This is a genomic window from Mesorhizobium sp. M0011, from assembly GCF_040324155.1.
GTDB lineage: Bacteria > Pseudomonadota > Alphaproteobacteria > Rhizobiales > Rhizobiaceae > Mesorhizobium.
In genome coordinates this window covers 1-56,391 of the sequence record NZ_JAMYVQ010000015.1, presented here as the reverse complement: position 1 = coordinate 56,391, position 56,391 = coordinate 1, and the positions used below count along the sequence as shown (strand labels likewise).

The window sequence follows — 56,391 nt, the reverse complement described above, 5'->3', positions numbered from 1 at the left end:
GCTGTCGATCGGCCGTGTCGGCAAGGTCACGCTCGACGACACCAACTCGGCTGCGATGGCTCCGCCCTTCCAGTTCGACAAGTCGAACATCGAGAAGTTCTCCAAGATCTATTGATCTGGAGCGCTTGCACCCTCCCCCCTGTGGGGAGGGTCGGCGAGGCGGTCTTGCGAAGCAAAACCGGCGAGACGGGGTGGGGTGGCGACATCTCCACGCACCAGGACCTTGATATGCTAGACAACCCCCACCCCGCTCCAGTCGTTCGCGACCCTCCCCAGAAGGGGGAGGCGGCTCCACGCCTGACGCTGTCCGGCATCTCCAAGAGCTTTCCCGGCGTGCGCGCGCTGCACAATGTCAGCCTGTCTCTCTACCCCGGGCAGGTGACGGCGCTGATCGGCGAAAACGGCGCCGGCAAGTCGACGCTGGTCAAGATCATGACCGGCATCTACCAGCCCGACACGGGCACAATCAGCATCGACGGCCAGGCCGTCACCCTGCCCAGCGCGCACGCCGCCTTCGGCCACGGCGTCACCGCCATCCACCAGGAAACCGTGCTGTTCGACGACCTGAGCGTGGCCGAAAACATCTTTCTCGGCCACGCGCCACGCACGCGCTTCGGCACCATCGACTGGCGTACGATGCGCAAAAATGCGCGCGAAGTACTCGACACCATGCATGCCGGCCATATCGACGCCGACGCCCGGCTGAAGGATCTCGGCATCGCCAACAAGCATCTGGTCGCGGTTGCGCGTGCCATGTCGATCGACGCGCAGATCGTCATCATGGACGAGCCGACCGCCGCCCTTTCGATGAAGGAGATCGAGGAGCTCTTTTTGCTGATCGAGTTTCTCAAGAGCGACGGCAAGGCGATCCTGTTCATCAGCCACAAGTTCGACGAGATCTACCGCATCGCCGACCGCTACACGGTGTTCCGCGATGGCGAGATGGTCGGCGAAGGCCTGATCAAGGATGCCGGCCAGAGCCAGATCGTGCGCCTGATGGTTGGCCGCGCGGTCGATCACATCTTCCCGCAGCGCAAGGCCGAGATCGGCGCGCCGGTGCTCTCCGTTTCCGGCCTGTCGCATCCGACCGAATTCAACGATATCGGCTTCGAATTGCACAAGGGCGAGATCCTCGGCTTCTACGGCCTGGTCGGCGCCGGCCGCAGCGAGGTGATGCAGGCGATATCTGGCATCACCCGCACATCAGCCGGCACGATCACGCTGGAAGGCAAGACGCTCGCGCCGAAATCGGCTGCGGATTCGATCGATGCCGGCATCGTCTACGTGCCGGAGGAACGCGGCAAGCAAGGCGTGGTGATCGGCCTGCCGATCTTCCAGAACGTCTCGCTGCCTTCGCTCAAGCGCACATCCAAGTCAGGCCTGCTGCGGCTGTCGGAAGAGTTCGATCTGGCCCGCTCCTACACCGAGCGGCTCGACCTCAGGGCTTCCTCGCTCAGCCAGGACGTCGGCACGCTGTCGGGCGGCAACCAGCAGAAGATCGTCATCGCCAAATGGCTGGCGACGTCGCCCAAGGTGATCATCCTCGACGAGCCGACCAAGGGCATCGACATCGGCTCGAAGGCCGCCGTGCACGGCTTCATGGCCGAGTTGGTGGCGCAAGGCCTGTCGGTGATCATGGTGTCGTCGGAACTGCCGGAGATTCTTGGCATGTCCGACCGCGTCGTGGTCATGCGCGAGGGTCTCGTTGTCGCGGTCTACGACAATAAGGGGCTGGACGCCGAAACGCTGGTTCGGACGGCAGCGGGGATCGCGGCATGAAGGCTTTCCTCAAATATCGCGAAATCTGGCTGTTCGCGGCCATCGTCGTGCTGATCGGCCTGATCTCGACGCGCTTTCCGGCCTTTGCCGACCCCGGCAATCTGGGTCAGGTGTTCAACGACACCTCGATCCTGATGATCCTGGCGCTTGGCCAAATGGTGGTCATCCTGACCCGGTCGATCGATCTGTCGATGGCGTCCAATCTCTGCTTCACCGGCATGGTGGTGGCGATGCTGAACGCCGCGCATCCGGCAATCCCGATCCCGTTGCTGATCGTCATTGCGCTGGCCGTCGGCCTGGTGCTCGGCGCCATCAATGGCCTTTTGGTCTGGCGGCTGAACATCCCCTCGATCGTGGTGACTTTGGGCACGCTGACCATCTATCGCGGCGCCACCTTCGTGCTGTCCGGCGGCGCCTGGGTCAATGCCGACAAGATGAGCCCGGACTTCATCGGCTTCCAGCGCGCCGCCTTCCTCAACATTCCCGTGCTGTCGTGGATCGCCATTCTGGTCATTGCGCTGTTCTTCATCCTGATGACGCGCACCGCACTCGGCCGCTCGATCTATGCCATCGGCGTCAACCCGACGGCTTCCGTCTATGCCGGCATCGATGTCGGCCGAACGAAATTCATCGTCTTCTGCATCTCCGGCATGATCGGCGGCCTGTCAGGCTATCTCTGGATCTCGCGCTATGTGATCGCGTCGGTCGAGGTCGCCAACGGCTATGAGCTCAACATCATCGCCGCCTGCGTCATCGGCGGCATCTCAATCGCCGGCGGCATCGGCTCGGTCGGCGGCGCGGTGCTCGGCGCACTGTTCCTCGGCATCATCTCCAACGCGCTGCCGGTCATCAACATCTCGCCCTTCTGGCAGATGGCGATTTCGGGCAGCGCCATCATTCTGGCCGTCGTGCTCAATGCGCGCGGCGAACGCCAGCAAGGCCGCATCATCCTCAGGAAGGTGGAGGCGGGGACATGACCGACATCCCTGCCCCGCGCTACATTCCCGACCGGCTCGACAAGCCGCTGCATTCGGCGATCTTTTCCTGGGAAGCGCTGCTGGTCGTGGTGGCCGTCGCCATCTTCGCCATCAACAGCTTTGCCTCGCCCTATTTTCTCGATCCCTACTCGCTGTCCGATCTCACCTTCAATTTCACCGAGAAGGGCCTGATCGCCTTCGCCATGGCGCTGCTGATCATCTCAGGCGAGATCGATCTGTCGGTAGCCGCCATCATCGCGCTGGCGTCGACGATGATGGGCATGGCGGTGCAGGCCGGCGCCGGCACGCCGGTGCTGGTGGCGATCGGCATCGTCGTCGGGCTCGGCTGCGGCGCCTTCAACGGTCTGCTGGTGGCAAGAATCGGCCTGCCGTCGATCGTCGTCACCATCGGCACGATGAGCCTGTTTCGCGGCATCGCCTTCATCATCCTCGGCGATCAGGCCTACAAGGGTTATCCCGCAAGCTTCGCCTTCTTCGGCCAGGGCTATGTCTGGTGGGTGGTGTCGTTCGAGCTGGTGCTCTTCCTGATCGCGGCCGTCGTCTACTGGTTCCTTCTGCACCGTACGAGTTTCGGCCGACGCGTCTTCGCCATCGGCAACAATCCGATAGCTGCGCAGTTTTCCGGCGTGCGCGTCGGCCGCACCAAGTTCATCCTGTTTTGCCTGACCGGGCTGATGTCGGGCATCGCCTCGGTGCTGATCACCTCGCGGCTCGGCTCGACGCGGCCATCGATCGCGCAGGGCTACGAGCTGGAAGTCATCACCATGGTGGTGCTCGGCGGCGTCAGCATCCTCGGCGGCGCCGGCAGTATTGTTGGCGTCGTGCTCGCAGCCTTCATCATGGGGCTGGTGACCTTCGGGTTCGGCCTGCTCAATGTGCCCGGCATCGTCATGTCGATCTTCATCGGCCTGCTGCTGATCATCGTCATCGCCTTGCCGATCGTTTGGCGGCGATTGCGCGGAGGGCGCTGATGCCGCAGAAATACGCGTTCAAAATGAAGCTCAAGCCGGGCATGAAGGCCGAGTACAAGAAGCGCCATGACGAGATCTGGCCGTCACTGGTCGCGCTGCTGAAGCAGGCCGGCGTCTCCGATTATTCCATCCATCTCGACGAGGAGACCAATATCCTGTTCGGTGTTCTGTGGCGGCGAGACGACCACGGCATGGATGAATTGCCAGGGCATTCGGTGATGCAGCGCTGGTGGGCTGAAATGGCCGACATCATGGAAACCAGACCGGACAACGAGCCGGTGGCCGTGAAGCTGGAAACAATGTTCCACATGACATGAGTGCGATGCGCCACATCGCCGTCATAGACATCGGCAAGACCAACGCCAAGGTGGCGCTGGTCGACCTCGCTACGTTGGCCGAGGTGGCGCTGCGCCGCATGTCCAATGCGCCGGTGCGACATGCGCCCTACCCGCACCACGATGTCGAGGCCTTGTGGGCATTCATCCTCGAAAGCCTTGCCGGTCTCAACCGCGAACAGCGCATCGACGCCATTTCGATCACCACCCATGGCGCGACGGGCGTGCTGGTCGACGCTGCGGGCGAACTGGTGCTGCCGGTGCTCGACTATGAGTTCGACGGCCCCGACAGGCTGGCAGCGGATTATGAAGCGATCCGCCCGCCTTTCGCCGAGACCGGCACGCCGCGCCTGCCGCTCGGCCTCAATCTCGGTGCTCAATTCTTCTGGCAGCAGAAAAGCTTCCCGGCCGAATTCGCCAGGGCCGCCGCGATGCTGATGTACCCGCAATACTGGGCGTTGCGCCTGACCGGCATCGCCGCCAACGAAGTTACCTCGCTCGGCTGCCACACCGACCTGTGGAACCCGTGGACAGCGGATTTTTCATCGTTGGTCGACAGGCTGGAGTGGCGGAGCCTGATGGCGCCGGTGCGGCCGGCCAGGGATCGTCTCGGCCCGATCCTGCCCACTGTTGCGGCGCGAACCGGACTCGATCCGCAAACGCCGGTGTTCTGCGGCCTGCATGATTCCAACGCCTCGCTGCTGCCGCATCTTCTCTCCGACAAACCGCCTTTCTCCGTGGTCTCGACCGGCACCTGGGTGGTGTCGATGGCGGTCGGCGGCAAACAGATTGCGCTGGATGCCGCGCGCGACACGCTGGTCAATGTCAACGCACTCGGCAATCCCGTTCCCTCTGCGCGCTTCATGGGCGGCCGCGAGTTTTCCGTGCTGACCAAGGACCAGCCGGAGCAGTGGACTGAAGATGATGTCGGCGCCGTGTTGGGGCGAAAGATGCTGCTGCTGCCGTCGACCCAGCAAGGCTCGGGCCCATTCCCGCACCATGTCGCAATATGGCTTGATGCCGAGGGCCTGAACAGCGGCCAGCGCTTTGCCGCCATCTCGTTCTATCTGGCGTTGATGACGGCGACCTGCCTCGACTTGATCGGCGCGGACGGTCCGACCACGGTCGAAGGCCCCTTTGCCCGTAACCGGCTCTTTGTCGGCATGCTGGCGGCAGCCACGGCGCGCGCCGTGGTTGCGTCCGAGGCCGCCACCGGCACCAGCATCGGCGCGGCGCTGCTGGCATCCGATCAGCCGGCGACGCACGGCAAGGGCGAAAGAATAGAACCGCCTGTAGACCCGGCCTGGGTCGATTATGCCAGCGCATGGCGCGCGGCAGTGGACGTGCAGGGCTGATCAAAGAATCCGCTTGCCGAAGGCCGACATGACGAAGTTGACCGCGTCGGTGCCGATCCGCGGCTCCAGATCCGCCGTCAGGCCCGACACATCCATCGACAGCAGCCCGCCGGAGAGTGCGATCGCCTCCATCGCCTGATGCGTCTCGCGCACGGTCAGCCCGCCGGAGCCCGCAGCCCAGCCGGCGAATTCGGTCGCGGTCGGCGAATAGCTGACGTGAAAGCCTTGCGTACCAGAGGTGGCGATGCGTATCGCCTCATGCATCAGGTCGCGCATGCCCATGGCGTCGATATCGGTCATGGTGAAGGCCGACACGCGCGAATCCTTCAGCACCCGCGCTTCAGCCGGATCGGCATGGCGCAGGCCGACGATGACGACATTCTCCGGCGACAGCTGCGGCTGCAACGCGCCCGCCTTGTGGTCGAGACCGAGTGTCCGCGCCAGGACCGAGCCCTCCGGCAGGTCGATGCCGTCCTCGTCCTCGGGCATTAGGGCGGCGATGGAATCGATCCAGATCAGGCCGAAGGAATGGGTCGCGCGCGCCGTTGCGGTCAGCGCCTTGTGAGCGATGCGACGGTCGGCGCCGGCCGTCAGCCGGATCAGCCCCGATGGCGGCCGCTCGATATCGGCGAGTTCCACGACGTCGAAATTCATCGCCTCCAGCCGGGCGCCGGTGCCTTCCCGAGCCAGGATGCGGGCAGCCCCTTGCCCGGCCGTGATCTGCACCATCTTGCGACCGGAAAAGTCCGCGACGTCATGCATCGGAGCCTTCTCGACATATTCCGAGGTCATCGCCAGCAGCATGGCGCCATAGCTCATGCGGAAGGCGACGCGGTCGCCGACGGAGGGCCTCGGATCGGCATCGGCAACATCCAGCAACAGATGGTCGCTGGAGGCGCCGAGCACCCGTATCCCCTTGGCAATCGGCGTCAGCCCCTCGACCAGCACGTCCTCGCGGCCGATATTGGCGATGGCGCGCAGCCTGTCGCCCTCGTCGGGGAAGACCGGCTGGTTGCCGAAGGCGTCATAGCCGGATTGGCCGATCGGCCGTGACGGCTTGAGCTTGACCTCGATGATGTCGCTGGTCAGCCGGCAGGCATCGGGTTCGAGCTCCGCCCACGGCGTGTCGCGGAAGGTCTCGACGCCGCCCTGCAGGATCGCCTCGCCGACCCGCAGATTGTTGATGCCGGCCGGCAGTCTGCCTTCGAGCAGCAGCGGCAGCGACGACGAGGCACCGCCGGAGATCACGTCGAGGCTTCTGCCGGACAGGCGCTCGGTCTTGTAGGCATGGGCGACGAGCTGGCCGAGATTTTCCGGCGTCGGCATGATGGCGCCGAAACAGCCGAGATTGGTGCCGATGCCGGCAATGCGAACGCCCTTGAACTGCAGTATCTGCTCGACCGTCTGGATCAGGTCGTTCGGCCAGATGCCCTCTCGCAGATCTCCGAGATCGATCATCAGCATGATGTCGTGGACGCGGCCCATGCGTTCGGCGATGCGCGAAATTTCGCGGATGGTTGCGAGTTCCGACTGCAGGCTGATGTCGACGGCGCGCACCACCTCCTCGACCCGCGCCATCGGCGGGCTGCGCAACAGCATGATCGGCGCGTTGATGCCGCTGTCGCGCAGCCGGCGGATGTTCTCGAAGCGCGATTCGGCGATGCCGGCGACACCGCCGCGCAGCATGGCGCGCGCCACTTGCGGCATGCCGCACGTGCCCTTGGTGACGCCGAACACCTTGATGCCCGAGAGCGCGCAGCGCTCGACGATGGTGCGCGCGTTGCGCTCGATGCGGCCAAGATCGATAGCGACTTGCGGTCCCGACATCACTAGCCCCCGTAGACCAGTCCCTGCGGGTCGATCTCCGGCTTGCGGCCGGAAACGAGGTCGGCAAGGAATTTGCCGGAGCCGCAGGCCATGGTCCAGCCGACGTGGCCGTGGCCGGTGTCGAGATAGAGGTTCTTGTAGCGCGCCTGGCCGATGACCGGCACCGAGTTGGGCATCATCGGCCGCAGGCCCGCCCAGAACACAGCCTTCTTCTCGTCGAAGGCACCCGGGAAAAGATCCTTGCCGGTGCTGATGATCGTCTTGAAATCGGCGGGCTTGAAAGTTCGGTCGAAGCCGGTGAATTCAGCCGTCGAGGACATCCGCAAGCGGTTGCCCAGCCTGGAATAGCCGATCAGCCGGTCCTCGTCGGCTCCGCCCATGGTCGGTCCCTTGCTTTCGTCCTCCAAGGGAATCGTCGCGGTATAGCCTTTTACCGGATAGACAGGCAGGTCGATGCCATAGCGGCGCCCGAGCAGGCCGCTCTCCGGTCCCATCGAGATGACCACGGCATCGCCGGCGACCGGGCCGGCCGACGTCAACACCGCGCGCACATGATCGCCCTCGATGTCGAGGCCTTCGACTGTCGTGCCGAACAGGAATTTGACGCCGAGTTTCTCGGCAGCATAGGCGGCCAGCCTGTCGACAAACTGCTTGGAATCTCCGGTCTGGTCGGTTGGCGAATAGACGCCACCGGCAATCTTGTCCTTGACGCCGGCAAGGCCTGGTTCCAGCTCGACCAGCCGGTCGCGGCCGACGATTTCGATCGGCAGACCGTGCTTGGCAAGATAACGGTAATTGTCGGTACCGGTGTCGAGGCTCTTTTGCGAGCGGAAGAAATAGAGAATGCCCTTCTTGCGCTCGTCGTAGTGGATGCCGGTGGCTTCCGAAAGCGCATTGATGCAGTCGCGCGAATAGAGCGCGAGCCTGAGCTTGATGTCGGTGTTGGCGCGCAGGCGCGCCACCGTGCACTGGCGCAGGAAACGCAGGCTCCAGGCGAGGAAATAGGGATCGAGGCGCAGCCTGACCTTGATGCCGAGATCATGGTTGTAGAGCCCGCGCAGGAAGGTCTTCAAAGCCGCCGGCGAGGCCCAGGCGGTGGCGTCACCCGGTGACACCAGGCCGGCATTGGACTGGCTGGTGCCTTGTGCCGCCGCCGGATGGCGCTCGATCACTGTCACCTCATGGCCGTCGCTGGCCAGATAATAGGCGGCCGCCGTACCGACGACACCGGCCCCGAGCACCGTTATTTTCATGCCATCCCCCAAGAGCTCCTCGCGGCGCGGCGCCTCCGCGCCTTGCCGCGAACGCCTTCAATAGCGCTTCGCTGCCCGCTTTGCGAGCCCTTGGGAGAACCCGGTTCAGCCGCGCGCGGAGTTCTTGCCGGTCAGGATGCGCTCCCAGGCGAGCGCGTCGGCGACGATCTGGTCGAGATCGTCGCGTTGCGGGGTCCAGCCGAGCTCGGCGCGGGCGAGATCCGAATTGGCGACCACCGCCGCGGCATCGCCGGGACGGCGATCGCCCATCTTCACCTCGAAATCACGGCCAAAGGCGCGGCGCACGCTGTCGATGACCTCGAGCACCGAATAGCCATGGCTGTAGCCGCAATTGGCGACGAGACTGGTGCCCCCGGCGCGCAGCCGTTGCAGGGCCAGGCGATGCGCCGCCGCCAGGTCGCTGACATGGATGTAGTCGCGCATGCAGGTGCCGTCCGGCGTCGGATAATCGGTGCCGAACACCTGCATGAACGGCCGCTTGCCAAGTGCCGTCTCGCAGGCAACCTTGATCAGATGAGTGGCGCCCGGCGTCGACTGGCCGGTGCGGCCCTTCGGGTCGGCGCCGGCGACGTTGAAGTAGCGCAGCGCGGTATAGCGCAGGCCATGCGCGATCGACGCGTCGCGCAGCATCCACTCACTCATCAGCTTGGACAGGCCATAGGGCGATTCCGGCGCCAGGCGGGCGTCCTCGCGCACCGGCTCCAGGCCGGCTCCGCCATAGACGGCGGCGGTCGAGGAAAAGATGAAATTGGGCACGCCTTCGCGCACCGCGGTTTCGATCAGCGTGCGCGTCTTCGAGGTGTTGTTCTCATAGTAGCTGAGCGGGTCGGCGACCGATTCCGGAACCACGATCGAGCCGGCGAAATGAATGATCGCGTCGACCTTGTTCTCCCTGATGACCCCGCCGACCAATTCCCTGTCGGCAACATCGCCGACAACCAGCCTTGCCTCGGGCGCCACCGCCCATTCGAAACCGGTGGAAAGACGGTCGAGAACGACCACGCTTTCGCCGGCATCCAGCAGCTCCCAGACCATATGGCTGCCGATGTAACCGGCGCCGCCTGTAACCAAAACCGTCATCCGCGTCCTCGCTTATCCAAGATTTGTCGGAAACTGTCTCAACCCCCGCTCTACTGGAAAGCCCGCCGCATGACCATTGGAACCCGTGGTAACCGGCCTCGCCGGCCAGTGGCATTGTCCTGAAACAAAGTTGATCCACATCAAGGGAATAGGCCACGATCCGTGGTCGTTAGGAACAGGTCCGGGGCGTGGCATTTTGACCAAAAAGGCCAGGTGGACGACCAACAGGCCAATGATTATGATCCCGCGCAAAAATTGGGAAGTCGACATGAACTATCAGCGGTTCTTCGAGGAAGCGATCGACCAGCTCCATGCCGAGCGTCGCTACCGCGTTTTCGCCGACCTGGAGCGGATCGCGGGCAAGTTCCCGCGCGCCATCTGGCGTTCCAATGGCCGCGCCGAGGAAATCACCGTCTGGTGCTCCAACGACTATCTCGGCATGGGCCAGCATCCCGACGTCATCGCCGCTTTCCAGAACACGGCAGGCAAGATGGGTTCGGGCGCCGGCGGCACCCGGAACATTTCCGGCACCTCGAACCCGCTGGTCGAGCTCGAGGTGGAGCTTGCCGACCTGCACGACAAGGAAGCGGCACTGGTCTTCACCTCCGGTTTCGTCTCCAACGAAGCCTCGATCTCGACCATCGCGAAGCTTTTGCCCAACTGCCTGATCATCTCGGACGAATTGAACCACGCCTCGATGATCGAAGGCGTGCGGCGTTCCGGCGCCGAGAAGAAGATCTTCCGCCACAACGACGTGGCGCATCTGGAAAGCCTTTTGCAGGCGGCGGGGCGCGAACGCGCCAAGCTGATCGTCTTCGAAAGCGTCTATTCGATGGATGGCGACATCGCGCCGATCAGAGAGATCGTCGAACTCGCCGAGCGCTACAACGCCATGACCTATATCGACGAGGTCCATGCCGTCGGCATGTACGGGCCGCGCGGCGGCGGCATCACCGAGCGCGAAGGCCTGGCCGACCGCATCGACATCATCGAAGGCACGCTGGCCAAGGCATTCGGCACGCTGGGCGGCTACATCACCGGCACCAGCGCCGTGATCGACGCTGTGCGTTCCTATGCGCCAGGCTTCATCTTCACCACGGCACTGCCGCCGGCGATCGCGGCTGCCGCGACCGCGTCGATCCGCCATCTCAAGCGCTCGCAGGCCGAGCGCGACGCCCAGCAGCAGCAGGCGAGCCGAACCAAGCAGATCCTGTCGGCCGCCGGCCTGCCGGTGATGGACTCGCCGACCCACATCGTGCCGCTGCTGGTCGGCGATCCCGAGGCCTGCAAGATGGCCAGCGACCGCCTGCTCGGCGTGCACGGCATCTACATCCAGCCGATCAACTACCCGACCGTGCCGCGCGGCACCGAGCGGCTGCGCATCACGCCGACGCCGTTCCATTCCGATGCGCTGATCGCCGAATTGCAGGATGCGCTGGTCGAGACCTGGGATGCGCTCGGCATCCCCTATGGTTCAGCCGGGCGGCCTTCGGTGGCCAAGAGCGACCGCATCATTCCCCTGCTGGTGCCCAAGTCGGGCGGCTGAAGCCGTTTGAAACTCTGCTCCGGCGGCTATCTGGCTCGCCGGAGCGATTTTCAATCCGCGCTTCGTCGGCGGCTCAAATAGCCTTCATCCAATTTGCCAGCCGGTGCGCCGCTTCCTCGATCTGGTCGAGGCGGCGGTGGAAACACAACCGCAAAAACGCCTCGCCGCCGGGGCCGAAAGCGGTGCCTGGCGCCAGGCCGACATTGGCCTTGTCGACAATGTCGAAGGCAGCGGTGCGTGAATCGGTGATGCCGTCGACAGTGAAAAACAGATAGAACGCGCCCTGCGGCACGGTGAACCGAGCACGATCCGTGGCACCGAGGATGCCGCAGACAAGGTCACGCGCCTTGCGCGCCCGCTCCACCTGTTCGGCAACGAAGGCATCGCCCCCGTCAAGGGCGGCGGCCGCGCCGCGCTGCATGAACTGAGCGACGCCGGAGTTCGAATACTGGATCAGGTTCTCGAACACCTGCTGCAAGCTCGGATGCGTCTTGATCCAGCCGACGCGCCAGCCGGTCATCGCCCAGTTCTTGGAGAAGGAATTGACGTACAGGATGCGGTCTTCCGCCGACGCGATGTCGAGGAAGGACGGCGCGCGGCCGTGGCCATAGTGGAAAAGCGAATAGATCTCGTCGGCGATGATCCAGAGGTTTTTCGCGCGCGCTAGATCGAGGATGGCCTGCAAGGTCTCATGATCGGCGGTCCAGCCGGTCGGATTCGACGGCGTGTTGATGAACAGCGCCTTTGTGCGTGGCGTGATCGAAGCCGCGATCTTCTCGACGTCGCAGGACCAGCCATTGCCGGAATGATCGAGCGTGACCGCGACTGGAACGGCTCCCGCTATCGCTGCTGCGGCATCGAAATTCGGCCAGGCCGGCGACAGATAAACCACCTCGTCGCCGGCGCCGGCGAGCGCGTCGAGCGCCAGCTGGATGGCATGCATGCCGGAGCCGGTGACGATGAATTCTTCCTCCGGGAAGGTCTTGCCGAAATGCCTGGCATAGTAGCGGGAGAGCGCCTGCCTGAGATCGGGGATGCCCCTTTGCCAAGTGTAGAATGTCTCGCCGCCGGCCAACGCCTTCGACGCGGCATCGGTGATGAAGGCTGGCGTCGGCAGGTCGCCCTCGCCGGCCCAGAGCGGAATCATGCCTTCGCGCAGGCGGCCGTAATTGACGACGGCGACAATGCCGCTTTCGGGTGCCGCACGGGCCTCGGTGCGCAAGCTGTCGATCAGGGTCATTGGCGGGTCCGTTTTGGTCAGCGGTTTTCGTCAGCGGTCCATACCAGATGCGAAAACAGAAAACCCCGGCCGCGAACGACCGGGGTTTTGGTCCAGCAAATGCTGCCCGTGGTCAGCGCCTGGCGAGCAGATCGCGAATTTCAGTGAGCAGCGCGACGTCGGCTGGCGGCGGAGCGGCCGGAGCAGCGGGCTTCTCGCGCTCAAGCCGCCTGCGCATGTTGTTCACCGCCTTGACCATCAGGAAGATGATGAACGCGAGAATGAGGAAGTTCAGCGCCACGGTGATGAAGCTGCCATAGGCAAAGACCGCGCCCTGCTTCTTGGCATCGGCCAGCGAGGTCGCGTTGACGGCTGAGGACAATCCGAAGAAATAGTTGTTGAAGTCCAATCCGCCGAAAATCGCACCGACGATCGGCATGATGATGTCGTTGACAAGGGAATCGACGATCTTGCCGAAGGCCGCGCCGATGATGACGCCGACCGCAAGGTCCATCACATTGCCCTTGGAAATGAATTCCTGGAATTCTTTCAGCATTCGACCCTCCTTGTCGTGACTGGCCAAGCTGCCGTTTCCGTCCTTGCGGCATCGACCTGAGGCAACATAACAAAAACCTCCGGTTGCAACATCGATAAAAGGGAGAAAACAACCGCTTTCTTCTTACCTGACGGCACCTTGCTTGTACTGTCTGAATATCGCGGTCGCGATCATGCTTCCAAAGCCGCAATGGACTCGGACGCCAAGCTGTGGTTGCGTCCGGGCAAGCCGGATAAAACGCGGCAGAGGAGGAAAGTCCAGGCGTGCAGGGCTTGTTCATCGTCATCATCGCGGTCGCCTATGTGACGCTGCTGTTTGCCATCGCCAGCCTCGGCGACCGCCGCTCGGCCATTTCAGGGCCGAGCCGGGGGCGGCCTTTCATCTACGCACTTAGCCTCGCGATCTACTGCACATCCTGGACTTTCTTCGGCTCGGTCGGCCTCTCTTCCGAACGCGGCCTCGAATTCCTCGGCATCTATACGGGCCCGGTGCTCGTCTTCGTGTTCGGCTTCCCGCTGCTCAACCGCATCGTGCGGCTGGCCAAGACCGAGAAGATCACCTCGATCGCGGATTTCCTCGGCGCACGCTACGGCAAGAGTTTCACCGTCGCGGCGATCGCCACGCTGATCGCCACCATCGGCGCGGTGCCCTATATCGCACTGCAGTTGAAGGCGATCTCCGGTTCGGTCAGCCTGATGGTCGAGCACTATACGGGATCGCCGCCTTCGTTCGATCCCTTCGTCAGCGACATCTCTCTGGTCGTCGCCATGCTCCTGGCGCTGTTCGCGGTGCTGTTTGGAACCCGTCACGCCGACGCCACCGAACACCAGGACGGGCTGGTGCTGGCGGTGGCGGTCGAAACCGTCGTCAAGCTCGCCGCCTTCCTGGCGATCGGCCTGATGGTCACCTTCCTGATCTTCGGCGGCCCGGGCGACATGTTCGACAAGCTCGCCGAGAACGCGCAGGTCCGACATGCGATGAGCTACAACACCTCGCTCGCCACCTGGCTGGTGCTGACGTGCCTCAGCGGTTTTGCCATCATCATGCTGCCGCGGCAGTTCTACGTCACCATCGTCGAGAACCGCGGCGAGGCCGAACTGCGCACCGCGACATGGGTGTTTCCGCTCTACCTCGTGGCGATCAACCTGTTCGTACTGCCGATCGCCTTCGCCGGCCTTTCGCTGGTCGGCACCGGAACCAGCAGCGATCTCTACGTGCTGTCGCTGCCCCTGTTCAGCGGCCATGATTTGCTGGCGATGGCGGCTTTCATCGGCGGCCTGTCGGCGGCGACGGCGATGGTGATCGTCGAAAGCGTGGCGCTGTCGATCATGATCTCCAACGACCTCGTCATTCCGCTGTTCGTGCGCCGCCTGCTCAAGACCTCGACCTCCGAGACGGAGGACTGGTCGACGCTGATCCTCAATGTGCGGCGCGGGGCGATCTTCATCCTCTTGTTCATCGCCTTCCTCTATTATCGCGAGAGCACCGACAGCGCGCGGCTGTCGTCGATCGGCCTGATGTCGTTCGCGGCCATCGCGCAGTTCGCGCCCGCCCTGATCGGCGGGCTGATCTGGCGCGGCGCCAATGGCCGGGGTGCGGCACTTGGCATGGTCGCCGGCATCCTCGTCTGGGGCTACACGCTGCTGTTTCCATCGCTTGCCGCCCCTGATACCGGCATCATCGTGCACGGGCTGTTCGGCTTCGAGGCGCTGCGGCCGCAGGCATTGTTCGGCACCGTCGCCGAACCGCTGAACCACGGCGTGCTGTGGAGCCTGTCGCTCAACGCGGTGTTCTTCGTGCTCGGCTCGCTGTCGCGCGCATCGGTGCCGCTGGAACGCATCCAGGCGTCGATCTTCGTGCCGCGCGATGCCGGCCCGATGCCAAGCCTGCGCCGCTTCCGCACCGCCATCACCGTCAACGACCTGAAGGACACGATCGGGCGCTATCTCGGCGTCGAGCGCACCGAGCGCTCTTTCCAGTCGTTCGAAAAGACCAACGGAGCCTCGCTGCACGGCAACGAGCAGGCGAGCATGGACGTCATCCGCTTCTCCGAGCAATTGCTGGCCAGCGCCGTCGGTTCCTCCTCGGCGCGGCTGATCCTGTCGCTGCTGTTTCGGCGCCACGACCGCGAATCCAGGGATGCCTTCCGCTTGCTCGACGACGCCACCGAGGCGCTGCAGCACAACCGCGACCTGTTGCAGATCGCGCTCGACCAAATGGAACAGGGCATCACCGTCTTCGATCGCGATTTCCGCCTGATCTGCTGGAACCGCCAGTACCGGGCGCTGTTCGACCTGCCCGACGAGATGGGCCAGGTCGGCGTCTCGCTCGACCGCATCCTGCGCCATCTCGCCGAACGCGGCGACATCCCTGCCGATCAGCGCGTGGCCATGCTCAACCGGCTGACCAGTTTCGTCAGCCCGTGGCAGATGGAGCTGAAAACCTCGGGCCGCATCCTGGAACTCCGCTCCAACCCGATGCCGGACGGCGGCATTGTCGCCACCTATGCCGACATTTCCGGGCGCGTGGAACAGGATCTGGCCCTGAAGCGTGCCAATGAATCGCTGGAGCAGCGCGTCAAGACCCGCACCATCGAACTGACCCGGGTCAACGAGGAGCTGGCGCAGGCGCAGATGCTGGCCGAGGAGGCCAATCTCGGCAAGACGCGCTTCCTCGCCGCCGCCGGCCACGACATCCTGCAGCCGCTGAACGCCGCCCGGCTCTATTGCTCCTCGCTGATCGAGAAGGCCGGCAAGGGGCCTGCCGGCAAGGCGGCCGTCAACATCGAATCCTCGCTGGAATCGGTCGAGACGATTCTCGGCGCCGTGCTCGACATCTCCCGCCTCGATGCCGGCGCAATGAAGCCGGACGATACCGCCTTCAACCTCGACGGATTGCTGCGCCAGATCGGCAACGACTTCCGGCCGCTCGCCGCCGAAAAGAAGCTCGCGCTGACCATCATGCCGTCATCGCTGACAGTGACGACCGACCGCAATCTGCTGCGCCGCCTGATCCAGAACCTCGTTTCCAACGCCATCAAATACACGCGCCACGGCCGCGTGCTGGTTGGCGTCAGGCGGCGCGGCGAACTGGCCGAGATCCAAGTGATCGACACCGGCATCGGCATCGCCGGCGACAAGCTGAACACCGTCTTTCGCGAATTCACCCGGCTCGACGAGGGCGCGCGCGAGGCCGAAGGCCTCGGTCTCGGCCTCTCCATCGTCGACCGCATCGCCCGGGTGCTGCGCCTGGAGATCCGGATCTTTTCCACCCCTGGCAAGGGCACGCGCTTCTCCGTCATCCTGCCCGTGGCGGCCGTGCAGGAGCCGCGGCGCGAGATCGAAACCAGGGCTCCTGCCCGCGCGACGGCTTCGCTGGCCGGGCTGCACGTGCTGTGCATCGACAACGACGCCCGCATCCTCGAAGGCATGCGGCTCCTGCTCGAAGGCTGGGGTTGCAACGTCGACACCGTGGCCGGTTCAAAGGATCTGGAGACCGCGAAGATACACCGCCCGGACATCGTTCTTGCCGACTACCATCTCGACGGCGAAACCGGTCTCGAACTCGTCGTCAGGCTGCGCGCGATCCATGGCGACAACCTGCCGGCCGTGCTGGTCACAGCCGACCGCTCCAACGAGGTGCGCACGGCCGCCGGCGGGCTCGAGATTGCGGTGATCAACAAACCGCTCAAACCAGCGGTACTGCGCTCGATGATGGCCAGGGTCAGGCCGCTGGCACCGGCGGCCGAATAGCATCAAAGGCGCCCGGTCTCAGCCCTGGTGTCCGAGGGTGGCGTCCTAGAGCATTTCACCGTTTCACGGAAACGGCGTTCTGCTCTAACTCTTTGTTTTAACGCAATTCTAGACGGAAAACCGCTTCACACTTTTCCTAGAATTGCTCTAGGCCAGGCCGTCGACCATCTGGGAACTGCGGAACCGGGGCCGTCCGGCATTGCCCGCCACAGGCGGACGATGCTCGCGAAAGGCCATTGCAAGCGTCCTCAGCGCCTCGCGGGACTTGGCGTCCGTCAGCGTCGAAAGCAGCACGATCTCGGAAGGCGGCAGCGCCGGAAGCCCGAATTTCCGGCTGACCTCGATGGTGCCGGATGGGGCAAGCCGGCAGGAAAATACCGAGGCTGCGAGGCCGGCCGAGACGGCCTCCGCGACGGCGAAGGAGCCGCAGCCGAGGAACACCTCCGTCCACGGTATTCCGACAGCGTCGAGCGCGCGGGTCGTGATGTTGCGGATACCGCAGGATGGCGAGGATGCCGCCAGGCGCAGCGGCTCGTCGGCCCGGTGGATGAAGTCGGGCGCGGCGTACCAGCCGAAATGTTCGGGCGCCAGCACTTCACCATCGCGCCGGTCGTCCTCCCGGCGGATGATCGCCGCGTCGATCTCACCGCGATCGAAAGCGTCCAGCAGGTCGTGTGAATCATCGAGCCGCACTTCGATGGTGAGCGCCGGGTCATGCGCGTTGAGCCGCGCCAGCAATGTCGGGACTTCCGCGCCTCCGACATGGGTGGCGATGCCCAGTGTGAAGCGGCGGCGCACCGAAGACAGGCTGGCAATGGCGCGATCGTGTGCCGCGAGGAAGTCGCGTGCGGGCTGGAGAAACACCGCGCCCTGCGCCGACAAGCGCACCAGCCGAGGCGTGCGCTCGATCAATTTCTGGCCGACGCGCTCTTCCAGCCGCTTCAGCTTCACGCTGATCGCCCCTTGCGTGCTGCCAAGAGCCTCGGCCGCCCGCGTAAAGCTCTGAAGATCGGCGATGGCGACGAATGTTTTCACAGCGTCTACGTCCAGCGTCATGTCAGCTATCCGCACTTGTTGTCTCTGAAATAGCCAACCATGCAATTCTAAAATGATCAAGCCTCGCCTACCCTGGGCCATACGCGCGCCGGGCGAGCTGCAATGGATTCGCCGATTGCCGACAAATACGTTCGAAAGGTTGAACCATGCCCACTGCCCTGACCCGCCGCGGCATCATCGTTCTGTTTGCCGCCTGCCTGGCGTGCCTGATGTTCGGTCTGGAGATTTCAAGCGTTCCCACGATCCTGCCGACACTGGAGCAGGTGCTGCATGCCGACTTCAAGCAACTGCAATGGGTGATGAACGCCTATACGATCGCGGTCACGACGGTGCTGATGGCGGTCGGCACGATCGCCGATCGTTACGGGCGCAAGCGTGTCTTTCTGGTCGCCATCGCCGCCTTCGGCCTGACATCACTGATTTGCGGCGTCGCCGAAAGCGTCTCCACGCTCATCGTCGCCCGGTTTCTGCAGGGCCTGAGCGGCGGTGCGATGCTGATCTGCCAGCTTGCCGTGCTGTCTCATGAATTCCGGGAAGGGCGCGAACGCGCCGTCGCATGGGGCTGGTGGGGCGTCATCTTCGGCATCGGCCTCGGCTTCGGCCCCATCATCGGCGGCGGCATCGTCGCGGTCTCGAGCTGGCAATGGGTATTTCTTGTCCACGTGCCGGTTGCTGCGCTGGCATTCGCCCTCGCTCTGATGGGCGTCCACGAATCGAAGGACCCGCAGGCGGGCAAGCTCGACATAGCGGGCATCCTGACGCTGTCACCGTCGGTCTTCTGTCTCGTCTTCTACATCATCCAGGGGCCGGATCTGGGTTTCTCCAGCCCAACCGCGCTGGCGATCCTCGGCATCTCGATAGTGAGCTTCATCGCCTTCCTCATTGCCGAGAAGGTCAGCCAGCGGCCGATGTTCGACTTCTCGGTCTTCCGGATCCGACCCTTTTCCGGCGCCATCGTCGGCTCGGCGGCGATGAACCTCAGCTATTGGCCTTTCATGATCTACCTGCCGATCTGGTTCCACGCCGGGCTCGGCTATGACACCGTCTCCACCGGCCTTGCCCTGCTTGCCTACACGCTGCCGACGCTTGTGCTGCCGCCCTTGGCAGAGCGCTTTTCGCTGCGTTATCGGCCCGGCATCATCATTCCGGCGGGCCTCGTCATCATCGGCGTCGGGTTCATCCTGATGAAGTTCGGCAGCGCCGCCGCGCAGCCGGATTGGCTGACGATGCTGCCCGGCTGCCTGATCGCGGGGATGGGTCTGGGAATAACCAACACACCTGTCACCAACACGACGACGGGTTCCGTTTCGAGCGACCGCGCCGGCATGGCCTCCGGCATCGACATGAGCGCCCGCATGGTTTCGCTGGCGGTAAACATCGCGGTGATGGGCTTCATCCTGGCCAGCGGTGTGCTGGCGCATCTGAGGCATGCGCTGCCCGACCTCGACGCTGCCCAATTGCGTCTTCTCGCCGAAGCTATCGCTGCTGGAAATCCCATCTCCGGGCTCGCCGGGACCGTCGCCCCGGATGCGCTGCGCAACGGCTTTGGCTGGGTCATGCTCTATGGCGGGATCGGCGTCTGGATCATGGCCGCCATCAGTTTCGCAAGCTTCAACGCGCGGCCGATGCGGCGGACGGAGGTTCAGTGCTCTGATTGAACAATGTTCTGATTGAACAGGCGCCCTGGCGATCAACCCGCCGGCTGCAGCGGGTCGCTGCCGATCTTGGACAGAAGGATCACCGCCTGCGTGCGGCTGTCGACGCCGAGCTTCTGCAGGATGGCGGAGACATGCGCCTTGATAGTGGCCTCCGATACGCCGAGTTCATAGGCGATCTGCTTGTTGAGCAGGCCCTCGGCCAGCATGCCCAGCACCCGTGTCTGCTGCGGCGTCAAAGCCTGCAGCCGCTTGATAAGGTCCGATATTTCGGGATCGCGCTCGATGCCGAGATCGACGCCGGCTGGTGCTGCGATGTCGCCGGCAAGCACCGATTGCACGGCGCTGCGGATCTCTTCCATGCTGGCCGATTTGGAGATAAAGCCGGAAGCGCCGAGGTCGAGCGCCCGCCTGATGGTCGCCGGATCGTCGTGGGCCGACACCACGACCAGCGGCACCGCCGGATGGATGCCGCGCAGCGAGACCAGGCCGGAGAGCCCGCTGGCGCCCGGCATCGACAGGTCGAGCAGCACCAGATCGACGTCCTCGTTGGCCACGACCAGCGCCTTGGCGCTCTCGAAATCGCCGGCTTCGTGGATGGCGGCGACGTTGCCGATGCCGGCGAGCGCTTCGCGCAGCGCACCGCGAAACAGCGGGTGATCGTCGGCGATGACGAAAGAATAGCCTGCCGGCAAATGTCCCTCCCCGAATCCCCTATGGGTTTAGCTTTTTCGGGATCAGTGGGCGATTATGCGGGGCGGCGCGCTGTTTTCAAGCGGCAAAGCCAGCGCCCCGCGTTTTCCCTTGGTTGAAGCGCTCAGGTCTTCTGCGAATTGGGCTGGGCGCCGTTGTCCTTGTCCATATCCCTGACGATGCCCATGAAGCCGCGAAGGAAGCGCTCCATGTAGCCCATCGTCTTGTTGAAATCCTCCTCGCTCGGCAGTTTCGATTCGAGGCGGGCGGAGAGCGAATTCTCGAGCTTGGTGACGCGCTCGTCCATCGCCTTCATCGAGGTTTGCAGGCGGTCGACCTCGTCCTGGAAAGCAGCGCGTTCGTCGGCCGCCATCTTGCAGACGAGCTGGCCCGAACGCTCCTCGCAAATCGACATGGCGCCGGTCTGCGTATCGATACGGACAAAGCCGTTATCGGACTTTTCCAGCCGGTAGCGGTCGGTTTCTTCCGAGTAAGCTGAAGCCGCGATCAGCGAAACGAGCGCGGCGGGGATCAAGATGTGCTGCAGACGCATGTTGTCCTCCATGGCCAAGGCCTCAGATATCGCATGTTTGCGCCGGAAATGGGGAAGACCCTTGGCATGGCCTTTCCCGAATGGCTGGTTCGGAATCTTCTTGACGCAATTCCCAAGGGAAAGCGCTATGCGCTTTTCCCGGGAAAACCGTTTCACACTTTTCCTGGAACTGCTCTATAGCGCAACCATGTCTCAGATTATCTACAAGATAACCCCGCAAGCGCCATGGCGCGAGGCCGAAACGCATGGCCGCTTCACCGGCGCGCCGATCGATGTCGCCGACGGCTTCATCCACTTCTCCACGGCAGCACAGGTCAGGGAAACGGCGGCAAAGCACTTTGCCGGCCAGACAGACCTTTTGTTGGTCGCCGTCGACGGCGCCGGCCTGGGCGCCGCGCTGAGATACGAGGTCTCGCGCGGCGGCGAACTGTTTCCGCATCTCTACGACGTTCTGGACCTGAAAGCAGTGCTGTCGGTCCGACCACTGCCGCTTGGCGCCGATGGTGTGCACCAGTTCCCGGCACTGGAGGGGCAATGAGCGTGCTCGACCGGCTCGGCCAGAAGCTGCTGTTCGCCTTCGATCCGGAAACGGCGCATGGCCTGTCAATCGCCGCCTTGCGATGCGGCGTTCCGGTTGGTGCGCCGGCGGTCCGCGACGACAGGCTGAAGGTCAGCGTCTGCGGCCTCGATTTCCCCAATCCGCTCGGCATGGCGGCCGGCTATGACAAGAACGCCGAGGTGCCCGACGCGCTGCTTGGGCTGGGTTTCGGCTTCGCCGAGGTCGGCACGATCACGCCGCTGCCGCAAACCGGCAATCCGAAGCCGCGTATTTTCCGGCTGACTGCCGACGATGCGGTGATCAACCGGCTGGGCTTCAACAATGAAGGCCATGCAGCGGCCGAAAAGCGCCTTGCCGCACGTAAGGGCCGCTCCGGCATCGTCGGCGTCAACATCGGCGCCAACAAGGACAGCAGCGACCGAATCGGCGACTATGAGCGCGGTGTCGCCCGGTTTGCGCAATACGCCAGCTATCTCACCGTCAACATCTCCTCGCCCAACACGCCGGGCCTGCGCAACATGCAGGCGCGCGAGCAGCTCGGCGAACTCTTGTCGCGGGTCATGGCCGCGCGCGCCACGGGAACGGCGCAGCCGCCGGTGTTCCTGAAGATCGCGCCGGATCTGGTCGAGGCCGAGCTGGAGGACATCGCCGCCGAGGTCACCGAGAAGCGGATCGACGGCGTCATCGTCTCCAACACCACCATCTCCCGGCCGCCGCTGCGCCGCGGCGACACCGCGCGCGAGACCGGGGGACTCTCCGGCAAGCCGCTGTTCGAGCGTTCGACCATCGTGCTGGCGAAGATGCGCAAACTGCTCGGACCGGACCGCGCCATCATCGGCGTCGGCGGCGTCGATTCCGCCGATACGGCGCTGGACAAGATCCGTGCGGGTGCTGATCTGGTCCAGCTCTACACCGGCATGATCTATGCCGGGCCTTCACTGCCAGGCCGTATTCTTTCCGGAATGGTCCGTTTCGTCGAAAAAGAACGGCTGAAGTCGATTTGCGAGTTGCGCGACAGCCGCCTCGACTTGTGGGGGTCCAGGCAACTCTGAACTGCTCTCAGGAGCGTAGATTGCGACTGACGGCCCGCTCGCAAATGGCGCCGCCGATGGCAGGCAACACCCCGAAGAGAAGCAATTGCGCGGTGCCGCCGATGCCAGAAACCGCGGAGAGAATGAACGCAGCGAGCAATCCCAGCGCCGCGCCCAAGACATATGGCAGGTAGCTTCGCATAAGCTCGCCCTGGAACAATTGGTGCATCAAGTCTGTTGGAAATCGACTGGAAGTGCAAGTGCATCCGACCGCACAGCATTGGCAACGAACCCGGGTTAACGGGTTCCTTCGGAGTCTCGCCGGGGCGTTGGCTGACGAAGCATCAAACGAAAAACCCGCCTGTGCGGCGGGTCACTGGCGCAAATCAGCACCATAAACAAATATGTACCATAGCTGAGGTCACCGAGTCAAGAAAAAATTCCTATCGCGAACAGGTGTCGTTCGGTGCCTGGACGGCGCAGGGCCTTCCGGGGGACATCGTCTAAAACGCCGTCCGTACCCTGAGCCGCAGGATCGTCAGCAGGCTGAAGCCTCGCACCAGCAGGAAGACGTGCAGCGCCGCCCACAGTCCATTGTTGCCGAAGGCGGGCGCAAGGGTCAGCAGCGCGGCCGCGAAAACCAGGAACGACAGAAGCATCATGTTGCGCATGTCGCGGGACCAGGTCGCGCCGATGAAGACGCCATCCATCTGGAACGCCAGCACACCGCTCAGCGCCGTGAATGCCGCCCACGGCAGGTAGATGTCGGCCACCGAACGGACTTCCTCCGATGTCGTCACGAGTGCGACCAGATTGGCGCCCCCAGACAGCATTACCAGCGTCGCGGCTCCCGCCAGTCCGAAACCCCAAAACAGCGTCAGCCGGACGGCCTGGCGGAACGGTGCGGCGGCGCGCGCGCCGACGGCACGGCCAGCCAGCTGTTCGGCGGCGGTGGCAAAGCCGTCGAGGAAATAGCCGGCGACGAGGAAGAAGTTCATCAGCACGGCGTTGGCGGCCAGCGTCACCGTGCCGAACTGCGCGCCCTGGCGGGTGAACAATGCGAAGGCGGCGAGCAGCGAGAACGAGCGGATCATGATGTCGCGGTTGAGCGACATCATGCGCAGGAAGGCGGCCATGTCGAGCAGGCGGTGGCGCGGCAAGGATGGGGCAGCCCGGAACCGGCGGATCACGATCGCCAGGCCGAGCAGCATGGCCAGGAACTCACCGGTGACGGTCGCCCAGGCAACGCCGGCGACACCCCAGCCAAGTTTCAGCCCAAGCAGGAAGCAGAGCGCGATGTTGATGCCGTTCAGCACCAATTGCAGCACCAGCCCAAGCCCGCCCTCGCCACGCCCCAGCACGTAGCCAAGGATGGCGTAGTTGATCAGCGAAAAGGGAGCCGCGAGCAGCCTGATCCTGATGTAGACGCCCATTGCCTCGCTGACGCGCGGTTCGGCGCCCATGAACTTTTGCCCGGCGATGGCGACCAGCGGCGCAAGGGCAGCGAGCACGATGCCGGCGATAACCGCGATTAGCACGGCGCGCCAGAACACCGCCTGCTCCTCCAGGGCATCGCCGCGTCCGAAAGCCTGGGCGACGAGCCCGGTGGTGCCCGAGCGCAGGAAATTGAAAGAGGTGAAGACGACGTCGAAGATCAGTGCGCCGGCCGCAAGGCCGCCGAGCAGGGCGGCATCGCCGAACTGGCCGATGACAGCCGTGTCGACCAGGCCGAGCATCGGCGTCGTCAGATAGGCAAGCGTCATCGGCACGGCGATGGCGAGCACGGAGCGGTTGGTGACGACAAATGATCCGGGGTGGATCGGGGATCCCGCGTGGATAGGGGATCCGGCGTCGGCTGGTGTTGCACCTTTGTCCAAGGATTGCTGCCTTGCTGATTGCGGCTTGATAGAACCGTCGATGTGCCCCATTTTCCGGCCACCGCGCAATCACCTATCCCTTGACGGCCAACCGAAATCCCGGTCTGGCGTGAGCCAGCCGGATACGATTTCATGCCTCTGCAGATCGTCCATCATCCCGACTACGACGCCGGCTTCGCCGTCAACCATCGCTTTCCGATGAGCAAATATCCGTTGCTGATGGAGGCGCTGCGTACGCGCGGCCTCGCCGGCCCCGACGCGCTCAGCACCGCCGAACCGGCACCAGCGTCATGGCTGGAGCTTGCCCATGCGGCGGACTATGTCGACCAGGTCGTCAACTGCCGCGTGCCCGAGAAGATCGAGCGCGAGATCGGTTTTCCGATCGGACCCCGCGTCTCGCTGCGCGCGCAGCTTGCCACCGGCGGCACCGTGCTAGCGGCGCGGCTCGCCTTGCGCCACGGTATCGCCTGCAACACCGCCGGCGGCAGCCACCATGCACGGCGCGCGCAAGGCGCGGGCTTCTGCACCTTCAACGATGTCGCCGTCGCCGCGCTGGTCCTGCTCGCCGAAGGCGCGGCACGCAACATCCTGGTCGTCGATCTCGACGTGCACCAGGGCGACGGCACGGCGGATATTCTCACCGATGATCCACGCGTGTTCACCTTTTCCATGCATGGCGACCGCAACTATCCCGTGCGCAAGATCGCCTCCGACCTTGATGTCGCGCTGCCCGACGGCACGGGTGACGCCGCCTATCTCGAGAGGCTCGCCGACATCCTGCCGGAACTGTCCGCCCAGGCCCATTGGGACATCGTGTTCTACAATGCCGGCGTCGACGTCCATGCCGCGGACCGGCTTGGCAGGCTGTCGCTATCGGATGACGGCCTGCGCGCCCGCGACGACATGGTCATCAGCCATTTTCGCGCGCAGGGCGTTCCGGTGTGCGGCGTCATCGGAGGTGGCTATTCAACGGATGTGCCCGCACTCGCGGCGCGCCACGCCATCCTGTTCGAGGTCGCCGCGGGCTACGCCTGATAGTCCTTTTTCAAGCACGGTCTTGTCGGAAAACCGGTTCCCACTTTTCGGGATCATGCTCTACTTCCGGTAGTTGGCGATCCTCAACAGGATGAAGGCCGGCACGACGATAGCCGCGCCCAGCAGGATATACCCGAGAAAGCGGTCGATGGCGTGGAAGCCGAGATTTCACAGGTCCATGAAGAACTTCCGGATGCCGTAGAGCACATCCATCGGCGACCAGCCGAAGGCATTCATGACAAGGCCGACGAGGAAAGACACCACCAGCAGTTTCAGGATCACCTTGAGCGGCGAGTCGCCAAGAAAGCGCGTCAATGCGGCGCGCCACGCCATCCTGTTCGAGGTCGCCGCGGGCTACGCCTGATAGTCCTTTTCAAGCACGGTCTTGTCGGAAAACCGGTTCCCACTTTTCGGGATCATGCTCTACTTCCGGTAGTTGGCGATCCTCAACAAGATGAACGCCGGCACGACGATAGCCGCGCCCAGCAAGATATAGCCGAGGAAGCGGTCGATGGCGTGGAAGCCGAGATTCCACAGGTCCATGAAGAACTTCCGGATGCCGTAGAGCACATCCATCGGCGACCAGCCGAAGGCATTCATGACCAGGCCGACGAGGAAAGACACCACCAGCAGTTTCAGGATCACCTTGAGCGGCGAGTCGCCAAGGAAGCGCGTCAATGCGGACAAGGCCCGTCTCCAGATTGAGGTACCCAGACTCGAGGGCTTCGGCCCAGACATACGCACTTGGCTTGCCCGCTTCAAGCCGGCAGTTTTGCGGGATGCCAAAGGCCTCCACCGAGCGATTGCATGGCAAGATTGTGCTGCTGAACTGGCCAAACCCGCGCCAGACTGTTAAATTTGCGTAAACAGAACCGCTTTAATATCTTGAAAATAAAGCGAAAAATCTTCATTTTTCGACTTCCCGCAATGTGCGTGCAATTTTCGCCTGCGAGACGGTCGGCGTCTTTCAGGTGATTGGCCGCGCGGGCGCTCTGACCCCCCTACCACAGCTGGCGAAAGCCAGTCCCAGGACCGCGCAACCATCCCTGAAAGACGCTAAATCGGAGCCCGACCGCCCCAACGGTCGAGTTCTTCGGGAATTAACCTGCGCATCGATTGCCGGATGCGCGCGTGTGTGGAGTAATGCAGTGTTCTCTCAAGCAAAGATCATCCTGACGGCAAGTGCCCTTGCCGTATGCCTCCTAGGGCCGGCGATGGCCGCCGACCTTTCGCCCACCTACAATGATCCCCCCGCGTTCCAGTGGAGCGGCGCCTATGTCGGCGTGCATGGCGGCACGGCGTTCACCGGGATGCCGAACCCGTTTGCCGGCAGGAATGGTCTCAGCGGCGGCGTTCAGGCCGGCTACAACCAGCAGATGGGTCCAGCGGTTCTCGGTGCCGAGATCGAGGGCTCCTATCTTGGTGGCGCCGAGCACGACGTCCGGGGCGGCAAGATCAAGGAAAAGTGGCGCGGAGCCGCCAAGGCCAAGGCCGGCTTGAGCTTCGACCAGACGCTGCTGTTTGGAACCGGCGGCGTCGCCATGACCAAATTCGACAAGGGCGACAAGGTAAGCAGCACCGACGGATGGAAACTCGGCTATCTGGTCGGCGGCGGCATCGAGCAGGGTTTTGCCGGCGGCCTCTCGGCCAAGGTCGAGTATGACTATGTGCGCACCCCAGGCGTCGAAACGACGTCCGCCCTGGGCAAATCCAAGGCGACGATCGGCAGCCATGAACTGAAGGCCGGCATCAACTACCGGTTCTAGGGCAGGCCATGGGTTCCGTTGAACCCGTCTGTATTTTGCTCGAACGACCTTGCGCGGCGCCCGGATGCAACGGGGCCGCGCAATTGCTTTGCGTCCATCCGCACCGGCGTCGACGCGTGTCGGCAGACCGCATTTGTGTGCCAGGTCCTGCGTAATGTCGATGCAATCTTCACACCCTAAAGCGCGTCGCATCGAAGCGGATCATGCGGCCCGCTTCAGGTTTTTGTTTTTGTGCATGTCGTTGTCCCCAAAACCGGGGCCACTTTTGGGCGACATGCATTCGGTGCCGCGGATAACCTTGATGACGGGAATCGGATATGTCCAAACGCAGCGCAAACCATCTGGTGTGGATCTCCAAGGCGTTCTTCGTCGCAATCGTGCTGGTGCTGACGGGATGCGCCTCCGACATTATGAAGAACTACATCGGGCAACCGGTCGAATCGGTCATTCTGGACTACGGGCCGCCGACCGCCGTCGTTGATCTCGGTCGGGGCGAGCGGGCCTATCAGTGGCGGACAATATCCACCAACGCGGTTTCCGGGACCTCCAGCGGCGAGGTTCGCCACACAAAACACGGAACCGTCTACGAAGAAACCGAAACGCCTGGCTATATCGAGCGCCAGGAATGCTTCTATACGTTCTATGCCCGCGCCTCGGGCGGCCGATGGTTCATCACCAATTTTCGTCAACAGAAGCTGGAATGCGAATGAATTGCCACAGCGTGCCGGCTGCCTGTGACGGAGAGTGCGCATGCGCATCCTGCTGATCGAGGACGAGCCGGAAATGGCCTCGGTGCTGAAGACCGCGCTCGAGCGCCAGGACATCATCGTCGACCATGCCGCGACACTGGCGGATGCCGAAGCCGTGGCGCGGCTCGGCCACCATGACGCGGTGGTGCTGGACCGCCGGCTGCCGGACGGCGATGGCCTCAGCCTGATCCCGCGCCTGCGGGCCTTGCATCTGGACGTGCCGGTGATCGCGTTGACGGCGCTCAGCGGGCTCGACGATCGCGTGGCGGGGCTCGATGCCGGCGCCGACGACTACATGGTCAAGCCGTTCGCCACGGTGGAACTGGTTGCCAGGCTCAATGCCTTGCACCGGCGTTCGTTCACCACGCGCGCCCACCAGACGGTGGTCGGCCGCCTCACCTATGATTTTCGCCATCGCGAGGCGCTTGTCGAGGACCAGACGCTGGAGCTGCCGCGGCGCGAACGGCTGGTGCTCGAAACGCTCATCCGCAGGCCGGGCCGGACGATTATGCGCGGGACGCTGGAAGAAGCCGTCTATGCTCTCGACGACGAGATCGGCTCTAATGCATTGGATGCGCACATTTCGCGGCTGCGTCGCAAGCTTGACGACGTCGCTGCCGGTATCGAGATCAGGGCGATCCGCAACCTCGGTTATCTCTTGCGGGCCGCCTCGTGAAGAAGCCGCGCACGCGATCGCTGCAATGGGTGCTGGTGCGGCGGATGATCCTGCTGCAGGCGGCGACACTCCTTGTCTTCATCGTGCTGTGCGCGGCCGCGCTATGGATCGCCAATCCGCGGCTTCTTGTCGACAACGAAGCTGCCGTCGCCGCCCTCAAGGATGCCGTCGATCGTGACGGCAACGGCATATTGATCGTCCATGAGACCGACGGGCTGCGTTCGTTTCGTGAGGGTTTCCCCAATGTCTGGTACATCATTCGCGACAACAGCGGCCAGAGCATCCGCTTCGGCAGCATACCCGACGTCTACACCAGGAATTTTGGCGATCTGCTGGGCCAGGCCGATCACGCCACCATCGGATTTTCCGAAGATGATTTGAGGCCGGAGGCCTATCTCGAAAGGGTTTCGACCAAGGCCGGCACGGTTCAGATCATCGCCGCGACAAGGTCATCGCGGGAAGAGACCGAGGGCCTCGAGGTCACCATTTCGGCCAGCATCGACGTCGCCAAGAACCCGGATGGCAGCAGGAACTGGGAGAAGGCGCTTCCCGCTCTCGTGGCCATCATCGTCATCCTGCTGTTGCCGATTGTCCTCGTCATGGGAGCCACGACCCTGGTGACGACGCCAGCCGTCGTGCGCCGGTCGTTTGCCGGACTTGTCGACACCGTCCAGCAGGCCGCGCGCATCGACATCGGCACCCGTGCGATGCAACTGCCGGTCAAGAATGTGCCGCAGGAGATCGCGCCGCTCGTGCATGCTTTCAACCAGACGCTGGCGCGCCTCGCCCAGGGCCATGACCGGCACAATCGCTTCCTCACCGACGCCGCGCACGAACTGCGCACGCCGATCGCCATCCTGCGCACGCGCGCCGAATTGCTGAAGCAGGAACCGCAAAGCGCGCGCCTGCTGCATGACATCGAGCGCCTGTCGCATCTTGCGCAACAGCTGCTCGACCACCAGTTGCTCGACCGCCCGGCGGACCAGCGCCAAATCATCGACCTCTGCGATCTTGTCAGCCGGGTCGCGGCCGACTTTGCCCCACTCGCCATCGAAGCAGGCTACGATCTTGCCTTCGAGCCGACAGCCAACAAGGTCCATGTCGAGATCAACGTGCCGCAGATCGAGCGGGCGCTGGCAAATCTCGTGCGCAATGCCATCGATCATGGCGGCGGTTCCGGCACGATCACCATAGCGATCTATGAAACCGGCGGCGTCGAAATCCGCGACGAAGGCCCAGGCATTCCGGCCGATGAGCACGAGAATGTTTTCGAGCCCTTCTACCGCCTGCAGCCGCAATCGCGCGGCGCCGGTCTGGGATTGAACCTTGCCCGGCAGATCGCACTGCTGCACGACGGCTCCATCCGGATATTGGCGGGCTCCTGGCAAGGCGCCCGCATTCGCATGGAGTTGCCGGTTCGGTCGGTGGCCGCGTGCGGCAGAAATGATGGCCGGCCGACGGTTGCGGCCGATCCCATTGGCTTATCTGTTTTCTAACCAATTGCCGCTATTCCCAATCGAATAGCGGGAGCAAGGCTTTGGTGGAGACGGAGAGAAACACCGCGCGACGCGGCGTCATGCTGTCGGTGGTCATACCATGCTACAACGAGCTGGATGGCGTGGCCGAACTGCACCGGCGGGTAACGGCCGCATGCCTTGAACAAGGCCCTTCCTACGAGATCGTCCTTGTCATCGATGGCGCGACCGACGGTACGCGCGAGGCCATTCTCCAACTGGCCGAAAAGGACGACCATGTCGTCGCCATCGACCTCGCCCGCAACTACGGCCACCAGATCGCGTTGAGCGCCGGGCTCGAATTCTGTCGCGGCCAGCGCATTCTCATTCTCGATGCCGACTTGCAGGATCCGCCTGAACTGCTCGGCGCGATGATGACGAAGATGAACGAAGGCTTCGATGTGGTCTACGGCCAGAGGCTGACGCGCGATGGCGAAAGCTGGTTCAAGCTCGCCTCCGCGTCCATGTTCTATCGCTTGCTGCGCCGGATGGTCGACGTCGACATAGCCCCGAATACCGGTGATTTCCGGCTGATGAACCGTCGCGCGCTCGACCATCTGAACGCGATGCCAGAACGTTACAGGTTCATTCGCGGCATGGTGAGCTGGATCGGGCTGAGACAGGTGGCTTTTCCCTATGAGCGGCACCGCCGCTTTGCCGGCACCACCCACTATCCGCTGAAGAAAATGCTTCTTCTGGCGGTCGACGCGATGACCAGCTTCTCCATCGTACCCTTGCGGTTCGCCTCGCTGCTCGGAATGATGTTCGGGCTTCTGGGGCTGGTCGTGCTCGGCTACACCCTGTTCGAATGGTCAGTCGGAAACGTCTTGCCCGGCTGGACCAGCCTTGCCGCGATCATGCTGATCCTGGGCAGCGTCCAGCTCATGGTGCTTGGCATCTTCGGCGAGTATCTCGGGCGCATGTACATGGAGACGAAGCGGCGGCCGCTTTATTTCGTCAACGAGATCGTTTCGCGCAGCCAGGCAGCCGAGGACAAGGAGCTGCCCGTCCATCGCCTGCAAGAGATGGCAAAGAAGGCCGCACGTGCTTGAGACGGCGTTCTACCGATAGGCGCTGGCACACCAGGAACAGCATGCTGTCAAGTCTGCCATCCGATTTATTGAGAATGTTGCGGTTTGGCGCCGTGGGGGTGCTCAATACCGCGCTAGGATATGCAACAATACTGGCTGGGCTTGCGCTGGGCCTTGGTGACATCGCTTCCAATGCAACAGGCTATGCTGCCGGCCTCATCCTTGGTTTCTTCCTCAATCGGCAATGGACCTTCAACAGAGAGGGGGGCTTTCGGCCCGGCACCGCCCAACGATATGTGATAATTTTTGTTGTCGCCTATGGCGCCAACCTGGCCATCGTGGTTGCCGCCGTTTCGGCAGGCATCCTCGAAAACCCATTCGTCCACTTGGCCGGAAACTGCCTTTACTCGATCATTTTCTACTTTGGTTCGGCCCGCTTTGTGTTCGTGGGAAATACGGATGGTAGCGCAGCGGCCATTCGGGCGACGTCAATGGACCACATTCCTTGATTGAGGTGCAATGCAATGGCTTTGGGGCATGATGTGAGCGAGATTCAATCGACTGTGCACGCCTTGCCGTCATTCGAGGATTCGCAGCGCATCCGGCTGATCTTCTGCCTGCTTGCGGCCTTGGCGATGGCGGGAGCACTGGCTGCCCAGGCCGGTTCCACCCTGCAGGATCCCGACAGTTGGTGGCAAGTCAAGGTCGGGCTGGATTTCCTGGCAAACCGGACATTTCCGGCAGTCGACCCTTATTCCTACACTTTTGCCGGCCAGCCGTGGATTGCCAAGGAATGGCTGGGGCAGGTCCTGCTGGCTCTTGGCTACCAGGCAGGAGGCTGGAACGGGGTGGTCACGCTGATCATCGCCTCGATCTCCCTGACGGTGCTCCTGATGGGGTGGTTTCTCAGCACATGGCTGAAGCCGATGCTGGCGATTACGCTGGCCTTCGCCGCAGTGTTCCTGATCAATCCGATTTTCACCTCGCGTCCGCATGTCTTCACGTTCCCGATCATCGTCATCTGGACGGAGATGCTCTTTCGTGCGGCACGGGAAGAACGGGCGCCGCCATGGTGGCTGCTTGTGCTGGTTGTGTTGTGGGCGAACCTGCACGCCACCTTCACCTTGAGCTTCGTCATCGCGGCTTTCGCCGGTCTCGATCTGCTTGAGCGCACAGGCCTGTCGAAACCTGCCCTCGTGGCGAAATGGATCGCATTCGGGCTGCTTTGCCCACTGGTCAGCCTGATCCACCCCTATGGCGTCCAGGCCATACTGGCGACCCTGACCGTGGCCTATGGCAATGAGGCCGTGCCGCTGATCATGGAATGGAAACCGTTCAGTCAGCCGGATGGCCCCGTCCAGGAAGCTGCGATTCTGCTGGCGCTTTTCGGGCTTCTGGTGTCACGGCTGCGAATTGGCTGGGCCAAGGCGTTGTTCGTCGTCTTCACCTTGCATGTCTATCTCGCCCATGTGCGTTTCATGTATCTGTTCTTCCTGCTGGTTCCCCTGATGATCGCGGTCGAGGTCGCACAGCAATATCCCTCGCTTTCGGCCACCACATGGCTGGCGGAAAAGCGCGACGGACTGGAAAATTTCCTCGCCAGGCGGTTCTATGCGATCTGCGGCGCGGCAGCCGTCTTGCTGATCGGCGCGGTCGCCGTGCTCGGCAGTGCCTATCAGGTCGCGCCAAGCCCGAAGACGTCGGCCAGCGGGGCGCTGGCATTCGCCGAAAGCCATCATCTATCCGGCAACGTGCTGAATTCCTACAATTTCGGCGGCACGCTGATTTTCCACGGGTTCAAGACCTATATCGACGGACGGACGGACCAACTGTTCCTGGGCGGTTTTACAAAGAACGACAACGAGACAGGACAAAGCGGCGGCAGGCCGCTCCTCGAAGCCCGCCTGAAGAAATACGCAATAGGCTGGGCGCTGCTGTCGGCCGACGACAGCCGCATTCCCTTCTTCGACCAGTTGGGCTGGAAACGGGCCTACTCGGACGACTACGCGGTAATCTATCTGCCCGGCGTCTGATCCTGGTGCGTTCCTGGCGGATTTCGCGACAGCCAATATATGCCTTGACACCCATGTTGCAGCGCAGCAAAATTGCTGCCTGAGGGTAAGCCTGTGAGATCGACGAGCCGGGATTTTCAGCACGACCGAAGGCATCGCCGCATGAGCGTGTCGGGTGCGGCCGCACGGATCCTGGTGGTCGCGCGCGAGCCGGCCGGATGAACTACCGGCGCGACATCGACGGCCTGCGGGCCGTTGCGGTGCTGCCCGTCGTGCTCTTCCATTTCGGCGTGTCCGCCATTCCTGGCGGCTTCACCGGTGTCGACATCTTCTTCGTCATATCGGGCTATCTGATCAGCGGCAGCCTGCTCGATGATCTTGAGCGGGGCCAATTCTCGATCGGCCGCTTCTACTGGCGCCGCGCACGGCGCATCCTGCCGGCGCTGACCTTCGTCATCCTGCTCGCGAGCATTGCCGCCTGGTTCATCCTTCTGCCTTCGGATCTCCACGAATTCAGCCTTAGCGTGATCGCCGCCTCGACCTTCTGGTCGAACGTCTATTTCTGGAAAACGACGAACTATTTCTCCATCGACGCCGAACTGCGGCCGCTCCTGCACACATGGTCACTTTCGGTGGAAGAGCAGTATTATATCTTCGCGCCGATCCTCCTTTATCTGATCTACCGATACGTCTCGAAGCGCTGGCTGACGGTACTTCTGCCGATGGCCATCGGCAGCTTTGCCCTGGCAGTCATAGCAACCTCGCTGGCACCGACGGCAGGGTTCTATCTCTTGCCGACGCGCATATGGGAGCTGGCGCTGGGCGCCATGCTGATGTTGCGGAAGCCTCCGGTCCTAGCCAGTCGGCTGGCGGCGGACCTGATCGGCCTCGCCGGCTTTGCCCTGATTGCATTTGGCTTTGTGATGATTTCGGACAGCGATCCGTTCCCCGGCTACAACGCCCTATTCCCGTGCATCGGAACAGCTTTGCTGATCTATGCTGGCCAGGATAGCGCCGACAGGCCGGCATCTGTCGCCACTCGCGTGCTTCGGTTGGCGCCGCTGGTCTGGGTCGGCCTCATTTCCTATTCGCTTTACCTCGTCCACTGGCCGATCAACTCGTTCGTCCATTATCTCTCCCTGAAGACTGTCGGTGTGCCAACGATTATCGCGATGACGGTGGCCAGTTTCGCCTTGGCGGCATTCTCCTGGAAATATGTCGAGCAACCCTTCCGCCACAAACGTGCCTATACCGCCCCGCTGCCTATCTTCGCCTTTTCGGCGACGGCAATCGTGCTGCTGTGCGCCGGTGGTTTGGCCGGTGCACTGGGCAACGGTTTCCCGCAACGGTTTCCGGATTTCTCGACCGAACGTATCCGGGTCGGCGACTGGCGCAACGGCATCTGTTTCAACGAAAACGGGACCCGCATCGAAGACTGGAACCTCGCCGACTGCACCCGTACAACGGGCTTTGCCACCAATGTGCTGCTGTGGGGCGATTCTTTCGCTGCCCATTATGTTCCGGGACTTGAGCCCAACGCCCAGAAAATCCAGGCCAATGTCATCCAATACACCTATGCCGGCTGTCCGCCCGACCTGACCTATTTTTCCTATGCTCGGCCCGCCTGCACCCGCTTCAACGAACGGGCCATGTCGATCATCCGCGACGCCAACATCCAGGCGGTGATCTTGAGCGGCCGATGGACCGACTACCAGGCCAGGGGCTTCGACGGCCTGCAGAAGACGATCGATCGGCTTCGCGAGATGGGGGTCAAGGTCTATACCGTCGGCCAGTCTCCGGAATTCATTGCCGACGTCCAGAAGATCGCTTTCTTGGTGAAACGGGAGCATGCCGGAACCACATCCTGGCCGATGGCTATGGATCCGGACATCAACGCACGGGTTTTGCCGTTCACCAAAGGGGCCGATTTCATAGATCCGCTGACATATCTGTGCGACTCGGCAGGTTGTTCATACGCCGATGCCACGACCAATGAATTTCTCTACTTCGACTATGGCCACTTCTCTTCCGCCGGCGCGACGCTGGCCATCTCGAAATACTGGCCAAGCTTCGCCACCAGCAACAAGGTCGCGGAGGCAAAACGGCAATTCACGGCGGCGGGCGCGCCGTGATCCGCAGCACGACCGTCGTGAGAACAGACCGCTTTGCGATTGCCCGAAGGCTAACCCTCATGGTAACGAGGGCACACGCGGGTATGATGTAATGGTAGCTTGTCAGCTTCCCAAGCTGAACGCGAGGGTTCGATTCCCTCTACCCGCTCCAGTCTAAGGCGTCAGAACCATTTCAGCGCCTGCCTGTTCGTCGAACACAACCGAGCAGCCTCGCGCAAGCGCCACCGTTGCGAGGGCGTTTGCTGCCACGTCATCCGATGAAACGAAATCGCCGGTCAACACCCGCAATTCTTCCACGCCTTCAGCCATGGAAACGAAATTCCCGACCGATCGATCGTGCTTGCAGGCCTCGATCACGCAAAGCAGATCAATGATTTCGAAGCTGCGCATGTTCAGCCTCCAGAGAAATCGTCCCTTGCAAGATCATGAACGCATCGGCGGGAAACAATGTTCCCAGTTCGCTTTTCGCTAGAGCAATTCCAGGAAAAGTGTGAAACGGTTTTCCGTCCGGAATGCGTCAAAACAAGGAGTCAGAGCGGGTCGCCGTTTCCGTGAAACGGTGAACTGCTCTAGCCTCGGCCTGGCGGTGCTTTCGCGGACAACCTTACCCGAGCGAGCCATCATCCCACTTCTCTCAGAATGAAGTCGTGCAGCATCTTGGCGGCCGGCGACAGCGCGCGATTCTTCACCGTGATCAGGCTGTAGGGCCTGACCTCGATGTCGAATTCGGTCTGGACGACGTCGATGGCGCCGGCCAGCCCGTCAGGGTTCTGGATGAATTTCGCCACCTGGACAGAGACCGGTGCGATGGCATCGGATTGCGCGACCATGACCAGGGTCAGGAGCAGCGAACTGGTGTTCAGGATACGGTCCGGCAAAGCGATGTTGCGGTTGAGGAAGTTGCTCTCCATGGCCTGGCGCAAGGGCGAGCCGCCAGACTGGAAGACCCAGTCATAGGCGGCGGTCTCTTCCAGCCGCACCGCCTCGCCCTTGGTGAGCGGATGGCCCCGGCGCACGATCAGGCAGGCCTTCTCGACGCCGATGACGCGCGACTCGAACAGCCGCGGATTGAGATCGTCCGGTATGCGCGCGATGATGAAATCATGACGCGTGGCGATCAGCTCGCGTGCCAGCACATTGGAGGTCTCGACCTGCATGGTGATCTCGATGCGCGGATAGATGCGGCGGATCTCACGAATTGCCGGCACCGCCAGCTCGATTGCGGGCGCGGTCACGGCACCCAGGAAGACCGAACCACCCTTGCCCGCCTTGAGCTCGGAAATCTCGCGGTCCACCTCGCGCATCTCCAGCAGGATCGAGCGCGCCCGCCTCGCCAAAGCCTTGCCGTATGGCGTCAAGGTGATACCGCGCGGCAGCCTCTCGCACAGCTTGACCTCCAGCACCGCCTCCATCTCTGCGATCATGCGCGAGGCCGCCGGCTGCGAAATGTTCAGAACCTGGGCTGCCGCGCTGACTCGGCTGTGGTCGTCGAGCGCGACGATCATGCGCATGTGACGCAGACTGAGACCGCTGCGCAGCAGGGTTTCGCCATCGCCCGGTGCTTCTCTGTAACCATTTGAAGCTGTTGTCAGATTCCCGGGCCGCGCCATCGCTTTTCCCTGCCTTCTGCTCGTGTAAGGCCGACCTTGGAGTCAGCCCGTCACGTCCCAATACATATACCAACCATGATATAGCAACCATCAAAGATCGCATTTGACAGTTATGGCAAAGACCCACACCCTCCGCGCGTTCCAAGACGTGACGGTCGCTGACGAGAAAAATCGTATCGATTGAACCAGCGTCTCGGGGCCATGGGAGGATACCGGAGATCGATATGACGGCAGCAGTGCCTTGGCGCTTCTGCACGATTGCGCGGCCCGCGACCCCCGGGGTGCCGCGTCCATCAAACAGGGAGAGTTAAAGTGAAAATCATCAAGACACTGGCCGCCGTCGCGGCCCTTGGCATCGCTGCCATGACTTACTCGGCGCACGCAGCCGACAAGGGTCTTGTCGGCGTGCTGATGCCGACCAAGACCTCGCAGCGCTGGATCAATGACGGCGATGCCGTCAAGTCCCAGCTCGAGGCTCTCGGCTACACCGTCGACCTGCAATACGCGCAGGACGACATCCCCAACCAGCTCAGCCAGCTGGAAAACGAAATCACCAAAGGCCCGAAGGCGCTGATCATCGCTTCGATCGACGGCACCACCCTGTCGGATGCTCTGCAGAAGGCCGCTGACGCGGGCGTCGTCGTCGTCGCCTATGACCGCCTGATCAAGAAGACCGCCAATGTCGACTACTACACCACCTTCGACAATTTCGGCGTCGGCGTGATCCAGGCGAATTCACTGGTCAAGGGCCTCAAGGAGCGCTTCCCGAACACCAAGCCGTGGAACGTCGAACTGTTCGGCGGCTCGCCCGACGACAACAACGCCTTCTTCTTCTACAATGGCGCCATCTCCGTCCTGCAGCCGCTGATCGACGACGGCTCGATCAAGATCAAGTCTGGCCAGACCGGCATGGACAAGGTCGGCACGCTGCGTTGGCTCGCCGCCACCGCCCAGGCGCGCATGGACAATCTGCTGTCGGCCAACTATTCGGACGGCAGCCGCGTCGATGGCGTTCTGTCGCCCTATGACGGCCTGTCGCGCGGCATCACCGCCTCGCTGCGCGCCGTCGGTTACGGCACCGAGGCTCAGCCGTGGCCTGTTGTGACCGGCCAGGACGCCGAAACCGCTTCGGTCAAGCTGATCATCTCGGGCGAGCAGTACTCGACCGTGTTCAAGGACACCCGCGAACTGGCCAAGGCCACCGTCGAACTCGTCGACAAGGTGCTCTCGGGCGGCAAGCCGGACGGCCTCGATGAAAAGACCTACAACAACGACGTCAAGGTCGTTCCTTCGATCCTGCTGACGCCGCATGAGGTCGACAAGTCGAACTACCAGGCGCTGGTCGTCGACTCCGGCTACATCAAGGCCGACGAACTGAAGTAATCCCGGTTACAAAGTCAGGGGGTCCTGCGCAACGCAGGGCCCCTTTTCGTTCACCAGCGAGCCCGGTATTGTCACCGACCTCGCCGGCAATGTTTGCCGAGCTCTCAAGGAGCGGTAGTCCCCATGGCCTCGACGATTTTGGAGATGCGCGACATCACCAAGACGTTTCCCGGCGTGAAGGCGCTGTCGAACGTCAATCTCAGCGTCGAGGAAGGCGAGATCCATGCCGTGGTCGGCGAAAACGGCGCCGGCAAGTCGACGCTGATGAAGGTGCTGTCGGGCGTCTATCCCTCCGGCACCTATGACGGCCAGATCATCTTCCAAGGCCAGGAATGCCAGTTCAAAGGCATCCATGACAGCGAACACAAGGGCATCGTCATCATCCACCAGGAGCTTGCGCTGGTGCCGATGCTGTCGATCGCGGAAAACATCTTCCTCGGCAACGAACACGCCAAATTCGGCGTCATCGACTGGGATGCCAACGAGGCGCGCACCAGCGCGCTGTTGAAGAAGGTGGGCCTCAAGGAGGACCCCAAGACGCTGATCACCAACATCGGCGTCGGCAAGCAGCAGCTGGTCGAAATCGCCAAGGCGCTGAGCAAGGAAGTCAAGCTGCTGATCCTGGACGAGCCGACGGCTTCGCTGAGCGAGAAGGACAGCCAGGCGCTGCTCGACCTTCTGCTCGAGTTCAAGCGGCAAGGCATGACCTCGATCCTGATCTCGCACAAGCTCAACGAGGTGAACCGGGTCGCCGACAAGGTGACGGTGATCCGTGACGGGCGCACCATCGAGACGCTGGCCAAGAAAGACATCTCGGAAGACCGCATCATCACTTCGATGGTCGGCCGCTCACTCGACGACCGCTATCCGCCGCGCGAGCCTGATATCGGCGAGGTCGTGTTCGAAGTGAAGAACTGGTCGGTCTATCACCCGATCCATGCCGAGCGGCAGGTGATCAAGGGCATCGACATCAACGTGCGCAAGGGCGAAGTGGTGGGTATTGCCGGGCTGATGGGCGCTGGCCGCACCGAATTCGCCATGAGCCTGTTCGGCCGCTCCTACGGCCGCCGCATCTCCGGCGAGGTGCTGCTCAAGGGCAAGCCGGTCGACGTATCCTCGGTGAGCAAGGCGGTCCAACACGGCATCGCCTACGTCACAGAGGACCGCAAGACCTACGGTCTCAACCTCATCGACCATATCAAGCACAACATCACGCTGGCCAATCTTGGCGGCGTCTCGCGCCACAGCGTGATCGACGACATGCGCGAGCTCGCCGTTGCCAACGACTATCGCAAGAAGACCAATATCCGCGCGTCCAGCGTCTATCAGATGACCGGCAATCTCTCCGGGGGCAACCAGCAGAAGGTGGTGCTGTCGAAATGGCTGTTCGCCGACCCGGACGTGCTGATCCTCGACGAGCCGACACGCGGCATCGATGTCGGCGCCAAGTACGAAATCTACACGATCATCGCCCGCCTCGCCTCGGAGGGTAAGGCGATCGTCGTCATCTCGTCGGAAATGCCGGAATTGCTCGGCATCACCGACCGCATCTACGTCATGAACGAAGGGCGCATGGTGGGCGAAATGCCCGCCGCGGAAGCAAGCCAGGAAAAAATAATGCGCGCCATCGTTCGGGGAGAAGGAAAAGCAGCATGAGCACCGAAAGCGCCCCCGCCCCGCAGAGCAAAGTCGCCGAAGACGTGCAGCAGGGTCCACGCATCGCCGTCTCGGCGCTGGCGACGAACCTGCGCGAGTACGGCCTGATCCTGGCGCTGATCGCCATCATGGTGTTCTTCCAGTTCACCACGAACGGAACGCTGTTCAAGCCGGTGAACCTGAGCAATTTGGTGCAGCAGAACTCGTTCATCATCGTGATGGCGCTGGGCATGCTGCTGGTGATCGTCTCCGGCCATATCGACCTAAGTGTCGGATCGGTGGCGGGCTTCATCGGCGCGCTGGCGGCGATGATGATGGTCATCTGGCCGCTTGGCCCGTTCAGCAATCCGCTGGTGGTGTCGATCATCTGCCTGATCGTGGGCGGCGCGATCGGCGCCGCGCAAGGCTATTGGATCGCCTATCACCGAATACCGAGCTTTATCGTCACGCTGGCCGGCATGCTGATCTTCCGCGGCATCTGCCAGGCCCTGCTGGGCGGCGGATCCTCGGTGGGGCCGCTACCCGATGGCTTCAAGGCGCTCAGCTCCGGCTTCATCCCGGATGTCATCGGCCCGCTGACGCTGATCCCGCCGACGGTGAACGCGGCCGGCAAGACCATCATGGGCAGCGGCCTGACGCTGCACATGACGACGATCGTGCTGGGCCTGATCGCTGTGCTGGCCTACGCCTATTTCGGGGTGAGGACGCGCCGCAAGCGCGAACGCCATGGCTATGAGGCCGAGCCCTTTGCCCTGTTCGTCGTCAAGACGCTGGTCGGCAGCGCGCTGGCGCTGTTCCTGGTCTACCAGTTCGCCAGCTACAGGGGCCTGCCGGTGGTGCTGCTCGTCATGGGTGTGCTGATCTCGCTGTTCGTCTTCGTCACCAAGCGCATGACCATCGGCCGCCGGATCTACGCCATGGGCGGCAATGCCAAGGCCGCGCAGCTGTCGGGCATCAACACCGAGCGGCTGACGCTGATGGTGTTCATCAATATGGGCGTGCTGTCGGCGCTCGGCGGCCTGATCATCGCGGCGCGACTGGGACAGGCGGTGCCGGCCGCGGGCCTCGGCAGCGAGCTCGACGTCATCGCCGCCGTCTTCATCGGCGGCGCCTCGGCCATGGGCGGCGTCGGTCAGGTCATCGGTGCGGTCGTTGGCGGCTTCATCATGGGCGTGATGAACAACGGCATGTCGATCATGGGCGTCAATGTCGACTGGCAGCAGGTGGTCAAAGGCCTGGTGCTGCTCGGTGCCGTGATCTTCGACGTCTACAACAAGAACAAGGCCTGAACGGGCTTAAGAGCAATTCCAAGGAAAAGTGTGAAACGGTTTTCCGCCCGGAATTGCACCACAATGAGTTAGAGCGGTTCGCCGTTTCCGTGAGACGGTGAACTGCTCTAGTCGAGGCAAGCAGGAGGCATACGATCGCGGCGCTGCCGGCAACCAGGTAACAGAAGTCCCTGAGGGACCAGGCCCGCGAGCGCAATCCGAACTGAGAATTTAAACCGTGGCATGGACGAGGTCCGGCCGCGCCGAGCAAGGTCTGCCGTTTTGGCAGTCCTGCCAAGGCAAATGAGAGAGGATTCATCATGCTGATCTCCCAGATCCTTGACGACGCCGAGACCATCCGCGTCGTCGCCCGCAATGGCGGCAAGACCCGGATCATCAATGGCGCCCGCAGCGTCTATTCGCTGGCGATGGAGGCCGCCCGCACCGGCGTCGGCCTCGTCGCGCTGATCGAACGCAAGGGGCTTGGCGAGACGGTCGATCTCGAAGCCGCTTACAAGAAGGGGCGGCTGCTGTCGCCGATCAATCACCCCGATCCGGCGCATCTGCACCTGACCGGCACCGGGCTGACGCATCTCGGCTCCGCCGCAACGCGCGATTCCATGCACAAGAAGCTGAGCGCCGACGGCGAGGAGCAGCTCACCGATTCCATGAAGATGTTCCGCATGGGGCTGGAGGGCGGCAAGCCGGCGAACGGCCAGATCGGCGTGCAGCCGGAATGGTTTTACAAAGGCAACGGCACGATGGCGGTGGCGCCAGGTGCCGCACTCCTGTCACCTGCCTTTGCCAAGGACGCCGGCGAAGAGCCCGAGGTGGCCGGCATCTATGTCATCGGCGACGACGGCGCACCTTTCCGCGTCGGCTTCACGCTGTCGAACGAGTTTTCCGACCACGTCACCGAGCGCGTGAACTATCTGTTCCTCGCCCATTCCAAGCTGCGCAACGCCTCGTTCGGTCCGGAAATCCTGATCGGCGACCTACCGCCCGACATCCGCGGCACCTCGCGCATCGTGCGCGACAGCGAGGTGCTGTGGGAAAAGCCGTTCCTGTCCGGTGAAGCGAACATGTCGCACACCATCGCCAATCTCGAGCATCACCATTTCAAATACGCGGCCTTCCGCCAGCCGGGCGACGTGCATGTGCATATGTTCGGTACGGCGACGCTGTCCTTCGCCGACGGCATCAAGACCGAGGCCGGCGATGTGTTCGAGATCGAGGCTGGGGACTTCGGCCTGCCGCTGCGCAACCCGCTGGAGATCGAGCTGCCCGTGAAGGTGGCTGTGAAGGCGCTTTGAGGTAGCACCCTCCCTTCTCCCCTTGTGGGAGAAGGAAGAGACGCTCTTCGACGTTTCAATAAATATCGAAGTCGAAATACTTGGCCTGAATCTTCTTGTAGGTGCCGTCGGCGACGATCGCGTCGATGGCCGCGTTGAGCTTGTCGCGCAGGGCCGTGTCTTCCAGGCGCACGGCAATGCCGGCTTGCGTTTCGGTGCCCTTGACGTCGCCGACCAGCTTGCAGCAGCCGTCGCTTGCCTTCTTCAGCCAGTCCATCAGCACGAACTTGTCCGAGATCACGGCGTCAAGGCGGCCGTTGGTCAAGTCGGTGATCGCCTCTTCCTGGGTCGGATAGAGTTTGGCCTCCGCGCCGGCCTTGCCATATTCATTCTGGGCATAGTCGGCCTGCGTGGTCGAAGCCTGGGCGCCGACCGTCTTGCCGGCAAGGGCCGCCGGTTCGGTCGAGGTCAGGTCGCTGTCCTTCGGCGCCACCAGAGCGAGCGGTGTCGTATAATATTTGTTGGTGAAGGCGACCTGCTTCTTGCGCTCCTCGGTGATGCTCATCGAGGCGATGATGGCGTCGAATTTCTTCGCCTGCAAAGCGGGAATGATGCCGTCCCAGTCCTGCGTGACGATCTCGCATTCGACCTTCATCTGCGCGCACAGCGCATTGGCGATGTCGATGTCGAAGCCTTCGACCTTGCCGTCAGCGGTAATGGTGTTGAACGGCGGATAGGCGCCCTCGGTGCCGATCTTGATTTTCTCCTGCGCCTGCGAAAGCGAGCCGGCCGCCATCACCAGCATGGCAGCGCCTGCTGCCGATATGATCCATTTTGAAATCTGCATTTTCTTGGTTCCCCTTGAACGCCGGCATCTTGACGGGCGGCAAGGCAGCCAAGCATGGCGCGCCGGTACAGGCAAGTATTTTGCCTTGGGGCAATGAGGTCAGCGCGCGGCGCGGAAATGCTTGGACAGCTTCAGGCCCTGCGCCTGGTAGTTGGAGCCGAGATCGGTGCCGTAGAGGGCCTGCGGCCGCTTCAGCATGTGTTCGTAGACCAGCCGGCCGACGATCTGGCCATGGTCGAGAATGAACGGCACTTCATGACTGCGCACTTCCAGCACCGCCCGGCTGCCCGTGCCGCCAGACGCGGAATGGCCAAAGCCCGGATCGAAGAAGCCGGCATAGTGGACGCGGAACTCGCCGACCAGCGGATCGAAGGGCGTCATCTCGGCGGCGTAGAGCGGCGGCACATGCACCGCCTCCTGGCTGACGAGGATGTAGAACTCGTCGGGGTCGAGCACCAGTTCGCCGGCGCCGCTCTTGTGGATCGGCTCCCAGAAGTCGACGACTTCCTGGGCCGCGCGCTTGTCGACATCGACGAGGCCGGTGTGATGCTTGCCGCGATAGCCGACCAGACCGTTTTGGTCGCCGTTGAGGTCGATCGACAGCGCGATGCCGCCGCCGGAAATGTTCGGCGGCTCGGTGGCGACCAGCGTCTGCGCGCGATGCAGCTCGTGCAGTTCGGCTTCCGAGAGCAGCGCATTGCCGGTCCGGAAGCGGATCTGCGACAGGCGCGAGCCGGTGCGCACGACGATCGGGAAGGTGCGCGGGCTGACTTCCAGAAAGAGCGGGCCATGATAGCCGGCAGCGATCTTGTCGAACTCATGGCCGCGATCGGTCATGACCCGGGTAAAGATGTCGAGCCGCCCGGTCGAGCTCTTCGGATTTGCCGAGGCCGAAATGTCCGCCGGCAGCGCCAGGCTTTCAAGCAAGGGCACGATATAGACGCAGCCGGTCTCCAGCACCGCGCCCTCGGCAAGATTGATCTCGTGCAGCTGCAGCCGGTCGAGTTTTTCCGAGACCTTGTGGTTGGGGCCGGGCAGGAAGGAGGCCCGCACCCGCCAGGCCTTGTCGCCGAGCCTGAGATCGAGACTGGCCGGCTGGATCTGGTCGGCGTCGAGCGCACGCGCCGACTTCAGCGCGCCGGACTGGAACAGCGCCGATATGTCCTGATCGGGAAGAATGCCTGTCTGCCGCAAGGCTCCACTCCTAGGTCAGACGTTTTTCTTGTCGCAGGTTCTGGTCGCAAAACCGTGGAACACTTTTGCGGAACCTGCTTGGTAGAAACCTCTTAATGAAGCCGGCAATTGACGCAAGCGTGGCGCGGGTCTAAAGGGTCGTTATCCCGTGGTGATTTGGCCGGTCGGCTTGCAGCCACGTTAAACAAGTCGCTAAAGGACCGTCGGGCCGCAAGGCCGTATGGACCGGTTGCGACTTTCGCGGCCGGTTTTTTTGTGTCTGGAAGAAAAGCGATGAGCACCAAGAAGCACAACTGGAAGCCTCAGACGGCACTCGTGCACAGCGGAACGCTGCGTTCCGGTTTCGGCGAAACGTCGGAAGCGATTTACCTGACCCAGGGCTATGTCTACGAAACGGCACAGGCCGCCGAAGCCCGTTTCAAGGGCGAGGAGCCAGGCTTCATCTATTCGCGCTACGCCAATCCGACCGTCGACATGTTCGAGAAGCGCATGTGCGCCCTCGAAGGCGCCGAAGATGCCCGCGCCACCGCCTCCGGCATGGCCGCGGTGACGGCCGCCCTTCTGTGCAGCGCTAAGGCCGGCGACCACATCGTGGCGGCGCGTGCGCTGTTCGGATCCTGCCGCTGGGTGGTCGAGACGCTGGCGCCGAGATACGGCATCGAGGCGACGCTGGTCGACGGCACGGATATCGCCAATTGGGAAAAGGCGGTCAAGCCGAACACCAAGCTGTTCTTCCTGGAAAGCCCGACCAATCCGACGCTGGAAGTGGTCGATATCGCCGCTGTCGCTTCGCTTGCCAATTCGATCGGCGCAAGGCTGATCGTCGACAATGTCTTCGCCACGCCCCTGCAGCAGAAGCCCTTGCAGCTCGGCGCCCATATCGTCGTCTATTCGGCGACCAAGCACATAGACGGCCAGGGGCGCTGTCTCGGCGGCGTGATCCTGTCGGACAAGAAGTGGATCGACGAGAACCTGCACGATTATTTCCGCCATACCGGCCCAAGCCTGTCGCCCTTCAACGCCTGGACGCTGCTGAAAGGCCTGGAAACACTGCCGCTGCGCGTGCGCCAGCAGACGGAAAGCGCGGGCAGGATCGCGGATTTCCTGGCCGAACGGCCGGAAATCGCCCGCGTCATCTATCCCGGCCGCGCCGACCACCCGCAGGCCGATATCGTCAAGAAGCAGATGTCGGGCGGCTCGACGCTGATCTGCCTGGACGTCAAGGGCGGCAAGCAGGCGGCCTTCGCCTTGCAGAACGCGCTCGACATCGTCTTGATCTCCAACAATCTCGGCGATGCCAAGAGCCTGATCACCCACCCGGCGACGACGACGCACAAGAATCTGAGCGACGAGGCGCGCGCCGAGCTCGGCATCGGGCCGGGCACGCTCCGGCTGTCGGTCGGGCTGGAAGACACCGACGATCTGCTTGAGGACATCGCGCAGGCGCTGAAGGCCAGGTAGGACCTTCAGGCGCCGGACGGCGTCTCCTCCAGTTCGGCCGTCTTGGTGCCGATGGTCATCGCGTTGCCGCGCCAGTCGACGGCGCCGCCAAGCCAGCCGCGCGCCCACAGCGCTGGCAGGATCAGGTCGCGCATCATGATCGCGGCGACCATGCGTGGCGACAGGTACCAGCCCTTGGACCAGGCCAGCGCGCACTCGGGAAGGTAGAAGGCTACCAGCACTGCAAGGGCGGTTGCCCAGAGGCTGAAGCCGGCACTGGCCGCGGCAATCAGCGCAAGCACCAGCGGCACCAAGGCGCCGGTCAGGATTTCGGGTGCGAAGAACAGCGGGAAAGTGACGCGGCGCAGGCGCGCCCAACGGGCCTGGCGGGACCAGATCTCGTCGAACGTGCGCCGGCCAAGCGGCTGCTCGAAGGGCGCGGCGACGAGATTGACGCGCAGGCCGAGGCCGTTGACCAGCTTGGTCGCGGCGGCGTCCTCGGCGATCTCGGCAGCCAGCGCGCGGATGCCGCCATTGGCGTCGAGCATCGGCTTGTTCCAGAGCATGCTCTTGCCTTGGGCGAAGCCGAGGCCGAGCGCCTCGCCGGCATATTGCCAGCGCGCCTGCAGCGTGTTGAGGAAACCGCATTCGACTTCAGCCCAGAAGCCGGCCGGCCGCGAGCCGATCGGCGTCGAGCAGACAAGGCCGGTATCCGGCCGCCATGCAGCCATCAGATGCTGGACGTAGTCCCTCGGCATCAGCACGTTGGAATCGGCCAGGACGACCCAGTCGTGCCGCGCCGCCTCCCAGCCCTTGACGCAATTGTTGAGTTTCGGATTGGCGCTGATGCGGTCGTCGCCGACAAGCAGCCGGGCCGGCACTTTCGAAAACCGGACGATCGTCCTGTTTATCAATTTGACCACCGGATCGTCGGCATGGGCGACGCAGAAAATCAACTCGTAGCGCGGCCAGTCGAGCGAGAAGGCGCGCTCCAGCGTCTCCTGCGTGAACGGCTCGACGCCGCGCGACGGCACGACGATCGACACCGGCCGTGGCTTGCCGGCCGGCGCGGCAATGGCGCGGCGCCGTTTCAGACGCGAAGCGGCCAGCACGATGCTGGCGAGATTTGAGAGGATGAGGGCAGTTGAAAGCGTGGCGGCTATGAGAGTGAGTTCCATCGAGATCCGGTCACTCCAGGAAAACCGGTCCGCCAGAACAATCTGGCTGGCATGACGACCGATTCAACAATTCGACAGAGCGCCCGAGTCGCGCGGCACTGGTCGGAGCACACCATCATTGTCATGTGTCACTTAAATGACATTCTTTGCCGCCACCTGCGGTTCCGTCCGCAATGACAGGACGCGCACCGTTGACCAGCCCGCGTGGAGCGCCGAAAGTTCGACCTAGAGCCTGTTCCATCCCGATTGAACCGGGATGGGGCTCTATCTCTGTTTCTTTGAGCATGATCTTTTCTGAAAACCGGTTCCCACTTTTCAGGATCATGCTCTAGATTGTTTTGGAGCCGCTTATGTATAGCGCCGTCACGCGCAACATCGAAGTGCAGGTCAGGCCATTCTATCTCGAGGACCGCTCGGATCCCTCGGAGAACCGCTATGTCTGGGGCTACCAGATAACGATCGACAATCAGTCGGACGATTTCGTGCAGCTTCTGTCGCGCTATTGGCACATCACCGACGGCACCGGTCGGGTGGAGGAAGTGCGCGGCCCCGGCGTGGTCGGCGACCAGCCCGAACTCAATCCCGGCGACAGCTACCAATACACGTCCGGTTGCCCGCTCTCGACACCATCCGGCATCATGGTCGGGCACTACACTATGCGCAACAAGCGGGGCGAGACGTTCGACATCGCCATTCCGGCGTTTTCGCTGGACCTGCCAGGGACGCGGCGGACGGTGAATTGATTTCGCCTCACCGGCCGCGGAGCGGCCGGTGAGGCGTGTTTTTTCTCTACTGGGCCGCAAATTCCGCCGGATCGAAGTCATATTGCTTCGAGCAGAATTCGCAGGCGACGTGGATGCCGCCGTCCTCTGTACTGTCCTTGATCTCCTGCGCGGAAAAACCCTCGAGGATGCCGCGGATCTTGTCCTTGGAGCACGAGCACTGGTCGGCGACCGGAACGCCGCCGAAGACGCGCACGCCATGCTCGTGGAACAGCCTGTAGAGCAGCCGCTCGGCGCCGATCGTCGGGTCGATCAGTTCGGTCGGCTCGATCGTACCGAGCAGCGCCAGCAACTCCTGCCAGGAATTGTCGGCCGGATCGTGGATCTCCTCGCGCGGATCACCATCGCCACCCGGCAGGTCCGGCACGCGCATGCGCTCGGGCGACTGCGGCAGGAACTGCGCCAGGATGCCACCGGCGCGCCATTGCTCGCGGGCGCCGCCGGGGCCGGGCGTCAGCAGCTTGGCCACAGACAGCCTGAGATCGGTCGGAATCTGCTCCGACTGACGGAAATAGGTGCGTGCCGCATCTTCCAGCGTCTCGCCGTCGAGCTGGACGATGCCCTGATAGCGCTGCGTGTGAGCGCCCTGGTCGATGGTCAGCGCCAGCACGCCGCTGCCGAGCAGCGTCTGCTGGGAGGTTTCGCCGGCCGCGACCAGCGCTTCCAGCCGGTCGGCATCGAAACGCGCATAGGCGCGCAATGCCGAGGGCGTGGAAAAATCGGCGACCAGCATGTCGACAGGCCCGTCGGTGCGGGTCTGCAGGATGAACTTGCCCTCGAACTTCAGCGAAGTGCCGAGCAGCACGGTCAGCACACAGGCCTCCGCCAGCAGGCGGGCGACCGGCTCGGGATAATCGTGGCGGCCGAGGATGGCGTCCAGCATCGGCCCGAGTTGGACCGTGCGGCCCCGCACATCGAGCGGGCCGACCTCGAACGGCACGACGTGATCGTCGCCGGCATAGCCGAATTCGCCGAGTTTGGGGTGATGTTCAGTCACTTGATAGGTTTCCAACATGACAAAGCTCCAGGGCGCGGCCATGCCGCCCTCCGGGGCGCATGCGTCGAAACGCGCTTGATTTGCGTGATGCGGCGCAGATAGGCATCACACCCCCGCAGATCAAGCTCCCAGGGATCAAGCGCCGAGACACTTCAAGCGCCGAGACACCAGGCCAGCACGGCCTTCTGGGCATGGAGCCGGTTCTCGGCCTCGTCGAAGACCACCGAATGCGGTCCGTCGATGACCTCATCGGTCACTTCCTCGCCGCGATGCGCCGGCAGGCAGTGCATGAACAGCGCGTCCGGCTTGGCCCTGGCCATCAGCTTGGCATTGACCTGGTAGGGCGAGAACACATTGTGGCCGCGGGCGCGATGCTCCTGGCCCATCGACACCCAGCAATCGGTGACGATGCAGTCGGCCTGGTCGACGGCCTCCTCGGGCGAGCGGGTGAAGTGCAGCTTGCCGCCATGCGCCTGCGACCAGTCAATGTGCTTCTGCGCCGGCTCGCTTCCTTCGGGCACGGCAACGTTGAGGTTGAAGCGGAACCGCGCCGAGGCCTCGATCAGCGAATGCAGCACATTGTTGCCGTCGCCGGTCCAGGCGATGGTCTTTCCGGCGACCGGACCGCGATGCTCCTCGAAGGTCATGATATCGGCCATCAGCTGGCAGGGATGGGTGTCGTCGGTCAATCCGTTGATCACCGGCACGGTGGCGTTCTCGGTCAGTTCCAGCAGCCGCTCATGCGAGGTGGTGCGGATCATGATCGCATCGACATAGCGCGACAGCACCTTGGCCGTGTCGGCAATGGTCTCGGAACGGCCGAGCTGCATTTCGGTGCCGGTCAGCATGATGGTCTCGCCGCCGAGCTGCCGCATGCCGACGTCGAAGGAGACGCGCGTGCGCGTCGACGGCTTGTCGAAGATCATTGCCAGCACCTTGCCTTCGAGCGGTTTGGTGCGCTCGCCGGCCTTGAGGCGCGCCTTTCGCACCACCGCATCGTCCAGCATCAAGCGCAGATCGCCTTCGGAAACGGCGGAAAGATCGGTGAAATGGCGAACTGACATCAGGAATGTTTCCGGATTACTTCGCGGCGGCGGAGGCGATCGCCTCCGACAGGCCCTTGGCGCCGGCGCGGATGCGGTTGAGCGCGTCATGGATCTCGGCGTCGGTGACGGTGAGCGGCGGCAACAGGCGAATGACGTTGTCGCCGGCCGGAACCGCCAGCAGGTGCTGGTCGCGCAAGGCCATGTTCACCTTGGTGTTGGGCATGGCGCATTTGAGCCCGAGCATCAGCCCGGCACCCCTGATGTCCTCGATGATTTCGGGAAACTCGTCGGCGACCGACGCCAACCCCTGCTTCATCAGCAGCGCCTTGCGTTGGACATCTTCGAGGAAGCCGTCTTCCAGCACGATGTCGAGCACGGCGTTGCCGACTGCCATGGCCAGCGGGTTGCCGCCGAACGTGGTGCCATGCACGCCAGCGGTCATGCCGACGGCCGCTTCATCCGTGGCAAGGCAGGCACCCATCGGGAAGCCGCCGCCAATGCCCTTGGCGATCGCCATGATGTCTGGCGTTACACCTGACCATTCATGCGCAAACAGCTTGCCGGTGCGGCCGATGCCGCACTGGACCTCGTCGTAGATCAACAGCAGGCCGTGCTGCTCGCACAATTGCCTGAGCCGCTTCAGCGACTGCGTCGGCACCGGGCGGATACCGCCCTCGCCCTGCACCGGCTCGATCAGGATCGCGGCCGTCTCCGGCGTGATCGCCTTTTCGGCGGCGTCGATGTCGTCGAAGCCGACCTGATCGAAACCTTCGACCTTGGGGCCGAAGCCCTCGAGATATTTGTACTGGCCGCCGGCCGCGATGGTCGCCAGCGTGCGGCCATGGAAGGCGCCTTCGAAGGTGATGACGCGGAAGCGCTCGGGATGTCCGTTGACGAAATGGTAGCGCCGTGCCGTCTTGATCGCGCATTCCAGCGCCTCGGCGCCGGAATTGGTGAAGAACACCTTGTCGGCGAAGGTGGCGTCGGCCAGCCGCTCGCCGAGCCGGTTCTGCCCGGGGATCTCGTAAAGGTTGGAGACATGCCACAGCTTGGCGGCCTGCTCGGTGAGTGCGGCGACCAGATGCGGATGACCGTGGCCCAGCGAATTGACGGCGATGCCGCCGGCAAAGTCGAGATATCGCTCGCCCTTGTCGGTAATCAGCCATGTGCCTTCCCCGTGGTCGAAGGCCAGGGGTGCGCGAGCAAAGGTCTCGTAAAGCGCCGAACCGCTCATTATATGCGTCTCCGGTACCGGAAAATCAAAAAAGCCGCCAAAGCGGCGGCCTGTGCGGCTTATCCTGTTTTTCGGCCATGAAGTCAACGAAAACGTCGCGTAGTGGCGCGCGGCAAGCCCCCTGACGGGACGCCGGCTCATAAGCGACCGGGCAAGTTGGGGAAAACCGAAAAAACCGATTCGTGTTGCACTTGGGACTCTTGTCACCGAGTCAGCGCATAGAGTAGTTGTAGTCGAGAAATAACTAGATTTCGTGCGGCGGACCTAATCACCAGATATATGTGGTGTCTGCCCCGGCAAATGTTGCCGGGTCGGGAGAAGGATTCCGATTGCCGCACGCTTAGAGGAGCGCGGTCTCATGAACTGGACTGACGAGCGGGTAGAACTCTTGAGAAAACTGTGGTCGGAGGGTCTGAGCGCAAGCCAGATTGCTGCGCAGCTTGGAGGGGTCAGCCGCAATGCGGTCATCGGGAAGGTGCATCGGCTGAAACTCTCGGGCCGCGGTCGCTCGACCGCCACGCCGGCACGCCAGAAAAAGGCGGCACAAGGATCGACCGTCCAGAAATCGGTATCACGGGCAGCAACCACGGCACGCCATGTCACGACATCGATCGGCGCGACGGCCTTGCAGACACAGTTCGACGCCGAACCGGTGGCGCGCCATTACATCCGCCCGGTCGAAAATGTCGTGCTGCCGATCTCGCGGCATCTGCAGCTGGTCGAGCTGACCGAGCGGACCTGCAAATGGCCGAACGGCGACCCGCTTTCAGAGGACTTCCATTTCTGCGGCAACGATGCCGCCGAAACCGGTCCGTACTGCAAGTACCACGCCCGCGTGGCGTTCCAGCCGGCATCGGAGCGGCGGCGGAGCCGATAGTTAGGGATTGGGCAGTAGGGACTAGGCAGTAGGGGCAATATGCTCTGAATTTCTTGCCCTACTGCCTACTGCCTACTGCCTACTGCCTACTGCCTACTGCCTACTGCCTACTGCCTACTGCCTACCCTCACAGCCACCCGTTCTTCCTGAACCGCCAGTAAAGAAACGTGCAGATCAGCACGATAGCGCCCAGAACAACCGGATAGCCGTATTCCATCTTCAGTTCCGGCATGTCGCTGAAATTCATGCCGTAGATGCCGGCGAGCGCCGTCGGCACCGCCAGGATTGCGGCCCAGGAGGCGAGCTTCTTGGTGTTCGCGGTTTCCTGACTCTGGCCGACCAGCAAGCTCGCCTCGAAAGCGAACGCCAGCACCTCGCGCAGGCTGTCGATCTTCTCCTGGACGGTGCGGATGTGATCGGTGACGTCGCGGAACAGCGGATGCATGGCGGTGTGTATCTGCGGCAGCTCGGCGCTGGTCAGCCGTCGGCAGACTTCGACCAGCGGAAGCGCGGCATTGCGCAGGCGCAGGAGATCGCGGCGCAGCATATAGAGCCGCTCGATGTCGGGAGCGGTCATCGGCTTCAGCAGAACCTTGTCCTCGATCGCCTCGACTTCGTCTTCGATCTGCTCGAGCACCGGCATGTAATTGTCGACGATGAAATCGAGAATGGCATAAAGGACGAAATCCTCGCCCTTGGCCAGCGAATGCGGGCAGCTTTCCCAGTGCTGACGAACGGCGGCATAGGACGTCGAGGGACCGTGCCTGACGCTGACGATATAGCCTGAGCCAACAAACAAATGGGTCTCGCCGAAGGTGACCCGGCCGTCGATCAGCTGCGCGGTGCGAGCGACGATGAACAAGGCGTCGCCATATTGCTCGATCTTCGGCCGCTGGTGCGGGTGCTCGGCATCCTCGATCGCCAGCTCATGCAGGTGAAACTGCGCCTGGACGCGCAGCAACAGGTTGCGGTCGGGCTCCAACAGGCCGATCCAGACGACATGACCGGATTTTTTCGCCCATTCGCCGGCTTCCTCGATGGGAATGTCGGCGATGCGGCGCCCGGCCGTGTAGACGCCGCAAGCGATAATGCCGGATATCGGTCCAGTCGCCGGGGTCAGGTTCCGAACATTTTCCATCACGACCTCCCGGAGCAAATCCACGGACGAGGATAGAGCAAAGCCCGGAAAGCTTAGCGTAAATCGGATTACGGTTCGAGAGGCGCGTTCACTTCACCGGCTGCGTCCCGGAAAGGCTGATTTTGTCGGTCTTGTCGCCCTTGGGCCGCTCAGCCGGCAACTGATCGCCGGTGGCGATGTAGTAGATGGTCTCGGCTATGTTGGTGGCGTGATCACCGATACGCTCGATGTTCTTGGCGCAAAACAGCAGATGCGTGCAGGGCGTGATGTTGCGCGGATCTTCCATCATGTAGGTCAGCAATTCGCGAAACAGCGATGTGTACATGGCGTCGATCTGGTCGTCACGATCGCGCACGAAGCCGATTTTCTCCACCGAGCGAGACGCGTAGACGTCGAGCACTTCCTTGAGCTGGGTCAACGCCAGGTTGGACAAAGCCTCGAGGCCGCGGAACAGGCTGGTCGGCTGGCGTCCGTCGGTGACGGCGACCACCCGCTTGGCAACGTTCTTGGCGAGATCGCCAACCCGTTCGAGGTCGGCGGAGATGCGAATGGTCCCGACGATCTCGCGCAAATCCCCCGCCATCGGCTGACGCTTGGCAATGATGATGATCGCCTTGTCGTCGATTTCGCGCTGGCCCTCGTCCAGTACGGTATCGTCGCGGATGACCTTCTGGGCAAGGCCTGGGTCGGCATTGACGAGAGCGGCGACCGCCTGTTCGACCATGCGCTCGGCATGGCCGCCCATCGCGGCGATACGCTTCGACAGATATTTCAACTCCTCGTCATAAGCGCTGACGATGTGCACGGACTGCATGGCAAAATGCCTTCCCACGGGGTGTTTTGATTTTGAGTCGTTTCCTCGAATCCCCGCTGATACGCTAGCCGGATGACAGAAAAAAGAAACAGTCCCCTTGAATTAGGGCGATATCAGTGCGTCGGCAAATGAACCGAGAATGCCGCGCCGTTGCCGACTTCGGACTTGATCGAAAGCCGGGCGTTGTGGCGCGTCAGTATATGCTTGACGATCGACAGGCCGAGGCCGGTGCCTTTCTGGGTCCGGCTGGTCTCGACGTCGACGCGGTAGAAGCGCTCGGTAATGCGCGGAATGTGCTCCTCGGGAATGCCGGGGCCAAAGTCCCTGATCGTCACGTCGATGCCCGGCTCTGATCCGGCATCGCCATGCGCTATGGATACAACCACGCGCCCACCCGACTGCCCGTATTTGCAGGCGTTTTCCAGGAGGTTCTCGAAAACCTGGAAAAGCTCATCGCGATCGCCAGGCACATGAAGCGGCCCATCGGCGTAGTGCCGCTCGATGGCAACGGCGTTTTCGCTGGCCAGCGGTCCGAGCGAGTCGATGACGCTGTCGACGGTCTGGCGCAGGTCCACCTCGGTTCCCGGCTTCAGATAGGGTTTCATCTCGAGCCGCGACAGCGACAACAAATCGTCGATCAGACGCGCCATGCGACCGGTCTGGCTCTGCATGATCTGCAGAAACTGGTCGCGCGCCGCCGCGTCGTTGCGGGCTGGTCCGCGCAGCGTTTCGATAAAGCCGGCGATGGAGGCGAGCGGCGTGCGCAGTTCGTGGCTGGCATTGGCGATGAAGTCGGCGCGCATGCGGTCTATCCTGCGTGCTTCGCTCTGGTCCTTGAACACCAGCACATAGAGATCGGTGGCGTGACCGACCGAGGACACACTCACCCGGTAGGCCCGTTCGACCGGCAGCTTCTCCATGTAGTCGACGACATCGGAGGCGATATCACCAGATAGTACGCCATCCAGCAGGGTCTGCATCTCCGGTGCCCGGAATTTCAGCGACAGCGACATGCCTGGCGCGATGCCACCGAAAGCGGCGAAGGCGGCGGCGTTGGCATGCACGATGGTGGCAGCCCGGTCGAAGATGATCAGCGGATCGGCGACGGCGGCGGCCAGATATTCACCCGAGAGCCGCTGCAGGCCGATGGCCTCGATGGCAGCGCCGCTGTCGGTGGATTGGCGCGCGGCGGCGGTCGGCAGTATAGCCGCTGCAAGCAGCAACAGCAGCGCCGCGGGGACGACATAGGCTGAAATCCCGGCCAAGGCATAAACAGCGAGAACCGCAACAATACCGGCCGCAAGCAGCCAGCGGCTATTCCACAGCCGTGCGGCCATGGTTTGCGTGACGCCTCTCTGCTCTGTGTCCAGGTCAGCCATTCGCTCGTGACCTGCCCCCCAATGTCTTCGCACCCGGTCGCACGGTGGCGGAAAACTTCCACCAGATCGCTTGCCGCATGACCCCGAAAATCGGGAATCGATTTTCGGAAAGGATCATGCGCAAATTAAAAGTGCTACAGCGTCCTTTGCGCATCCAAACGGACGCGCGGCGCTGTAGTGGCTCCCCATAGCATGAGTCCGGAAGCTGGAAAGGGTTCGTCTCGATGAAAAAAGCCAAGGAAAGTCCCGCCGCGCCAACTTCGGGGCCGCTGAAGATCAGGATCGGCGGCAAGGAGAGGGAGTTCGACATCGATAATCCCGTGCTTCCCGACTGGGTCGAGGACAACAAGCTGACCGCCGGCGGCTATCCCTACGACAAGAAGATGAAAAGCGACGAGTATGACGAGATGCTCGAGAAGCTGCAGATCGAGCTGGTCAAGGCGCAGGCCTGGCTGCAGTCGACCGGCAAACGGGTGATGGCGCTGTTCGAGGGCCGCGACGCTGCCGGCAAGGGCGGCACGATCTTCGTGGTGCGCCAGTACCTCAATCCGCGCACGGCACGCAACGTGGCGCTGACCAAGCCGACCCCGACCGAGCTTGGTCAATGGTACTACCAGCGCTATGTCGACCACTTCCCGACTTCAGGCGAATTCGTCACTTTCGACCGGTCCTGGTACAACCGCGCCGGTGTCGAGCCGGTGATGGGTTTCTGCACCCCGCAGCAGCACGAGCAGTTTCTCGACGAGACGCCGCATTTCGAACGGATGATCTCCAACGAGGGCATCCACTTTTTCAAATTCTGGCTGAACATCGGCCGGGAAACGCAGCTCGAGCGCTTCCACGACCGCCGCTACAGCCCGCTGAAGAGCTGGAAGTTTTCCCCCATCGACGTTGCAGGCATCACCAAGTGGGACGACTACACCAAGGTGCGCGACACAATGTTCGAGCGCACCCACAAGGAATTCGCGCCGTGGATCATCGTACGGGCCAATGACAAGCGGCGCGCGCGGCTGGCGATCATGCGGCGCATCCTGTCGTCTCTGCCCTATGAGGGGCGCGATCTCGAAATCATCGGCAAGGAAGACAAGAAGATCATCGGCGAAGGGCCGTCATTCCTCGGCAAGCAGGATTGACGCTTCCGCGCCGCGCGGGCGTGGGCGCGCGGCGGGGGGCGTGGTTGGTTGGCGCCCGGCCCGCGCCGGGGGGTGGGGGGGCAAAGCGCGCG

Annotated in this window: 51 protein-coding genes, 1 tRNA gene, 1 pseudogene and 1 riboswitch (1 of these 54 only partly in view); of the genes and pseudogenes, 29 read left to right on the top strand and 24 right to left on the bottom strand. The window is 62.9% G+C overall.

Annotated features, from left to right (window positions below):
- The 6 genes from rhaS to NKK51_RS17625 all read left to right on the top strand — a co-directional run.
- Positions 1-115, top strand: the 3' portion of a protein-coding gene (gene rhaS / locus NKK51_RS17650) for a rhamnose ABC transporter substrate-binding protein (protein WP_023813908.1). 881 nt of this gene lie to the left of the window's left edge; the window shows 115 of its 996 coding nt (coding positions 882-996); the start codon falls outside the window, past its left edge; it ends in the stop codon at positions 113-115.
- A 113-nt stretch (positions 116-228) separates the two neighbouring features.
- On the top strand, positions 229-1,779 hold the full coding sequence (locus tag NKK51_RS17645; RefSeq protein ID WP_352554094.1) for a sugar ABC transporter ATP-binding protein: 1,551 nt from the start codon (positions 229-231) through the stop codon (positions 1,777-1,779).
- On the top strand, positions 1,776-2,756 hold the full coding sequence (locus NKK51_RS17640) for an ABC transporter permease (RefSeq protein ID WP_352554093.1): 981 nt from the start codon (positions 1,776-1,778) through the stop codon (positions 2,754-2,756). Before NKK51_RS17645 ends, NKK51_RS17640 begins: the two co-directional genes overlap by 4 nt.
- Positions 2,753-3,748, top strand: a complete 996-nt coding sequence (locus NKK51_RS17635; RefSeq protein WP_352554092.1) for an ABC transporter permease — start codon at positions 2,753-2,755, stop codon at positions 3,746-3,748. The genes NKK51_RS17640 and NKK51_RS17635 overlap by 4 nt, the downstream gene beginning before the upstream one ends.
- Positions 3,748-4,065, top strand: coding sequence for an L-rhamnose mutarotase (rhaM, locus tag NKK51_RS17630; protein ID WP_352554091.1), 318 nt, complete (start codon positions 3,748-3,750; stop codon positions 4,063-4,065). Before NKK51_RS17635 ends, rhaM begins: the two co-directional genes overlap by 1 nt.
- The gene (locus NKK51_RS17625) at positions 4,062-5,438 is read left to right on the top strand and encodes an FGGY-family carbohydrate kinase (RefSeq protein ID WP_352554090.1); all 1,377 of its coding nucleotides are present in this window, start codon (positions 4,062-4,064) and stop codon (positions 5,436-5,438) included. Before rhaM ends, NKK51_RS17625 begins: the two co-directional genes overlap by 4 nt.
- Here the strand turns inward: NKK51_RS17625 and NKK51_RS17620 are convergent, their stop codons facing one another.
- From NKK51_RS17620 to galE, 3 genes are all read right to left on the bottom strand, one after another.
- Positions 5,439-7,265, bottom strand: a complete 1,827-nt coding sequence (locus NKK51_RS17620) for an alanine racemase (RefSeq protein WP_352554089.1) — start codon at positions 7,263-7,265, stop codon at positions 5,439-5,441.
- Positions 7,266-7,267: 2 nt separating this feature from the next.
- Positions 7,268-8,518 carry a D-amino acid dehydrogenase gene (locus NKK51_RS17615; protein ID WP_352554088.1) on the bottom strand — a complete coding sequence of 417 codons (1,251 nt, stop codon included), beginning with the start codon at positions 8,516-8,518 and terminating at the stop codon, positions 7,268-7,270.
- Positions 8,519-8,623: 105 nt separating this feature from the next.
- Positions 8,624-9,619, bottom strand: a complete 996-nt coding sequence (gene galE / locus NKK51_RS17610) for a UDP-glucose 4-epimerase GalE (RefSeq protein WP_352554087.1) — start codon at positions 9,617-9,619, stop codon at positions 8,624-8,626.
- 268 nt (positions 9,620-9,887) lie between these two features.
- On the opposite strand from galE, the gene hemA reads away from it, so the two are divergent.
- Positions 9,888-11,165: a 5-aminolevulinate synthase gene (gene hemA / locus NKK51_RS17605; protein ID WP_127297829.1), complete on the top strand. Its 1,278-nt coding sequence runs from the start codon at positions 9,888-9,890 to the stop codon at positions 11,163-11,165.
- A gap of 73 nt (positions 11,166-11,238) precedes the next feature.
- Here hemA and NKK51_RS17600 read toward each other — a convergent pair whose 3' ends face one another.
- Together NKK51_RS17600 and mscL are read right to left on the bottom strand one after the other, a co-directional pair.
- On the bottom strand, positions 11,239-12,405 hold the full coding sequence (locus NKK51_RS17600; RefSeq protein WP_352554086.1) for a pyridoxal phosphate-dependent aminotransferase: 1,167 nt from the start codon (positions 12,403-12,405) through the stop codon (positions 11,239-11,241).
- A 112-nt stretch (positions 12,406-12,517) separates the two neighbouring features.
- On the bottom strand, positions 12,518-12,940 hold the full coding sequence (mscL, locus tag NKK51_RS17595) for a large conductance mechanosensitive channel protein MscL (protein WP_023813897.1): 423 nt from the start codon (positions 12,938-12,940) through the stop codon (positions 12,518-12,520).
- A gap of 263 nt (positions 12,941-13,203) precedes the next feature.
- Between mscL and NKK51_RS17590 the strand changes: the two genes are divergently transcribed.
- The gene (locus NKK51_RS17590; protein WP_352554085.1) at positions 13,204-16,692 is read left to right on the top strand and encodes a PAS domain-containing hybrid sensor histidine kinase/response regulator; all 3,489 of its coding nucleotides are present in this window, start codon (positions 13,204-13,206) and stop codon (positions 16,690-16,692) included.
- A 147-nt stretch (positions 16,693-16,839) separates the two neighbouring features.
- On the opposite strand, the gene NKK51_RS17585 is transcribed toward NKK51_RS17590, so the two are convergent.
- Positions 16,840-17,748: a LysR family transcriptional regulator gene (locus tag NKK51_RS17585; RefSeq protein ID WP_023813895.1), complete on the bottom strand. Its 909-nt coding sequence runs from the start codon at positions 17,746-17,748 to the stop codon at positions 16,840-16,842.
- Between the two features lie 146 nt (positions 17,749-17,894).
- Between NKK51_RS17585 and NKK51_RS17580 the strand changes: the two genes are divergently transcribed.
- A complete protein-coding gene (locus NKK51_RS17580) occupies positions 17,895-19,406 on the top strand; it encodes an MFS transporter (RefSeq protein WP_352554084.1) in 1,512 nt (503 codons plus the stop codon).
- Between the two features lie 32 nt (positions 19,407-19,438).
- On the opposite strand, the gene NKK51_RS17575 is transcribed toward NKK51_RS17580, so the two are convergent.
- Both NKK51_RS17575 and NKK51_RS17570 read right to left on the bottom strand, forming a co-directional pair.
- Positions 19,439-20,098: a response regulator transcription factor gene (locus tag NKK51_RS17575; protein ID WP_023813893.1), complete on the bottom strand. Its 660-nt coding sequence runs from the start codon at positions 20,096-20,098 to the stop codon at positions 19,439-19,441.
- Between the two features lie 122 nt (positions 20,099-20,220).
- The gene (locus NKK51_RS17570; protein WP_023813892.1) at positions 20,221-20,649 is read right to left on the bottom strand and encodes a hypothetical protein; all 429 of its coding nucleotides are present in this window, start codon (positions 20,647-20,649) and stop codon (positions 20,221-20,223) included.
- A 187-nt stretch (positions 20,650-20,836) separates the two neighbouring features.
- On the opposite strand from NKK51_RS17570, the gene NKK51_RS17565 reads away from it, so the two are divergent.
- Positions 20,837-21,187: a DUF952 domain-containing protein gene (locus NKK51_RS17565; RefSeq protein ID WP_352554146.1), complete on the top strand. Its 351-nt coding sequence runs from the start codon at positions 20,837-20,839 to the stop codon at positions 21,185-21,187.
- Positions 21,184-22,260 carry a quinone-dependent dihydroorotate dehydrogenase gene (locus NKK51_RS17560; protein ID WP_352554083.1) on the top strand — a complete coding sequence of 359 codons (1,077 nt, stop codon included), beginning with the start codon at positions 21,184-21,186 and terminating at the stop codon, positions 22,258-22,260. The genes NKK51_RS17565 and NKK51_RS17560 overlap by 4 nt, the downstream gene beginning before the upstream one ends.
- A gap of 7 nt (positions 22,261-22,267) precedes the next feature.
- On the opposite strand, the gene NKK51_RS17555 is transcribed toward NKK51_RS17560, so the two are convergent.
- Positions 22,268-22,441 carry a hypothetical protein gene (locus NKK51_RS17555; protein ID WP_164748943.1) on the bottom strand — a complete coding sequence of 58 codons (174 nt, stop codon included), beginning with the start codon at positions 22,439-22,441 and terminating at the stop codon, positions 22,268-22,270.
- Positions 22,442-22,742: 301 nt separating this feature from the next.
- Positions 22,743-24,116, bottom strand: coding sequence for an MATE family efflux transporter (locus NKK51_RS17550; RefSeq protein WP_352554082.1), 1,374 nt, complete (start codon positions 24,114-24,116; stop codon positions 22,743-22,745).
- A 132-nt stretch (positions 24,117-24,248) separates the two neighbouring features.
- Between NKK51_RS17550 and NKK51_RS17545 the strand changes: the two genes are divergently transcribed.
- Positions 24,249-25,151 (top strand): histone deacetylase family protein, encoded by a 903-nt coding sequence (locus NKK51_RS17545; protein WP_352554081.1) that lies wholly within the window; start codon positions 24,249-24,251, stop codon positions 25,149-25,151.
- Positions 25,152-25,211: 60 nt separating this feature from the next.
- On the opposite strand, the pseudogene NKK51_RS17540 reads toward NKK51_RS17545, so the two are convergent.
- Positions 25,212-25,484, bottom strand: a pseudogene (locus tag NKK51_RS17540) (DUF6460 domain-containing protein).
- 90 nt (positions 25,485-25,574) lie between these two features.
- Positions 25,575-25,889, bottom strand: a complete 315-nt coding sequence (locus NKK51_RS17535; RefSeq protein ID WP_196815359.1) for a DUF6460 domain-containing protein — start codon at positions 25,887-25,889, stop codon at positions 25,575-25,577.
- 410 nt (positions 25,890-26,299) lie between these two features.
- On the opposite strand from NKK51_RS17535, the gene NKK51_RS17530 reads away from it, so the two are divergent.
- The 9 genes from NKK51_RS17530 (at position 26,300) to NKK51_RS17490 (ending at position 35,182) form a co-directional block, all read left to right on the top strand.
- A complete protein-coding gene (locus NKK51_RS17530) occupies positions 26,300-26,917 on the top strand; it encodes an outer membrane protein (RefSeq protein WP_128305256.1) in 618 nt (205 codons plus the stop codon).
- A 317-nt stretch (positions 26,918-27,234) separates the two neighbouring features.
- Positions 27,235-27,627 (top strand): hypothetical protein, encoded by a 393-nt coding sequence (locus NKK51_RS17525; protein ID WP_352554080.1) that lies wholly within the window; start codon positions 27,235-27,237, stop codon positions 27,625-27,627.
- A gap of 40 nt (positions 27,628-27,667) precedes the next feature.
- Positions 27,668-28,342, top strand: a complete 675-nt coding sequence (locus NKK51_RS17520; RefSeq protein WP_128305258.1) for a response regulator transcription factor — start codon at positions 27,668-27,670, stop codon at positions 28,340-28,342.
- Entirely contained in the window at positions 28,339-29,838 is a 1,500-nt protein-coding gene (locus NKK51_RS17515; protein WP_352554079.1) for a sensor histidine kinase, read from the top strand. The genes NKK51_RS17520 and NKK51_RS17515 overlap by 4 nt, the downstream gene beginning before the upstream one ends.
- An 80-nt stretch (positions 29,839-29,918) precedes the next feature.
- Positions 29,919-30,908 (top strand): glycosyltransferase family 2 protein, encoded by a 990-nt coding sequence (locus NKK51_RS17510; protein ID WP_206535300.1) that lies wholly within the window; start codon positions 29,919-29,921, stop codon positions 30,906-30,908.
- Positions 30,909-30,949: 41 nt separating this feature from the next.
- A complete protein-coding gene (locus tag NKK51_RS17505) occupies positions 30,950-31,396 on the top strand; it encodes a GtrA family protein (protein ID WP_352554078.1) in 447 nt (148 codons plus the stop codon).
- Between the two features lie 33 nt (positions 31,397-31,429).
- Positions 31,430-32,920: a hypothetical protein gene (locus tag NKK51_RS17500; RefSeq protein WP_352554077.1), complete on the top strand. Its 1,491-nt coding sequence runs from the start codon at positions 31,430-31,432 to the stop codon at positions 32,918-32,920.
- Positions 32,921-33,117: 197 nt separating this feature from the next.
- On the top strand, positions 33,118-35,031 hold the full coding sequence (locus tag NKK51_RS17495; RefSeq protein WP_352554076.1) for an acyltransferase family protein: 1,914 nt from the start codon (positions 33,118-33,120) through the stop codon (positions 35,029-35,031).
- 77 nt (positions 35,032-35,108) lie between these two features.
- A tRNA-Gly gene (locus NKK51_RS17490) sits at positions 35,109-35,182 on the top strand.
- 2 nt (positions 35,183-35,184) lie between these two features.
- Here NKK51_RS17490 and NKK51_RS17485 read toward each other — a convergent pair.
- Both NKK51_RS17485 and NKK51_RS17480 read right to left on the bottom strand, forming a co-directional pair.
- Positions 35,185-35,421, bottom strand: coding sequence for a hypothetical protein (locus tag NKK51_RS17485; protein ID WP_127266711.1), 237 nt, complete (start codon positions 35,419-35,421; stop codon positions 35,185-35,187).
- A gap of 230 nt (positions 35,422-35,651) precedes the next feature.
- On the bottom strand, positions 35,652-36,641 hold the full coding sequence (locus tag NKK51_RS17480) for a LysR family transcriptional regulator (protein ID WP_128305263.1): 990 nt from the start codon (positions 36,639-36,641) through the stop codon (positions 35,652-35,654).
- A gap of 312 nt (positions 36,642-36,953) precedes the next feature.
- On the opposite strand from NKK51_RS17480, the gene chvE reads away from it, so the two are divergent.
- The 4 genes from chvE (at position 36,954) to araD1 (ending at position 42,261) form a co-directional block, all read left to right on the top strand.
- On the top strand, positions 36,954-38,024 hold the full coding sequence (gene chvE / locus NKK51_RS17475; RefSeq protein ID WP_023813878.1) for a multiple monosaccharide ABC transporter substrate-binding protein: 1,071 nt from the start codon (positions 36,954-36,956) through the stop codon (positions 38,022-38,024).
- A gap of 123 nt (positions 38,025-38,147) precedes the next feature.
- Positions 38,148-39,680, top strand: coding sequence for a multiple monosaccharide ABC transporter ATP-binding protein (mmsA, locus tag NKK51_RS17470; protein ID WP_352554075.1), 1,533 nt, complete (start codon positions 38,148-38,150; stop codon positions 39,678-39,680).
- Positions 39,677-40,969 carry a multiple monosaccharide ABC transporter permease gene (gene mmsB / locus NKK51_RS17465; protein WP_352554074.1) on the top strand — a complete coding sequence of 431 codons (1,293 nt, stop codon included), beginning with the start codon at positions 39,677-39,679 and terminating at the stop codon, positions 40,967-40,969. The genes mmsA and mmsB overlap by 4 nt, the downstream gene beginning before the upstream one ends.
- A gap of 299 nt (positions 40,970-41,268) precedes the next feature.
- On the top strand, positions 41,269-42,261 hold the full coding sequence (gene araD1 / locus NKK51_RS17460) for an AraD1 family protein (protein WP_352441478.1): 993 nt from the start codon (positions 41,269-41,271) through the stop codon (positions 42,259-42,261).
- A 55-nt stretch (positions 42,262-42,316) separates the two neighbouring features.
- On the opposite strand, the gene NKK51_RS17455 is transcribed toward araD1, so the two are convergent.
- Together NKK51_RS17455 and NKK51_RS17450 are read right to left on the bottom strand one after the other, a co-directional pair.
- Entirely contained in the window at positions 42,317-43,087 is a 771-nt protein-coding gene (locus NKK51_RS17455) for an ABC transporter substrate-binding protein (protein WP_352554073.1), read from the bottom strand.
- 99 nt (positions 43,088-43,186) lie between these two features.
- Positions 43,187-44,281, bottom strand: a complete 1,095-nt coding sequence (locus tag NKK51_RS17450; protein WP_127319679.1) for a 2'-deoxycytidine 5'-triphosphate deaminase — start codon at positions 44,279-44,281, stop codon at positions 43,187-43,189.
- A 138-nt stretch (positions 44,282-44,419) separates the two neighbouring features.
- A riboswitch (SAM riboswitch) is annotated at positions 44,420-44,497 on the top strand.
- Between the two features lie 57 nt (positions 44,498-44,554).
- Between NKK51_RS17450 and NKK51_RS17445 the strand changes: the two genes are divergently transcribed.
- A complete protein-coding gene (locus NKK51_RS17445) occupies positions 44,555-45,742 on the top strand; it encodes an O-succinylhomoserine sulfhydrylase (RefSeq protein ID WP_023811337.1) in 1,188 nt (395 codons plus the stop codon).
- Between the two features lie 5 nt (positions 45,743-45,747).
- On the opposite strand, the gene NKK51_RS17440 is transcribed toward NKK51_RS17445, so the two are convergent.
- Complete coding sequence (locus NKK51_RS17440; RefSeq protein WP_352554072.1) at positions 45,748-46,899, bottom strand: ceramide glucosyltransferase; 1,152 nt, start codon at positions 46,897-46,899, stop codon at positions 45,748-45,750.
- Between the two features lie 121 nt (positions 46,900-47,020).
- Positions 47,021-47,224, bottom strand: coding sequence for a hypothetical protein (locus NKK51_RS17435; RefSeq protein WP_352554071.1), 204 nt, complete (start codon positions 47,222-47,224; stop codon positions 47,021-47,023).
- Positions 47,225-47,249: 25 nt separating this feature from the next.
- Between NKK51_RS17435 and apaG the strand changes: the two genes are divergently transcribed.
- Positions 47,250-47,642 carry a Co2+/Mg2+ efflux facilitator ApaG/CorD gene (apaG, locus tag NKK51_RS17430; RefSeq protein WP_013533640.1) on the top strand — a complete coding sequence of 131 codons (393 nt, stop codon included), beginning with the start codon at positions 47,250-47,252 and terminating at the stop codon, positions 47,640-47,642.
- A gap of 46 nt (positions 47,643-47,688) precedes the next feature.
- Here the strand turns inward: apaG and NKK51_RS17425 are convergent, their stop codons facing one another.
- The 3 genes from NKK51_RS17425 to NKK51_RS17415 form a co-directional block, all read right to left on the bottom strand.
- On the bottom strand, positions 47,689-48,720 hold the full coding sequence (locus NKK51_RS17425) for an Hsp33 family molecular chaperone (RefSeq protein ID WP_031213286.1): 1,032 nt from the start codon (positions 48,718-48,720) through the stop codon (positions 47,689-47,691).
- Between the two features lie 110 nt (positions 48,721-48,830).
- A complete protein-coding gene (gene argF, locus NKK51_RS17420; protein ID WP_352443186.1) occupies positions 48,831-49,742 on the bottom strand; it encodes an ornithine carbamoyltransferase in 912 nt (303 codons plus the stop codon).
- A gap of 16 nt (positions 49,743-49,758) precedes the next feature.
- Entirely contained in the window at positions 49,759-50,958 is a 1,200-nt protein-coding gene (locus NKK51_RS17415) for an aspartate aminotransferase family protein (RefSeq protein ID WP_352554070.1), read from the bottom strand.
- Between the two features lie 358 nt (positions 50,959-51,316).
- Between NKK51_RS17415 and NKK51_RS17410 the strand changes: the two genes are divergently transcribed.
- Complete coding sequence (locus tag NKK51_RS17410) at positions 51,317-51,835, top strand: GcrA family cell cycle regulator (RefSeq protein WP_023811342.1); 519 nt, start codon at positions 51,317-51,319, stop codon at positions 51,833-51,835.
- A 127-nt stretch (positions 51,836-51,962) separates the two neighbouring features.
- Here NKK51_RS17410 and NKK51_RS17405 read toward each other — a convergent pair whose 3' ends face one another.
- The 3 genes from NKK51_RS17405 to NKK51_RS17395 all read right to left on the bottom strand — a co-directional run bounded on the left by NKK51_RS17405 (position 51,963) and on the right by NKK51_RS17395 (position 55,166).
- Complete coding sequence (locus NKK51_RS17405; RefSeq protein WP_128304365.1) at positions 51,963-52,973, bottom strand: magnesium and cobalt transport protein CorA; 1,011 nt, start codon at positions 52,971-52,973, stop codon at positions 51,963-51,965.
- Between the two features lie 88 nt (positions 52,974-53,061).
- Positions 53,062-53,787 (bottom strand): phosphate signaling complex protein PhoU, encoded by a 726-nt coding sequence (phoU, locus tag NKK51_RS17400; protein ID WP_352554069.1) that lies wholly within the window; start codon positions 53,785-53,787, stop codon positions 53,062-53,064.
- 113 nt (positions 53,788-53,900) lie between these two features.
- Positions 53,901-55,166: an ATP-binding protein gene (locus tag NKK51_RS17395; RefSeq protein ID WP_352554068.1), complete on the bottom strand. Its 1,266-nt coding sequence runs from the start codon at positions 55,164-55,166 to the stop codon at positions 53,901-53,903.
- Positions 55,167-55,390: 224 nt separating this feature from the next.
- On the opposite strand from NKK51_RS17395, the gene ppk2 reads away from it, so the two are divergent.
- On the top strand, positions 55,391-56,299 hold the full coding sequence (ppk2, locus tag NKK51_RS17390) for a polyphosphate kinase 2 (protein WP_023811346.1): 909 nt from the start codon (positions 55,391-55,393) through the stop codon (positions 56,297-56,299).
- Positions 56,300-56,391: the final 92 nt, after the last annotated feature.

What these genes read in the sequence shown, in the direction of transcription:
- NKK51_RS17645 (WP_352554094.1), top strand. Translation starts at nt 229, where the DNA reads ATGCTAGACAACCCCCACCCCGCTCCAGTCGTTCGCGACCCTCCCCAG.
- NKK51_RS17640 (WP_352554093.1), top strand. Translation starts at nt 1,776, where the DNA reads ATGAAGGCTTTCCTCAAATATCGCGAAATCTGGCTGTTCGCGGCCATC.
- NKK51_RS17635 (WP_352554092.1), top strand. Translation starts at nt 2,753, where the DNA reads ATGACCGACATCCCTGCCCCGCGCTACATTCCCGACCGGCTCGACAAG.
- rhaM (WP_352554091.1), top strand. Translation starts at nt 3,748, where the DNA reads ATGCCGCAGAAATACGCGTTCAAAATGAAGCTCAAGCCGGGCATGAAG.
- NKK51_RS17625 (WP_352554090.1), top strand. Translation starts at nt 4,062, where the DNA reads ATGAGTGCGATGCGCCACATCGCCGTCATAGACATCGGCAAGACCAAC.
- NKK51_RS17620 (WP_352554089.1), bottom strand. Translation starts at nt 7,265, where the DNA reads ATGTCGGGACCGCAAGTCGCTATCGATCTTGGCCGCATCGAGCGCAAC.
- NKK51_RS17615 (WP_352554088.1), bottom strand. Translation starts at nt 8,518, where the DNA reads ATGAAAATAACGGTGCTCGGGGCCGGTGTCGTCGGTACGGCGGCCGCC.
- galE (WP_352554087.1), bottom strand. Translation starts at nt 9,619, where the DNA reads ATGACGGTTTTGGTTACAGGCGGCGCCGGTTACATCGGCAGCCATATG.
- hemA (WP_127297829.1), top strand. Translation starts at nt 9,888, where the DNA reads ATGAACTATCAGCGGTTCTTCGAGGAAGCGATCGACCAGCTCCATGCC.
- NKK51_RS17600 (WP_352554086.1), bottom strand. Translation starts at nt 12,405, where the DNA reads ATGACCCTGATCGACAGCTTGCGCACCGAGGCCCGTGCGGCACCCGAA.
- mscL (WP_023813897.1), bottom strand. Translation starts at nt 12,940, where the DNA reads ATGCTGAAAGAATTCCAGGAATTCATTTCCAAGGGCAATGTGATGGAC.
- NKK51_RS17585 (WP_023813895.1), bottom strand. Translation starts at nt 17,748, where the DNA reads ATGACGCTGGACGTAGACGCTGTGAAAACATTCGTCGCCATCGCCGAT.
- NKK51_RS17580 (WP_352554084.1), top strand. Translation starts at nt 17,895, where the DNA reads ATGCCCACTGCCCTGACCCGCCGCGGCATCATCGTTCTGTTTGCCGCC.
- NKK51_RS17570 (WP_023813892.1), bottom strand. Translation starts at nt 20,649, where the DNA reads ATGCGTCTGCAGCACATCTTGATCCCCGCCGCGCTCGTTTCGCTGATC.
- NKK51_RS17565 (WP_352554146.1), top strand. Translation starts at nt 20,837, where the DNA reads ATGTCTCAGATTATCTACAAGATAACCCCGCAAGCGCCATGGCGCGAG.
- NKK51_RS17560 (WP_352554083.1), top strand. Translation starts at nt 21,184, where the DNA reads ATGAGCGTGCTCGACCGGCTCGGCCAGAAGCTGCTGTTCGCCTTCGAT.
- NKK51_RS17555 (WP_164748943.1), bottom strand. Translation starts at nt 22,441, where the DNA reads ATGCGAAGCTACCTGCCATATGTCTTGGGCGCGGCGCTGGGATTGCTC.
- NKK51_RS17545 (WP_352554081.1), top strand. Translation starts at nt 24,249, where the DNA reads ATGCCTCTGCAGATCGTCCATCATCCCGACTACGACGCCGGCTTCGCC.
- NKK51_RS17535 (WP_196815359.1), bottom strand. Translation starts at nt 25,889, where the DNA reads ATGTCTGGGCCGAAGCCCTCGAGTCTGGGTACCTCAATCTGGAGACGG.
- NKK51_RS17525 (WP_352554080.1), top strand. Translation starts at nt 27,235, where the DNA reads ATGTCCAAACGCAGCGCAAACCATCTGGTGTGGATCTCCAAGGCGTTC.
- NKK51_RS17520 (WP_128305258.1), top strand. Translation starts at nt 27,668, where the DNA reads ATGCGCATCCTGCTGATCGAGGACGAGCCGGAAATGGCCTCGGTGCTG.
- NKK51_RS17510 (WP_206535300.1), top strand. Translation starts at nt 29,919, where the DNA reads ATGCTGTCGGTGGTCATACCATGCTACAACGAGCTGGATGGCGTGGCC.
- NKK51_RS17505 (WP_352554078.1), top strand. Translation starts at nt 30,950, where the DNA reads ATGCTGTCAAGTCTGCCATCCGATTTATTGAGAATGTTGCGGTTTGGC.
- NKK51_RS17495 (WP_352554076.1), top strand. Translation starts at nt 33,118, where the DNA reads ATGAACTACCGGCGCGACATCGACGGCCTGCGGGCCGTTGCGGTGCTG.
- NKK51_RS17485 (WP_127266711.1), bottom strand. Translation starts at nt 35,421, where the DNA reads ATGCGCAGCTTCGAAATCATTGATCTGCTTTGCGTGATCGAGGCCTGC.
- NKK51_RS17480 (WP_128305263.1), bottom strand. Translation starts at nt 36,641, where the DNA reads ATGGCGCGGCCCGGGAATCTGACAACAGCTTCAAATGGTTACAGAGAA.
- mmsA (WP_352554075.1), top strand. Translation starts at nt 38,148, where the DNA reads ATGGCCTCGACGATTTTGGAGATGCGCGACATCACCAAGACGTTTCCC.
- mmsB (WP_352554074.1), top strand. Translation starts at nt 39,677, where the DNA reads ATGAGCACCGAAAGCGCCCCCGCCCCGCAGAGCAAAGTCGCCGAAGAC.
- araD1 (WP_352441478.1), top strand. Translation starts at nt 41,269, where the DNA reads ATGCTGATCTCCCAGATCCTTGACGACGCCGAGACCATCCGCGTCGTC.
- NKK51_RS17455 (WP_352554073.1), bottom strand. Translation starts at nt 43,087, where the DNA reads ATGCAGATTTCAAAATGGATCATATCGGCAGCAGGCGCTGCCATGCTG.
- NKK51_RS17445 (WP_023811337.1), top strand. Translation starts at nt 44,555, where the DNA reads ATGAGCACCAAGAAGCACAACTGGAAGCCTCAGACGGCACTCGTGCAC.
- NKK51_RS17440 (WP_352554072.1), bottom strand. Translation starts at nt 46,899, where the DNA reads ATGGAACTCACTCTCATAGCCGCCACGCTTTCAACTGCCCTCATCCTC.
- NKK51_RS17435 (WP_352554071.1), bottom strand. Translation starts at nt 47,224, where the DNA reads ATGATCCTGAAAAGTGGGAACCGGTTTTCAGAAAAGATCATGCTCAAA.
- apaG (WP_013533640.1), top strand. Translation starts at nt 47,250, where the DNA reads ATGTATAGCGCCGTCACGCGCAACATCGAAGTGCAGGTCAGGCCATTC.
- NKK51_RS17425 (WP_031213286.1), bottom strand. Translation starts at nt 48,720, where the DNA reads ATGGCCGCGCCCTGGAGCTTTGTCATGTTGGAAACCTATCAAGTGACT.
- argF (WP_352443186.1), bottom strand. Translation starts at nt 49,742, where the DNA reads ATGTCAGTTCGCCATTTCACCGATCTTTCCGCCGTTTCCGAAGGCGAT.
- NKK51_RS17415 (WP_352554070.1), bottom strand. Translation starts at nt 50,958, where the DNA reads ATGAGCGGTTCGGCGCTTTACGAGACCTTTGCTCGCGCACCCCTGGCC.
- NKK51_RS17410 (WP_023811342.1), top strand. Translation starts at nt 51,317, where the DNA reads ATGAACTGGACTGACGAGCGGGTAGAACTCTTGAGAAAACTGTGGTCG.
- NKK51_RS17405 (WP_128304365.1), bottom strand. Translation starts at nt 52,973, where the DNA reads ATGGAAAATGTTCGGAACCTGACCCCGGCGACTGGACCGATATCCGGC.
- phoU (WP_352554069.1), bottom strand. Translation starts at nt 53,787, where the DNA reads ATGCAGTCCGTGCACATCGTCAGCGCTTATGACGAGGAGTTGAAATAT.
- NKK51_RS17395 (WP_352554068.1), bottom strand. Translation starts at nt 55,166, where the DNA reads ATGGCTGACCTGGACACAGAGCAGAGAGGCGTCACGCAAACCATGGCC.
- ppk2 (WP_023811346.1), top strand. Translation starts at nt 55,391, where the DNA reads ATGAAAAAAGCCAAGGAAAGTCCCGCCGCGCCAACTTCGGGGCCGCTG.